Here is a 57,671-nt window from a genome sequence, read left to right as displayed (position 1 = left end):
TGACCACATAAAATGGACGACACCATAAAGCCCGATACAGCCACAATAAGCAGGCGTCGCTCGCCTAGCTTGCTGGAAAAGTAGCTAGTCAGAGGGATGAAAATGGCTTCTGCCATGGTATAGGCGGTTAACACCCAAGTGATGGTATCGGAGGTTGCGCCAAGTGCGCCTTGCATTTGTGGCAAGGCAACGTTGGCAATCGTCATGTCTAGCAGCACCATGATTGCGGAGGTCATTACCGCAATCACGATCATAGTGCGCTTAAAAGGCGTGATGTTTTCCACGACTATTCTCCAGCCGTCGTATCCACTGTGACTTGGGTACTAGAGCCGATTCTTAAAATAGGTTTGTTGGTTAAATCGTCGGTAATTTCAATTTTTATTGGGAAACGTTGACCAATTTTCACCCAGTTGCCAGTGGCATTTTCTGGAGGAAGTAGAGAAAAGCTGCTACCGCTTGCTGGTGAGATTTTCACTAGCTTGCCATGCCAAACTTCATCAGGGTACATATCGACCGTGATTTCAACCAATTGGCCTTCAGCAAGACGGGGCATTTGTGATTCTTTAAAGTTGGCTTGAATCCACTGGCTGTATTGTTTCACTATAGGAAATAGTGGCTGTCCCGTTGAGACAAATGTCCCTAGGTGCGTTTTCACATCGCCCACGTAGCCATCAAATGGTGCGCTAATTTCGGTGTAGCTTAAGTCAAGTTCCGCTTTTGCTAGATGCGCTGCGGCTTGTTGTACTGCGGCAGAGGCCTCACCTTTACCACCTTGAGTATCAATAGCTTGTTGTAATGAAGCTTGCGCGGCATGCAAACGAGCTTGAGCATCGGCAAGTTTAGTACGGTCAGTATCGGCTTGCTGAATTGGCACTAAGTGTTTTTTAACCAACACTTGAGTTCGTTTATAGGTTTTTTGCGCGTTCAATAGGTTTGCTTTTGCTTCGTTAAGTTGAGCAATAGCGGCATTAACGCCAGATTCTTGAGATTTATTTTGCTGTAGCGCTGCTTGATAAGTCGCTTGCGCTTCTTTTACCGCAATTTGATAAGGCTGTGAATCGACAGAAATTAAATGATCGCCCATATGCACAAACTGGAAGTCATCCACTGAAATTTTAGTGATGCGACCTTGTACAAGGGGAGCAACAGAGACGGTTTTACCGTGAACGTAGGCATTTTCTGTGGAAGGGTGAAGATCGCTGTAATGCCAGTAATATGCCAGTCCACCTGCAACGGCAAGCAAAATGATAGCGGTAATATAACCTTTAATATATTTCTTCATGACCATCCAGTTGAATAACGTTTATATCGATGAGAATTTAAGGGGCTAGACTATAAGCTCTATTTTTAAGGTTTCATATGCGAAAAAGTGCACACTTACTTTTAATTTCTGTACGGAAAATTAAAGGGGCATTTTCTTGACTATAAGCGTGATCAGTGAACAGCCTAACTACTGGTAAATAGCTATGCTAATCAATGCTTAGTGCTTGATGCATATAGATATTTCTATTTATTGCACATAGAAAGTCTATCTTGTAAATAGCCCTTTTAGGGTATAAAAGGGCATGCGTTTGAGCATTCAGTGGGGAAAGGGAAGTATTGCAAGCGTTGCAATAAGATCAAGTTGAGGAGCAATTACCTGTTGCTAGTTATAGTGTTCATTTTGCAGATAACGTTCCAGTGCTTTGATTTCATCAGCGCTCATTTCTAGATACAGCTTAGTGCGTCGATAGAGGATGTCATCACTATTTAAGGCAAACTCATGTACTATTAAGTAGTCAACTTCAGCTGCAAATAACTGCTTAGCAAAGCGCTGTCCAAGTTCAGGGGTTTGCGCACCAATCATAAGTGCTCGTGAGCCATAACTGCTTATCCAACGCTTTAGCATGCTTTGCTGAGCATTTGGCCATTTTTGCTGTAATTGCGTCAAAAGTGTTTGATGATCAAAGTCTTCTGCGCCGGGCAGTAAGCTAGCTTTGGTAGTGCTGTTGGTCATTTCTGGGAAGAATGGCGCTAGCTTCTCGAATGCGGCATTGGCGAGTTTTCGATAGGTGGTGAGCTTGCCTCCAAATACCGACAATAGTGGCGCGCTAAACGGCGCATTGCTTTGACTGTTATCGAGAGAGGCATGTTGCACAGTCAAAGTGTAATCACGGGTGATGGCTTGTGGCGAGTCCGATTCGTCATCACACAAGGGCCTCACGCCGCTAAAGGTGGCTAAAATATCTTGCTTGTTTGGGGCATTGATAAAGTGCTCGCGCACCACATTTAATAAATAGTCTATTTCGCCATTGTTAATGGCAACGTGGCGCGGGTTGCCTTTATATTCTTCATCGGTAGTGCCAATCAAAGTGTATTTATCCAAATAAGGAATGGTAAATACAATGCGTCCGTCTTGGTTTTGTAAGATATAAGCGTGATCTTGCGGGTAGATTTTAGGCACTATGATGTGCGAGCCTTTGATTAAACGAATCCCCATTGGCGATTCACTGTGCAAACTTTCAGTGATGAAGCTTTTCACCCAAGGTCCAGTAGCATTGACTAACGCTCGGCTGTGGCGTGTAAAGGTTTGTCCCGTTCTATGATCCAATAATTGCACTGTCCAAATGCCATCTTGTTGTGAGGCAGAGACGGCGGTGCAGTAGTTGTTAATTTCAGCGCCATTTTGCTGTGCTTGCATCGCATTTAACAGCACCAGTCGTGCATCATCCACCCAGCAATCAGAGTATTCAAAGCCGACGCTAAAGTCGTTGTGCAAGACATCTTCATTAGCAAAGGAGATTTTACGCGATGCAGGTAGAGAGTTTCGTTTGCCAAGATAGTCATAAAGATACATGCCCGCACGTATCATCCAAGCAGGGCGTAAGTAAGGGCGATGGGGCAGACGAAAGCGCATCGGTTTGGCAATGTGTGGCGCTTTTTTAAGGATTACTTCACGTTCAGCAAGAGCTTCAGAGACCAAGCGGAACTCATAATGCTCAAGATAGCGCAAACCGCCGTGAATAAGTTTAGAGCTGGCCGATGACGTAGCACTGGCAAAATCTTTGGCTTCAAATAGGGCAGTAGACAAACCTCGGCTAACGGCATCTGTGGCAATACCCACGCCGTTGATGCCACCTCCCACAACAATAAGGTCTAAAATGGGGGAGGCTTGGTGAGTGTGTTTATCTACAACTGTTTTTATTGAGTCCATTCTCAATTTACCCTATAAGATCATTAACTTATCAAAAATACAAAACCAATAATTTGGCGTATTTGTTAGGGTAATATTAAGATATTTCAATAAGATGAAGGTAGAGGGATAAGGTGAAATTTAACGGTTTAGCTAAATTTCACCTTGAAGTGCGAGAGTGGTCTCTATTTTTGGCTATTTACGTATGCTTTAAAGCGCGCTTTAGTGGCGTCATCCGCTTTGTTGTACCAAAACATCAGCATTTCTTCTTCAGTGGTCGCTGATACTGCGTTTGCCGTGCTCGCGGTTGCGTTGTCAGTTTTGCTCGCCACAGGTACTACTGCAACTTCTGTACCTGAAGCTTGCGCTGCGGTAACTGCGGCATACGCTAGGCTGTTGCTAGTGGCAATGGCGGCTGCGCTGTCGGTGGTATTGAACTTCATGACTTCAGTGGCAAAATCACGACCAAACTGCACGCCATGGTGAATCAGCTTATCTTGAGCAAACGCCACTTTATTGCCAGACTCATCAATTAATGCCCAGTCAGGGTGTTTATCAAATTTCTTTGCTTCACGAATATTGCGATATTTCGGGAATTGGAAGGTCAACTCTTGGTTGTCAGCGGTAAATTTTGCCACGATCACGTCAGAGCTCATTTTTTCAAACTCTTGGCCTTGTTTAAACGTTGGCTCATAACGAAACACGATTTGGTTTTCGCCGTCTGGCAAAATTGCGCTTGAGCTTGAAGAGAAAAAGCCACCATCCACATTCGGTTCTGCTCCATTTACAAGCAGTAAATCTACGTGTTCTGGTAGGTCGATTTTAACGTCGGCTAGCACAGGTGCCGTAAACGACAGCGCTAGTCCAGTTAGCAAAATTTTCTTGTACATAGAGCTTCTCTATAGTTTTTAGGTATTTAACCTATTTGGATTTTGAAAATGTTTGGCTGAGAGTTTTGATCTCTGGCAACATTCTGTGGATCAAATGCAATTGTTGCAAGATCATCTGTGCAGATGTGCCGTCGCTCTCACGCCATTGTGACAATTTGTGCTGAATATGATTGGTATCGAACACTTGAGGGTCATATGCTTCATCCCTGAGCGCCTTATCAATGGCATCGAGCTTAACATGAATTTCCTGATATGCATCAATCACCAATTTATGGGTAACAGCATCGTTAATTAAAGTGCGGTGCGCGCCAAGGGCAGAGACATAGCTCAGCAGTGCATGGCTAAGAGTTAAAAAACGAAAGCTCTCATCAACCGCATAGCGATGTTTTCCCGGCTCTGCCAGCATATTACTGATAGCCGCACTAAGGTTTGCATCGTGACTGTGAGCGGCGCGCCTTGCGATGCGATAAGTCAGGTCGTCAGTTTTACCTACTCGATACTGGGCAATAATCAGTCCTAAATAATGGTCATTGGCGGCAATGGAATTAGCCATTAGCGATGGAATCTTCTTCGCTTGCCAATCCGGCATAATAAAATACACCGCACCTACCGCCAGAATACTGCCAATTAAGGTATCCACTAAGCGCGGCAGAATAACCGCATAACCTGCGCCCAATTGCGAGAACAAAAACAGCACCAGTACCGTGATAACCGCGGTTGCGTAGGCGTAGTTTTGTAAGCGGAACGCAAAAAACAGCACGCTGGATAACACAATGACAAATAACTGTCCTTGCACGTCTGGGATAAAGGTCAGCATGATGACGCCAATAATTAACCCAGCAAAAGTGCCGCTGATGCGGTGAAATAGCTTTTGCTTAGTGGAGCTAAAATTAGGCTGACAAACAAACAAAGTGGTTAGCAAAATCCAAAAGCCGTGATCAATAGAAAACAATTCAATAATGGTGTAGCCCAAAGTCAAGGCAATGGACATACGCGCTGCATGTCGAAACAGTATCGACGAAGGTGAGATGTTATCGCGAATGCGCTGCCACATTTGTTTGGCGGTATAAGCGGTTTTATCATCCAATACATTGTCATTAGGCTGTGCATTAGGGTTATTGATGTTGTTCAACAGGCGATCAACGGTGCACAAGTTATCAAATAAATATTGCAGTTGTCTTAATGGCTGTTGCCAATTGGGATTATTTTGCTGTTTAAGGTGAGTCATCGCACCTTGCAATTCATCTAAGGCAAAGACTGAGTTTTCGCTGCGCACATAAGGCTGATTTAAGCGTGTAGCTTCCGCTATTTGTTGGCATTCTTGAGCATAGGTTTGCAACAAGTGCTTAAAACGAAACAACACATCTGAGCGTTCAAAGTGTGCGGCAAAATCATGATAACGATAATGGCTAGAGCTTAAGCGTTCATGAATGTCTTGCGCCAAAAAGTAGATGCGTAAAAAACGATCATTTGGGCCGTTCACATGCCCTTTTTTGGAGCGTTTAATAAAGGTATGGCGACACAGTTCTAACGCCTCAACAATGTTGGCGTTTAAACATGCTTCTTCAAGGCGCATGGGTTGTGAATGATTGCCAATAGAAGGGTGGAAACGACTGCTCTTAGCGTTTAAATAAAATGAAAGTTGCTGAAAAGTTTGCGCTAAGCTCAGTTGCACCGGTTGCATGGGCCAAAAGCTTTGCCAGAGCAGTGATAAAAAGTAATACCAAGCTGCGCCCGTTAACAACATGATCGGTTGGGTGAAAATACTGCTGCTTTCGCTTGCGCCCAGCATAGTATAAATCGCAATTAATAAAGAGCCGAACGCGATGCTAGCGTAACGAGCGCCAATTGCGCCGAGCATAATAAAGCCGAAGGTTGAGAAAAATAGCCCAATGCCAAAAAATAACGGGTAAGGGTAGAGTATTTCAATAGATAAACTGGCAATGGCAAAACAGATAAAGGTCAGCACTAAGGCTTTAAATCGCCCCCAAAAGTTGTCATCGGTCTCAGCCAATGCGGCGGCAATCACCCCTAACACCAAGGGTGTAATCGCCGTATATTGTTCCATATACCAGCAAGGCACTACGACACCCAACATAGTGACTAAAATCAGTAGGCTGTAATTGATGGTTTTACTCGCCCATATTTGGCGAAAAGTGAGTAGCGTATTTGCTGACATTCAGGCTAACCTTTTGTTATATAGGCGTACTTTACACAGGCTTTGGCAATTTTGCACCCGACAAAGTAGCTTCTATGTAGCAACTTCTAGTGCCTATACTAACAGGCAAGATAATAGAACCTAGTTTGCAATCCAGTATCTCTCTGGATAAGTATCGCAGAAACATAGTAAACTGGAACGGTTCAACCCATTCTCAAGGACAAGAAAGTTCACATGCAGTTGCAAGCGACCCCATCAGCTCAGTTTTTTCTACAAGATGAATATTTTGATATTAAGCTCGAAAAAGATCAGTTAATTCTGACCTCTTCAGAGAATCAAACATCTATCCCTTTTTCTGAATGGAGCGGTAAAACCGCAATCGAACGTGGCGTGGTATGGGGTAGCATTACCTTCTTTGGTCATCAACAAGAAGATGCCGATGGTGAAACTTGGCAAAGTGCTTGGCAAATCCAAGGACTGCCTTGGGGCAAAGCCAAAGCATTTGGTCGCACCGCAGTGCAATACTACGAGAAATGGCACCGCCTACAATGCCGTCAACTTAATCTCTATCTGCCTAAGTGGCATCAAAAACTGCAACTGCTATTAAAACAGCCTGCTTATTTAGCCAACTCGCAATGGTTAGCATGGCAAGAGATGGTGCGTAACGATTTAGTTGAAATGGATATTAGTCTCACTGACGCAACCCAGCGTATGGCTGACGGCATGCAAGAAATCAATGCATGGCTAGCACCCGATGGCGACGCAGTAAAAGAGCGCAATCAGCATTGGCTAGTTAATGAAGTGAAAAACTGGCAAGTGCTGTTTAATCAAATTGAAAGCTCGCCACTGAACGAATCGCAACAGATTTCTGTGCTGTTAAATAATGACCATAACTTGGTGTTAGCCGGTGCAGGTACTGGTAAAACGAGCGTATTAATGGCAAGAGTGGCGTACTTACTGCAAAGCCATCAAGCTCAAGCCGAAGAAATTGCCTTACTGGCCTTTGGTAAAGATGCGGCTACTGAAATTGCCGAGCGTTTATCTGATAAAATTGGCGTGACCTCGCAAAAGGTTAACGTCAGCACCTTCCATAAAATGGCCTTGCAGATCATTGAGCAAGTTGAAGGCCAACCAGCTAAAGTGACCTCTTTGGCGTATGAAGCCAATCAAAAACAGCAGTGGTGCGCGATGTGGCTTAAAGAGCACTGGACCAATAGCACTAACTTCAATCGCTGGAAAAAACACTTATCTTTGTGGCCTATTGCCTTCTTAAAAGGCGATGTTGAGCTAAACAGCCAGTTTGAAAACCCAAAATTAATCTCTTGGCTTGATCAACAAGTGGATCAGCTGTGCGCTATGAGCGTGACCAAGAAAACCATCCAACAACAGCTGGTGGAACACCCAGAATATTCGCGCCTTAACAGTGAATTACAATTAGTGTGGCCGTGTTATCAAGCGTGGAAGCAATACCTAAAAGACCAAGGTGAGCTTGATTTCCACTCTATGATTGAAAAAGCCACTAGCTATGTGAGCAAAAAGCGTTTCAAAGCGCCGTGGCGTTATTTGATGGTTGATGAATACCAAGATATTTCTCCGGCACGCTTAGCGTTGGTCGAAGCTATTGTGAATCAGCCTTGTGAAGAGGGGCGTCGCTCTTTGTTTGCCGTTGGAGATGATTGGCAGTCGATTTATCAATTTGCTGGCTCTGATGTTGATCTAACTACCTGCTTTAATGAGCGTTTCCCACATGCAACGACACACTATTTGGATACCACGTATCGCTTTAACTCACAAATCGCCGATGTGGCGGGTGAGTTTATCGTGCAAAACCCGCAACAGTTGACAAAAACGTTAACCGCGCACAAACAGCAAAAACAAAAAGCGGTATCGGTGATTGCCGAAGCTAAGCTTGAGAAAACTTTGCAACGCATCAACAACACTCATAAACCATTGTCAGTATTAGTACTAGGGCGTACTCATAAAGATAAACCTGCGTTATTTGAACAATGGCAGAGCCACTACGACAATTTGCAACTGACCTTCATGACTTGCCATGCCAGTAAAGGCAAAGAAGCCGATATCGTGCTATTGATGGGGGTGAATGAAAATAACTTCCCGCAAAAAGAGCGTGCTCCGCATTTGGATGTGGCGCTGAAATCCAATAGCGATAGCTTCCCGTTCGCCGAAGAAAGACGCCTCTTTTATGTGGCATTAACTCGCGCTAAACAAGAAGTGATCGTCAGCTACGACTTACAACCATCCGTCTTTGCCACCGAATTGCTAGAAGGCAATTATGCGGTGAAGAAAAAGTAACCATTTTTTAAAATGATTGCCGCTAATGACTACACTGTATACAGGGAAACCAACAACAAGGTAGCAAGGCGGCAAAGATGAACTTCAAAGTGATATTACTACTGGCGATAGTGCTTGGCGCAAGTTACTTGGGCTATCGCGGGCATTTGTCTTCGTTGTATGCATTTAAAAGTTTTGTGATCGGCTCATTTTCCGAATATTTAACCGTCGACATTGCAGAAAACCGTGCTGGCACCAGCAATGACAGGAAGCGCAAGAAATCACAGCCTGAGCCTTATGAAGAAGATACAGAGATTGATGCCAATATCTTTGTTGAGTAATTGGCATTTATTATCTGAAATTAGCTAGCCTACAAAAAAGAACCTCGAAAATAGCTTCTGTAATGGAGTTATTTCCGAGGTTTTTGAGTTTATAACGCTTTGAAAAATAGTGGATTACATGCGTTTTTCTAAATAGCTTTGATAATCAGGAATTTTGATCTCGACTTCTTCGTCAATCAAAGGCGAATCAAACAAGAAGCGAGCGGTCGCGCGGTTAGTCGCTACTGGGATATTCCATACGCTGGCAATACGCAGTAGGGCTTTTACATCTGGGTCGTGTGGCGCGGCATTCAGTGGATCCCAGAAAAAGATCATCACATCAATTTTTCCTTCCGCAATTAAAGAGCCTAATTGCTGGTCGCCACCCATAGGGCCGCTCATCAAACTTTTAATTTCTAGGCCAGTTTCGCGGCTTAGCAAATGGCCAGTAGTACCAGTGGCGTACAGAGAGTGCTTGGCCAGTTTTTCTTTGTTTTCAATCGTCCACTGCAATAACTCTTGCTTGTAATGGTCGTGAGCAACAAGCGCAACGTGCTTTTGCTTGTTCATGGTGCGGGTCGTTTTTTCCATGGTTTATTTACCTAATGTTTATTATTTTAAGTGAGTTTATCATTAGTCGGATTGACTTTGGGAACTTGAAGTATAAATTTGTTTTATCACACAAATTTGTTAGATTGTGCGCGATCGACTCAATATCAGCAGGAAGACTAAACCATGAATAAAGCCGTCGTTATTTTCAGTGGAGGCCAAGACTCAACCACATGCCTTGTGCAAGCCTTAACTCAATATGATGAAGTACACGCCATCACTTATGACTACGGGCAGCGCCACCGTCAAGAAATTGAAGTAGCTACAAGCTTGGCAAAACAATTGGGCGTAACCGCGCACAAAGTCATGGATGTTACGCTTCTTAATGAATTAGCGGTCAGCTCTTTAACTCGTGATGACATTCCTGTATCCCATGATTTGGCTGAAAATGGCCTGCCAAACTCATTTGTGCCTGGGCGCAATATTCTATTTTTGACCCTTGCGGGGATTTACGCTTACCAAGTAGGCGCGAAAACCTTGATTACTGGCGTTTGCGAAACCGACTTTTCTGGCTACCCAGATTGCCGCGATGAATTTGTTAAAACCATGAACTCAGCGTTGGCGCAAGGCATGGATTACCCGTTACAGGTCAACACTCCGCTTATGTGGCTCAATAAAGCCGAAACATGGGCAATGGCTGATAGCTACAATGCCCTTGAGATGGTGCGCGATCATACCTTAACCTGTTACAACGGCATTGTTGGCTCAGGTTGTGGTGATTGTCCTGCCTGTGATCTTAGAGCAAAAGGTTTGACCGATTATCAAGATAACGCCGAACAAGTCATGGCTGCCTATCAACAGAAAACAGCTAAAGCCTAAATCTTCAAGCAAGGTTCTGGGATATTCATTCCAGAGCCGGTTCCTATCACATCTTGTCTTCCTCTTACATTCCGCTAACGCTGATTTGACAATCAACTTTGTGCATAAGCGACACTATTGGCAACTGAAATAGACTCTGAACAGCACAATGGAATTTACCGAACAAGACCGAACTGCCCTCTATGACACTTGGATGTCACAAAAAGCCAAAATGCGCTTAACACAAATGGATATCTCAAGAAAACTAGGCGTCTCGCAGGCCGAGTTTGGGCAATTGTTGCGTGGCAGAGCTACGCTGACCTATCCGTTTGTGACGCGCTTTTGCGAATATTTAAAGGTGGATGCGAGTTACGCGATTCCGTCATTGAGAGCGAATGTGACGGTGGAAAACAGTGTCATTACCTTATGTTCAAGAATGTCCGTTGATGGCGACATTCGCAATGTGTATGTCGATGGTAACCAAGTTGTGGTGGAATATGAACATCGAGTCGGCGTTTAATGTAATCAATAATTTTCACTTTTTTTGTAGCTAAAAAAAACGAAACTAGTTAACATCGTGTGCGTTTTCATAAAATGGACAATTTGAGAAGTGCAAGATGGATTTTCAAAGCAAGCTTAAGAAAGAGTGGTTTCTAATTGGCATGGTGCTAGCGATAGTACTAGCCATATTGACTCCTGATTGGGGTAAAAGCGGCGGAGTGCTGCACCTTGATACCATCACTGTTCTAGGCATCGCGTTAGTATTCTTTTTGCATGGCTTAGGCTTATCGCCAAAAGCCATTTCCGATGGTGTAACTAACTGGAAACTTCATATCTATGTGCAGTGCGCCACCTTTGTTGCCTATCCATTGTTATGGCTAGTGTTCGGCAAGGGAATGTTAGCCTACATGCCCGCAGCGCTCGCTTTTGGTTTCTGTTATCTGTTTGTACTACCGAGCACAATTTCTTCCTCAGTTGCCATGACCTCAATTGGCAAAGGTAATCTCCCTGGTGCTATCTTTAACGCTTCGTTATCCAGTATCTTAGGTGTATTTATCACGCCACTGCTTATTCAAGCGTTTATGGGAATGGAAGGGGCCGACCTCAACCTATTAGATTCCGTCATCTCTATTTCTAAGATGTTGCTATTGCCTATGGTGCTAGGCCAACTGCTGCGCCCTTGGCTGTTAGAGTGGACACAAAAGCACAAAAGCGTGGTCAACAAGCTAGATAAGTACGTCATCCTTACTATTGTTTACAGCGCATTCTGTGATTCTATTGAGCACGGTATATGGAGTGACTTCTCACTGCCATTGCTCATCGCTTCAATCGTGATTTGTTTCTTAGTGCTGGTGGTCATGGTGCACGCCATTCAATGGGGCGCAAGAAAAGTTGGCTTTGTCCATCAAGACGAAGTGGCCGCCGTTTTTTGTGGCTCGAAAAAGACCTTAGCGGCAGGTATCCCAATGGCAAAAGTGATTTTTGCGCATAATCCTAATTTAGGCATGATTTTACTGCCGATCATGCTGTATCACCCTATTCAAATTTTCTATTGTGCGATATTGGCTAACCGTTATGCCAAGGTAGGCATGGCACACCAGTAGGTTACATTTTGAAATATAAAAGTGGGTTTTGGGATTAAAAATCGAGTTGAAAAAAGCAAGTTGATATGGGCGCATACTCATGTAGACAGAAGATTACATTTCGTTTTGTGATCTGTGATTTAATTCGATGTATTAATTTTTTAAACTTTGTAGGTTATGTTGAAAAAACTAGTACTTTGGGAGTACACTGACCCATATAAAGTATTACAATTTATAGCTGTGTCATCTTTATGAAACACATTTTCTATAAAGTGTGGGGCGTGAACCAAATATCACTTGTTGCATAATTATGCAGTGGTGGAGCTGAGCCTAATAAAGCTAATTTAATGATACCTATGTCACTTAAGTTATTGTATTAGTAGTAAATTTCAGTTTTATTATTGATATATTTCATGGGTAAAAAGTCATTTGAAAAGCATACAAAATAGTTGTTACCTCAGATCAATACTTTAAGTTAGTTTTTGTGGCGTAATACATACTCAAGATATAAATCTTATTGTATGTATTTAACTTGTATTACAAATTGGCGTGACTCAGTCACCTGTCGAACTGTAAAAATCAAGAGCTAACAAATTAAAGATACAACAATTTAATAACACTACCGAATCGTGGAATTTCGAATAATCCTCTGGGCGGTAGCGTACCCAAACTGTCATTTTTCCTGTACTATATCGTAACCCGAAATAGACTTATCTGCCTGTAAGCCATTAATTATGAAACCAATCTTTAAAACAGTCTTGCCTTTGGCAACATTGCTAGCCATCTCAGGCTGTACTATGCCGGGCTCAACTGTCGATTTAGACAATAAGCAAGTAATTAACACTACGCAAGACGAATCAAAAATGTCTGAGCAAGAGCTGGCACAAACTCCAGTCAACGTCGTTAACGTATACCCTTTATCTCCCTCTTTTGTTAACCGTTACGCATCATTTGCTGCTGTGGAAACTCATTCTCTTAGTAACCCTGTGTTAGATGCAGAAGCGGCTAATTATGAGTACATTATTGGCCGTGGTGATATTCTAAATATCACAGTTTGGGATCACCCAGAATTAACCATCCCTTCAGGTTCATACCGTAGTGCGCAAGAAGCAGGGCACTGGGTTCGCGCCGATGGCACTATCTTCTATCCTTATATTGGTTTTGTAGAAGTAGCAGGTAAATCTACCTCTCAAGTGCGCAAAGACATCACTAAGCGCATTGCCAAATATATTGAAAGCCCGCAAATTGAAGTGAATATCGCAGCATTTCGTTCGCAAAAAGCGTATGTAACAGGCGAAGTTGGCTCTCCTGGTTATCAGCCAATTACCAATATCCCTCTAACTTTCTTAGATGCAATCAATCAAGCGGGTGGTTTAACCGGCGAGGCAGATTGGCGCAACGTGACCTTAACCCGTCAAGGTAAATCAGAAACACTGTCTTTGCATGACCTAATGCAAAACGGCGATTTAACCCAAAACCGTTTGCTAAAAAAAGGCGATATTATTCATGTGCCTCGTAACGATGCGCAGAAAGTATTCGTACTTGGCGAAGTAAAAGATCCTAAACTGCTTAAGATTGATCGTTCAGGCATGACACTGACTGAAGCACTCAGTGAAGTGGGTGGTATTAATGAACTGGCGGCAAATGCAACAGGCGTGTTTGTAGTACGTAGCGGTCAGCGTGATAAAGCGCATGAAGCGTATCTTGCGCAAGTTCGTGATCAATCGTTAACTGATGAAGAAAAGCGTGACCTTGAAGCAAAAAATCAACAGCTTGCTGAGCAAGGAAAACAACCAAGACCTGAACATATCGTCGCAAACGTATACCAACTGGATATTAGTGATGCAACGGCATTGGTTACAGGTACAGAATTTGAGCTTGAGCCATATGATGTGGTGTATGTAACGGCGGCGCCAATCGTGCAATACAACCGCGTGGTTAGCCAAATATTGCCTACCATCAGCGGTTTAAATGACTTAACTGAGCTAGCCGTTAGAATTCATAACTGGTAATAACGTAGCGCAACAGGATTAAATTCATGTTCAACAACATATTGGTAGTGTGCATCGGCAATATTTGTCGTAGTCCCATTGGTGAAGAGATTTTAAAGCAGGCATTGCCAGCAAAAAACGTTACCTCGGCTGGACTGGGCGCATTAGTCGATAAACCGGCTGATGAAAACTCTGTCACAGTATCAGCAAACAACAATTTAGACCTGACTAACCATGTTGCGCGCCAAATAACGACTAAAATGATTGCAGACAACGACCTTATTCTAGTAATGGAAAAAGGTCACATTGACGCCATTACCAAGTTAGCCCCAGCCGCTCGCGGAAAAACCATGCTGTATGGACATTGGATAAATAAAGAAATCCCTGACCCTTACAAACAAAGTTTAGAAGCATTCGAACACGTGTATGGCTTAATTGATAAGTCAGCAAAAGAGTGGATAAAACGCCTATAAGGCACTCCACTCAAACCTAAATTTATTAATCTACTTACCTGAGCTAGAACCTATTTCTCATGACCCAAAACACTCGTGCAAATCGTTCCCAACAAACTCCTCAACCTGACGTAATCGATCTTGGTAAATTGCTTGGTCTGTTGCTTGATGGTAAGTGGATCATCATTGTTACTACTTTCATCTTTGCTGCATTAGGCGTGACCTATGCGCTATTGGCGACCCCAATTTATAAAGCAGACGCACTAATTCAAGTAGAACAAAAAAACAGTGGTATGCCCGCACTGAGCGAAGGGTTGAGCGACATGTTTGCTCAAGAGTCAAACGCGGCCACTGAAATTGAGATTATTAAATCTCGCATGGTTTTGAGTAAAACAGTGGATAAATTCAACTTAACCACTGTTGCGACACCTGACTATTTGCCAATCATTGGTAAAGGCTTAGCCATGCGCTTAGGCAAAGAAGCCCACATAAAAGTAGAGCGATTTAACATCCCTGAATATGCAGAAACAGAGGGTTATCAACTTACCCTTGATGATGTACAAACGGGTGAGTTCTCATTAGTCGACGGCAATGAAAAACTGATTCTAAAAGGGAAAGTAGGGGAGTTAGCGAAATCTTCTCAAGTCTCAGCAACTAGCGATCAAGCCGCATTCTCTATCTTTGTTTCATACCTTTCTGGTAAACAAGGTCAGGTTTTCAACTTATCACAACGCTCTAAACTCACTGCGATAAATTGGCTAGCGTCTAACTTGTCAGTATCTGAACGCGGTAAACAATCCGGTATTTTATCCTTTGGTTTTGAAGGGCCAGACTCTCAACAAAATATTGACCTACTAAACGATGTTGCGACTAACTACTTCCTACAAAACGTAGACAGAAACGCAGCCGAAGCTGAAAATAGCCTCAAGTTCTTAAAAACCAAACTGCCAGAAATTAAACAACAATTAACCATCAATGAAGATGCACTAAACAAATATCGTCAAGATAATGAATCTGTCGATTTAGGCTTAGAAGCGCAATCTACGCTAAAAGTTATGGTAGAGCTAGAATCACAACTTAACGAATTGACGTTTAAAGAAAGTGAATTAGCGCAGCGCTTTACCAAACAACATCCGGCTTATGTTGCTGTACTAGAAAAACGTCAAACATTACTTAAACAAAAACATCAACTTGAAGCAAAAATCAAAAAGCTTCCAAAAACTCAACGTGAAGTACTGCGTTTAACTCGCGATGTACAAGTAAACCAAGAGATTTATGTCCAGTTGCTTAACAAATCTCAAGAACTTGCCATTGTTAAAGCAAGTACTGTAGGCAACGTTCGCATTCTTGATAAAGCCGCTTCAAATGGCTTAGCTGTTAAACCGAAGAAACCACTAATTGCAGTATTAGCCACTCTTATTGGCGGCATGTTAAGCGTAGCGTTTGTATTACTTCGCGCCGCATTTCACCGCGGCGTAGAAAGCCCAGATCAAATTGAAGAAATTGGTATGTCGGTTTATGCCACCATTCCAAAATCAGAACAACAAGATAAAATTGACAAGTCTTACCACAAACTAAGAAAATCAGGTAAAAAACGCAGTGCCGAACAAGCTTTGTTATCACTAGTAAATCCAGCAGATCTATCAATTGAAGCTCTGCGCTCACTACGCACTAGTTTGCACTTTGCAATGATGGAAGCAAAAAATAACGTAATCATGATCACTGGTCCTTCACCAGGCATTGGTAAGTCATTCGTTGCCAGTAACTTTGCTGCTGTTATCGCTAGCAGTGGTCAAAAGGTACTTATTATCGATGCTGACTTACGAAAAGGTCATATTGGATATAGCGTTGCTTTGGAACATACCCGTGGTCTTTCAGACTGCCTAGCAAATACGCATAAAGTTGAAGATGTGATCCACCATGGTATCGCTGATAACCTTGACCTTATTACAAAAGGTAAAACACCACCAAATCCATCAGAACTTCTAATGCACAGTAGATTTACTGAATTGGTAGAGTGGGCAAGTGAAAACTACGATATCGTTCTTATCGATACGCCGCCAGTACTTGCGGTAACCGATGCCGCAATTGTTGGTCGCCAAAGTGGTACTACCTTGATGGTGTCGCGATTTGGAGTGACTTCGACTAAAGAGCTTGAAGTAGCATCGGACCGCCTAGAACAAGCCGGCGTAGAAACTAAAGGTGTTATTTTGAATGCTGTAGAGAAAACAGCTTCAAGTTACTACACGTATGGGTATTACAATTATGCATATAAGAGCGATGTATAGTATTAGGTATTGAAGTTTTTACAATAGTAATAGTATGTTTCCGTCGGTATAGGTAGTTACTCGATTCTATATAAATTGTCATCCGAGAAGCAGTACAGTAATCATCCGAAATATTAGTGGAAGTAATCTCTCAAGAAAACGAAATGTAACTGAGTTGACCAAGTCGTTATGGGTCTATAAGAACTTAATTAGATAACAAGATGGATATCTTGGGGTACTTTGGGAATATGTGGTAAATCGAGGTTACAGCGGGCAATTTAAGATGAGTTGTCCAGAAATGAAAGTAGAAGTGTCTCAGCTAAGCAAAAATTGGTTGAATAGAATTAAGAATTAAGAATTAAGAATTAAGAATTAAGAATTAAAATATTAGGTATAGTTATGACGTTAATGCTTGAAAATACGAAAGTAGCAATAATTGGTTTAGGTTATGTAGGTTTACCTCTCTCGGTAGAGTTTGGTAAGAAAATGTCAACACTGGGTTATGATATCAGCCAAGCTCGTGTGAGCGAATTAAAAAGCGGTACAGATTCTACACTAGAGTGTTCAGAAGATGAACTAAAAGAAGCGGAGCTTCTTACTTACACTGCAGACCTTAATGATCTAAAAGAAGCTAATGTATACATTGTTACCGTACCAACACCAATTGATGATCATAAACAACCAGATCTTACACCATTGATTAAAGCATCTGAAGCTTTGGGCTCGATTGTGAGTAAGGGGGATATCATTATTTACGAATCGACAGTATATCCAGGAGCTACAGAAGAAACTTGTATCCCAGTGGTTGAATCTGTGTCTGGGCTTACTTTTAATAAAGACTTTTTCGCAGGTTATTCACCAGAGCGAATTAATCCAGGTGATAAAGAACACAGAGTGACTAATATTCTTAAAGTTACCAGTGGCTCAAATGATGAAATTGCAGAGTTTGTTGACCAGTTGTACAAGACTATTATTACTGCTGGTACTCACAAGGCTTCAAGTATTAAAGTAGCGGAAGCAGCAAAGGTAATAGAGAACACTCAACGTGACGTTAATATTGCGCTTATTAATGAACTGTCGATCATCTTCAATAAATTGAATATTGATACGTTGGAGGTATTAGAAGCTGCGGGTACTAAATGGAACTTCTTACCATTCCGTCCGGGTTTAGTTGGTGGCCACTGTATTGGTGTGGATCCGTATTATCTTACTCATAAAGCACAAACTGTTGGTTACCATCCAGAAATGATTCTCGCAGGACGTCGATTAAATGATGGAATGGGGAAATATGTCGTTTCAGAATTAGTTAAGAAAATGCTGAAAAAATGTATTCAGGTTGAAGGTGCGAATGTATTAGTTATGGGGCTTACTTTTAAAGAAAATTGCCCGGATCTACGTAATACGAAAGTCGTTGATATTGTTTCAGAACTAAAAGAGTACAATATTAATGTGGATATTGTTGATCCATGGTGTTCAAGTGAAGAATCTAAACACGAGTATGGCTTAAGCTTATGTGATAGAGAAAAATTGAATCATTATGATGGCATTATCATGGCGGTTCCTCATGATGAGTTCAAATCAATGGGGGTCGAAAAAATTCATGCTCTAGGTAAATCTAATCATGTTCTTTACGATTTAAAATATGTATTTGATAAAGAAAGCGTGGATATGCGTTTATAATGTAAATAAGTTTGGGTGTCTAGGCAGAACACCTAAATAATCATATCCGTTACCTCTTATTATTAATATCATACTTAGTAATGATGATCGTGTTTATACTATAGTTGTTCATTCAAAACACGACCTCAATGTTTTTTAAACCTCTGACATAGCGATACCAATATGAACAAATATGAGCAAATTCAACGAACTCTGATAGAGTCACCTAAGACGTGGCTAGTGACCGGAGTTGCCGGGTTCATCGGTTCTAATTTACTTGAAACGCTTTTGAAACTGAATCAAGTTGTGGTGGGGTTAGATAACTTCGCAACTGGTCATCAGCGAAACTTAGATGAAGTTAAAATATTAGTAAGTGATAAGCAATGGAGCCATTTTACTTTTATTGAAGGTGATATTCGCGACACAAAAATCTGTCAGCAGGCCGTGACTGGAGTTGACTATGTGTTGCATCAAGCTGCATTGGGTTCAGTCCCTCGTTCAATAGTAGATCCTATTACCAGTAATGCAGCCAATATCACGGGTTTTCTTAATATGTTAGATGCATCCAAGGAAGCGCAAGTAAAAAGTTTTACTTATGCCGCAAGTAGTTCTACCTATGGTGACCACCCAGAGTTACCAAAAGTAGAAGAAAATATTGGTAATCCACTATCACCTTATGCAGTAACTAAATATGTGAACGAGTTGTATGCAGGCGTTTACGCACGTACTTATGGTTTTAAGACGATTGGTCTTCGCTACTTTAATGTATTTGGACCAAGACAGGATCCAAACGGTGCTTATGCAGCAGTTATCCCAAAATGGGCAGCATCAATGCTTAGAAATGAGAAAGTGTTCATCAATGGAGATGGTGAGACCAGTCGAGATTTTTGCTTTATTGCAAACACTGTACAGATGAATATTTTGGCAGCAACAGCGGATTCTGAAGCGAAAGATCAAGTGTATAACGTTGCATTAGGTGATAGAACAACGCTAAATAAGTTATATTTTTCAATACAAAGTGCGTTAAATGGGTTAGGTTTCCTACATTCAGAAAAACCAATCTATAGGGATTTTAGAGTTGGTGATGTAAGACACTCTCAAGCTGATATTTCTAAAGCAAAGTCGAAGTTAGGCTACTCACCCCAATATAAGATTGATCAAGGTATTGAATCAGTGATGCCGTGGTATAAAAAACTAATATGTAGTTGACCTTTGAAGAGATATTGATTTTCAGTAAGTTAGAGACTGTCCTAAATTCTGTGTAATTGGCTTCAACTAATGTTAGTCAATCATATTTACATTAGTAATTATCAAAACAACAGTAATGAGTAATAATGCATAAAAGAAATATAATTTTTAAAATACTCTCATATTTAGGTATATCTATCATATCACTACTAATGGTCCCAGCTTTAGTTGACACGTTGGGGCTAGAGTTATATGGTGTCATTGGAGTATTTAATAGTTCTTTATACTATATTTCTTTAATAACAATTTCATTTACATCTACTTTTTCCAGGAACCTCTTGTTTTCTATAGAAAGTGATAAGCAAGGTAAGCCAAATATTGAATATAGCACTAATATGCTTGCTGTTTCGATTTTATTCTTACTCTTCACTCCTATATTTTACTTAAATACCTCAAATATAATTTCTTTTTTGTCTATACCTGACAAATATTATAATGAATCACATTATTTACTGTTAGCAGTATATGCTTCTTTCGTAATATCAGTATATTCTGGTCTCTATTCATCGGTTTATATAATAAAGAATAGGCTCGATATTCAAAGCGTTAATAATTTCGTCGGAAAAGCCATATTATTTATATTGGTGATGTATTGCGTAGTTAATGCAGAAAGTCCAACTAAAATATATTCTTTTTCGATTGTTATAGCAGCGACAGTACTACTATGTTTTAATTATTTTAATTTCAGAAGGAATTTTAAATTTTTAGTTTTTAAAAAAAATGATGTCAAGCTTATTAGTTTAAAAAATAATATTAATCTCAGCGGTTGGATGTTTGTTAATCAAGTAGGGTCAATACTATTACTTCAAATACCCATTTATTTTACGGCGATCTTTGTCGGTTACTATTTTCTTGGAATCTATAATATTCTATTGGTAATAGTTACACAGATACGTTTAATAGGAACACTGATCTCTAGTATATTTGAACCTACTATTTTTAAATTAGTCGCACAAGATAAAAAATCAGAAACGAGATGGGTTACTAATTTAGCAAGTTTGATGTTGGGCGTTATTACCTCTGTAATTGTAGGTGTGTTTATTGGAAGTGCAGAGTATTTCTTTGACATGTGGTTAAAAACATATGATTCGGAACTTATACATATTTCGACGTTTGCTACCGTATATCTACCACTATCTGTTATTAGTACACCATTTTGGTCTTTTTTAATAGCTAAAAAGTCTTTGAGTGTAAATTCTATAGCGACAGTAATATTTGGCCTTATTAATCTTATTGCTTTGTTAGGAATTGAATATACTATTGGATTGAATATTTATTACATAATTATATCTTCATCAGTTATTCTTTTGATAAAAAATCTTGTATACCTCCCTCTATATATGAGGCGATTTGGGTTTAGGACTGATTATTTTTATATTACTGCATTATTATCACTAGTTATAATTATAGTTTCTTTTATGCTAACAAAAACTACGTTTCGTTATATCTCTCCTTCTAGTTTATTTATGGTTACGTCATGTTATTTCATTGTGTGTATTATTATATTTTGTATTATTCTTTCTCTTTGGAGAACTATTTCAAAAGATAACCACTTCAAAAAAGCTTCTATTTATTTTTATAATATGAAATCCACCAATTAACTGATAAAACGAGATGAAAATGAAAATAGCATTTCTATGTTTAGCGCATAATAACTTTGAATATTTGAAAGTATTAAAAGACTATTGCGTAAGTGATGGAGATAGTTTTTTTCTTCATGTGGATAATAAAGTTGACTATGAAGATGAAAATTTCAAATCATCAGATTGCTATTGTATTTCTGACAGCGAAAGACTCCGTACGAGATGGGGAACATTTTCTATTGTAGATGCGACATTGAAGTTGATGGCACTTGCTAATTCAACTGGAACATATGACTATTATTTTTTAATAAGTGGTCATGATTTACCTCTAAAAAGTAAGTTTGAACTTAAGAATAGCCTAAAACATCATAGAGCTTTAATGTCACTTTGGTCTTCATGCGAATATAATCGACCTGACTCGGCTTATTTATATAAAAATAATGATATTACCGAAAAGATCAATTCAAAACGAATTTATAGAGAATTTTTCCACTATACGAACTACGAACATAGGTTACTTAATATAGGTGAATTGCAAAACGAACGAAGTAAAACAAAATTGCGATTTGCCCTATTATTTAAAAAAATACTCAATTCATTCAGAGTAAAGAGTAGTTTTAATTTTGACAAATACTATAAAGGCAGTCAGTGGTGGGTGTTAAATAAAGAAATGCTCAATTATTGTTTGTCATTTAAGGATAAAAAACAATTTTTTTATATGCATGCACCCGATGAAAAATATTTTCATACTATACTAATGAATTCGATATATTCTAGGGAAATAATAATTAGTAATGGTGAACGATACCTAGAGGGATCTCATTATATTCGGTGGAAAAAAGAAGGTATGGAAAAAATATCGAAAAAGAATCTGACTATCGCAACTAATAGTAATGCCTTTTTTACTCGGAAAATTGATTTCGAAGATTTTGATTATTTTGTAAAGCATATAGAGTCGTTAATAAAAGATAAGGCTAGAAATGAATTTTAAAAAATACATACCGTTAGAAGCTAAACGTTATCTGAAAAGCTATATAGATATCCACAACATGACGGGTGATTTAACAGCCAAAAACAAAGTGTTTGTTGTATTAGCTGCTGATTATGGAAATTTAGGCGATGTTGCTATTACATTCGCACAATCTAAGTTCCTTAACGATAATCTGAAAAATTATGAAGTCATTGATGTACCTATAAGCAGAAATTTGACCAATATTAGAAAAGTAAAAAATATAATAAATAAAAATGATATTATTACGATTGTTGGTGGAGGTAATCTAACTGATAATTATCAGAGTATTGAGGATTGTAGGTTAAAATGGGTCAAGGCCTTTCCTAAAAATAAAATAGTTAGTTTTCCCCAGACAATCGATTTTTCAGGTTCTACGTCGGGTAATAAAAGTTTTAATCGTTCAAAAAAAATATACGAAGCGCACAATAATCTGGTCATGTTTGCGCGAGAAAGAATATCATTTGATTTTATGAAGAGTCATCTTGATGTCGAAGTAAAACTCTGTCCTGATATCGTATTGTCTCTTGACAAACGTGATAGTACATTCGCACGAAATGGAGTTTTAACTTGTATTCGTGATGATGACGAAAGTGCATTAACCAAAGAGTATCGTCAGTCTTTATTACGAGAGTTAAAAGTTAAATTCAAAGACGTAACTTTTTCAGACACTCATATAGGTGAAGCGACACTTAATGTAAAAGAAAGGAAGATTGAACTTGAGAAAATATGGAATGAATTTTCAGGCTCAAAATTGGTAGTTACGGACCGATTACATGGCATGATATTCTCGGTTATAACAGGAACGCCATGTATAGTTTTGGAAAATAATAATCACAAAATAAAACAAACATATTTAAATTGGTTATCTGATTTAGGTTACATTAAATTAGTCTGTCCTGAATCAATAAAATATATAATTAGTGAAATTGATCAGTTAATCAATGCAAAAATTTCTACAGTAAAATCATTTAACCATTCTACTTTGAAAAATATCTTTAGAGGTGATGTTTAAAATTATTAGAATCAATATCATTGGAAATTATAATATAAATTAGGATGTAGTATGAAATTGGTGTCAACTTTTAAAAATAATAAGTTTATAAGAGATAGGATTTATCCAAAGATAGAGCTGTTGTATCATAAACTATATATTGCTTTAATGAAGTTTAAAATAAACAAATTCGGTGAGATAAAATTCATAACTGACTATTATAATCAGACGCATTCTCGTAAATTAAACTTAAATAACCCACGTGGGTTTTCGGAGAAAATAGCATGGTTAAAAGCTTTTGAAAGAAACGATTTAATGACAGTTTGCGCCGATAAATATTTAGTCAGAGAGTATGTGAAAGAAATGATCGGTGAAGACTACCTAATTCCAATTATAGGTGTATATGATAATGTGTCTGAAATAGATTTTAATAAACTTGAAACTCCTTATGTTCTTAAAGTAAATCATTCATCTGGAGGTAATTGTTTTAATATTCCAGGGGAAATTTTTAGTCAATCACAAACGACGAAAGTTCTAAATCATCATATGGATATCAATGCTTATTATTATGGATGCGAATGGGCTTATAAGAATATAACTCGAAAGATAATAGCGGAAAAAGTATTATTTGATGATCAGAATCGACTTCCTAATGATTATAAATTTTTTTGTTTTAATGGGGAACCAAAATTTGTTCAGGTAGATATATCTCGTTTCAGTGATCATCGACGTGATTTCTATGATCTTGATTGGAATTTGTTGCCATTTACCCTCGCTTATAGAAATTCGGAAAATGGAGTTTCTTTACCAAGTAAATTAGATGAAATGACTTCGGTGGCTAAGACGCTTGCAGGCAACTTTAAGTTTTCTAGGATTGACCTGTATTTGGTGAAAAATAAGGTTTATTTTGGCGAGATAACTTTTTATCCTGAAGGTGGTTCATCAAGCTTTGTCCCTGAAATATATGAGAAGGACATAGGTTCAAAACTATCACTAGTTTAAGTTAATTGTAATTATTGAGATAATGTTATGCATGAAAACACAAAGAAAGTTCTTTTTTGCGTTGGGAGTTTGAATGTTGGTGGTATTGAAACTTGGTTACTTAACTTGTTAAGACTAAAAAATAAAGAATTGGAAATTGATTTTTTTGTAAAGGAGAGAAACGGTTTTTATGAAGAGGAGATTTTAAATTTAGGTTCAAAAATATACGGTTCTGGAGGTCAAAATTCGTTTGGAAAAGTAGCCCAATTACTCTCTTTTACTTCAGTAGGACACAATAGGGCATTATCTGCGCTATTATCAACAGTTAAATACGATGTAGTTCATGCTCATGGTTCAGAATTTATGGGTGATATAATGAAAATTGCATTTAGGGCTGGTGTAAAAATTAGGGTTGCTCATTGCCATACTACTGGGATTAACAAATTCAACGGTAGCTTATTGAGCCAAGTTAGGGGTATTCGTTTCAGAACTATTGATAGAAAAAGATTACTTCAGTACTCTACAAATTTACTATCATGTAGTGTTGAGGCTGGTGCTTTTTTATTAGGCGAAAAATGGTTCACATCAGGGAAATCTAAAGTTCTTTATTGCGGAGTACCCGCAAGCTCCGTGCTTAATGATAACTTTCAACAAATTAATAAAGAATCTTTTGGCATTCCTAAAAATTCATTTGTTATTGGTCATGTTGGAAGTATGGGATTGAATAGGGTAAAGAATCATAGCTTTATATTGAAGGTAATGTGCCAAGTCCTGAAGCGAGATAAGAATGTTTATTTATTTTTAGCTGGTGACGGTCCCTTGCGTGAGTCAATTGAAGAAGAAGTTGAAAATTTAGGAATTGGCTCTAATGTGATTGTTGCTGGAAACTGTGATAATGTTCGAGAAATAATGAAATATGTATTTGACGTAAATTTTCTTCCTTCGTTATACGAAGGATTACCATTGGTTATTGTTGAAGCTATATCATCTGGTTTGCATACAGTATGTTCAAACACAATAACTGCAGATTTAAGCTATCATTTTTCTGAAAGGATTACAGCGATTAGTCTAGATGACGATCTTTGTTATTGGGTTGATAATATTTTTAAAGCTTTTCATTATAAAATTAATCATACAGATGCAGAAGAATTAGTGGCTAATAGTATTTTTTCAATCGATAATTCTTATTATTCTTTACTTAATGTATATAAGAGTAACCTGTGAATGTTTCCTTATTATTTTACTTTTGTATTTTGTGTTTTTTGTTTTTATCTTGGTCATTTAAAAGTCAATAGTAACGAATATATTGTTGGGAACAAATATTTTATTTTACTATCTATAGCATCGGTAATACTCTTATCTACTTTAAGATCTATTTACGTTGGTACGGACACAGGTATTTATTATAGAATTTTTCAAAGGTCTGATAATTGGCAAGTTTTCTTTGATAATATTAGCCTATTTTCTGAGCCAGGATTTCGGTTCGTTGAGTTTGTGATTAAAATAAACTTTAACAATCATGTTTTTATGCTTCTATTTGTCGCATCATTTGTTTTGATTTGTACATTTTTCGTGATTGATAAAATATCAATTTTTCCAGTACTTTCTTTAATCTGTTTTTTGTTGTTAGGGTTCTATACATTTCATTTCAATGCTGCCCGACAAGCGGTCGCGGTATCGTTATTTTTACTATCAATTCCATTTGTTTTAAATAAGCAACCGATAAAATTTCTCGCTATTATTTTATTAGGTTTTCTATTTCACAAATCAATTTTATTATGTGTTCCTATGTACTATATTTTTGGTAGAAAACTATCGATTTCAAACTTGGTTATAATATCATTGTTTTTTTTGATCGCAGCATTTTCACTAGACTCGATTGTAAGTAATATATCTGAATTTGATGGTAGATATTCCAGTTATTCTAATTCTAATTATGAATCTAATGGAAGTGTATCTGTAGCATTTAATTTTTTGGTTTTGATTTGGTTGTTTATAGCAAAGCGTATAAACAGTATTCAAGATAAGTTATTTGATATGTCTATTGTCGCTATGTTCATAGCTTGCTCAATAGGCTTAATGTCTGTTATTCTAAGTTTGAATCCATCCGGTATCTTAAGAGCCAGTGTTTATTTCACACAATTTATGATTTTTGCTTTACCAATTTCAATTATGTCTTTTAAAGAGGGGGTTCTCTTAAATGTTGTTATTTTCTTAGCTATATCCTTTATGATGATTTATTTTTATTTGACAACGAAAGCTTTCTCAAACCTTTATCCATACACAACAAATTTAAATTTTTTTTAATACAGATTTTTAGTGAGTAATTATGCAATCTAAAACAGATGAAATAGGAGTTACAATTGCAATTCCTTTTTTCAATGCCGAACGTTTTTTACTTGATGCGATCAAAAGCGTTATGTTTCAAACGCATAGTAAATGGGAACTATTTTTGATTGATGATGGGTCAACTGATTCCTCATTGGATATAGCAAAATCAATTAACGATTCTAGGGTTACTGTTTTATCTGATGGAAAGAATAAAAAACTTGCTTCTAGATTAAATGAAGTAACGGACTTAGCCCGATACAATTATATAGCAAGAATGGATGCGGATGATTTAATGAGTCCTTTCCGTTTGGAAAAACAATTGAAATTAATGATAGACAATCCTCATATTGATCTAACATCAACTGGTATGTATTCAATAAAATCCAACAATACGATATTTGGCTACAGAGGTATGGATTTCAACACTATCACGAAAGATGATTTAATTTTGAAGAAGAAAGGTATACTTCATGCTTCTGTTTTGGCTAAAAAAGACTGGTATTTACGTAATAAATATAATGAGTCAATTAGTCTTGGTCAGGATGTAGAACTGTGGATAAGAGCGTCATCTAAATATGATCTAAGTGTTATCTCTATTTCTGAACCTCTTTATTTTTATAGAGAGGAATACAATGTCACGAAAAATAAACTATTAAAAGCTTATATGCTTGAGAGAGAAGTGCTGTCGTGTTACATAGATAGCGAGTTATATAAAAAATTATATTTAGCAAAATCACTTTTAAAATCACTTACAGTAAATATACTCTCATTGTGTGGATTACTTCATATCTTGCTCAAGTCTAGGAATAATTTTAATATTTCTAGGCCACAATATCATGATTTCTCTATAATAATAGAAAAATTGAACAAGTTTAGCGTTTGATAAGTGTGTTATTTATGAAAAAAGTATTATTTACAGCGTCTGTTCCAAAGCACATAATGGCTTTTCACCTACCTTATCTTGAATGGTTCAAGAAACAAGGCTACGAAGTACATGTTGCATGTAATGAATATATGGATATACCATTTTCAGATAAAGTCTGGGTAGTGCCCTTCTCTCGTAGTCCTTTAAACGTTCGTGATAATTTTAATTCTTTTCTAAAACTTAAAAAAATATTGGATAATGAGTGTTTTGACCTTATTAGCACCCATACACCAGTAGCCAGTATTATTACACGTTTATCTGGGTTATTTTCTAATTCTAAATCATTACACAAAATGATGTATACTGCTCATGGCTTTCATTTTTTTAAAGGTGGACCACTGCTCAACTGGTTATTATATTTTCCATTAGAAGTTCTAATGTCATATTGTTCAGATTATATAGTATGTATCAACGAGGAAGATTATAGTTTAATCAGAAAGAGGGGAAGCAATAGTTGCAAATATTTTAAAATTCCTGGTATTGGTGTGAAGAATGAAGTTTTTTTTAAAGTTTCTGACTCTGAGAAATCTAACATTAGGAGTAAACTTGGCTTTCTAGACTCAGACTTTATAATGATTTATGCCGCAGAGTTTATAGAAAGAAAAAACCACAAATTTATTATAGATACCGTATATAGAAACTTAGATAGTTTTTCAGGCGTGAAAATTATATTAGCAGGTTCAGGGGTTTTATATCAAAGTGTAAAAGAAGAGATAGAGGCTAAGCAACTTTGTGATGTTATACACACATTAGGATTTCGAACGGATATTGATAAACTGTATAAAATGGCAGATATAGGTTTCTCAGTCAGTAAACAGGAAGGACTTGGTATAAATTTAATTGAAGCTATGCTTTGCGGAAACCCCATAGTCGCTTCTGAGGATAGAGGGCACAAAGAGATTTTATCTAATTATAATTGTGGCTTTTTATATGAGGGAAATAATGAGAAGGATTTTCTGAAGTCGTTTATTTCCCTAAGAGATAATCCTGATTTGCGAGCTAGATTATCTAAATCTGCACTACGAAGAGGTGAGTTCTTTTTATTGAATAATTCTCTTCGTGAAATGTCAATTATATATAAAGACGCAATTTCATAGTAAGGATGACGCTAGTGAAACTTTCAGTGGATAATAAATTTGGTAAAATATTATTATCTTTTATTTCTGGATATAATCACCATAAATATTGGAATAGAAGAGATAAGGTAATAAATATAAATAACAATACTCCTCTTTTATTGAAATTGTACTAGCTATTTTACATTAAAAGAGTTGATTTTAAATTTAACTGTTCTTTCGGTACTAATTTAAATTGTGGTGCAAAGTTTCAGTCTCCCCCAATACTTCCGCACGGACCATATGGAATAATAATCGGGCACGACTCGGTAATTGGTAAAATGTGTACGATTTATCATCAAGTTACGGTTGTCCATGGAGGTGTTGTTATTGGAGATAATGTTATTTTAGGTGCAGGTTCAAAAATTTTGAAAAACTGCAAAATTGGTAATGACGCTAAAGTTGGAGCTAATTGTGTCGTGGTTTCTGATATTCCAGACAAGGCGACAACTGTTTTATCTAAACCCCGAATTATACGAAAAGAATGAGGTTAGCTTGTTAAAAAGAACATTTGATATTATTGTTGCGTTAGTTGCATTGGTAGTATTGACACCTATCATTTTCATTGTCGCATACAAAGTAGCCAAAACGTTGGGGTCTCCGATTTTATTCCGCCAACAGCGCCCTGGTTTAAATGGAAAGCTATTTAAAATGGTTAAGTTTCGAACCATGAAGGATGCTGTTGATAAAAGTGGTAATCCACTACCAGATTCAGAACGTATGACGCCATTTGGTGACAAATTACGTAGTTCTAGCCTTGATGAACTTCCTGAACTCTTGAATGTGTTAAAGGGGGAGATGAGCTTGGTTGGCCCTCGTCCTTTATTGATGGAGTATTTACCACTTTATAGTAAAGAACAGTCTAAACGACATGATGCTCGCCCAGGCGTTACTGGTTGGGCACAAATTAATGGTCGCAATGCTATTTCGTGGAGTGAAAAATTCAAACTTGACGTTTGGTATGTTGAGAACCGAACTTTTTGGCTAGATATTAAAATACTAATACTTACAGTAAAAAAAGTATTTATTAAAGAAGGTATTTCATCAGAAGATCATGTCACTATTGAACCTTTTCGAGGAAATGATAGTGACTAGATGTGCAATTTTGGGAGCTAGTGGGCAAGGTAAGGTTATTGCTGAACTAGCTGAGCTAAATGGTTATAAAGACATTGTGTTCTTTGATGACCGATGGCCGATGATTGAATCAGTCGAGCATTGGTCTGTTATTGGAGATACCAACTCTCTAAAAAATACGTGTAGTGATTTTGATGCTGTAGTTGTGGCTATTGGGGACAACAATATTCGTATAGATAAAATCAACGAGTTTGAATCTCTTGGAGCTAAGCTTGCTTCCTTAGTTCACCCAAAAGCTGTGGTTAGCCAATATGCTCTCTTAGGTAAGGGGACCATGATCATGGCTGGTGCCGTATTGGGAGTATTTTCCAAGATAGGGAAAGGCTGCATAATAAACACTAGTGCGAGTGTTGACCATGACTGCGAGCTTGGTGATGGTGTCCATATTAGCCCTGGAGTTAATTTGGCCGGAGGAGTACAAGTTGGCTCAAACAGTTGGGTTGGGATTGGTGCTCAGATTAAACAAGTTATTAAAATCGGAAACAACGTTATAATCGGTGCTGGTGCTACTGTTGTCAAAGATATAGTAGATAATGAAACAGTCATTGGTTGCCCCGCACGTCCATTAATAAAATAACTTATACTCTGATCTTTGTTCGAGTAATCCAATATTATTTACAGACTGATATTATCTCTTGAACAAGAATCTAATATTTATATATTTGGAAATTTAAGATATCTTTGTTGCGTATGCTTTAATTATTTTCACCTAAAGAAAATTGTCCCTATGTGAATTTATTTTATATTTCCAATAACAATAATTACGTCAGAGCGGAAATTAATAATATGCTTAATACGAAGTTTTCTCCTTGGCCTTCTTTTACCGAAGAAGAGGCAAATGCTGTTAGCCGTGTTGTACTATCCAATAAGGTTAACTATTGGACGGGTACTGAAGGTCGTGAATTCGAAAAAGAGTTTGCTGCTTGGGTTGGATGTAAATACGCGGTAGCACTTGGAAATGGGACCCTTGCATTAGATATAGCTTTAAAAGCACTCGATATCGGCTCGGGTGATGATGTGATAACAACATCCAGAACCTTTTTGGCAACAGCTTCTTCTATTGTTACTTCTGGTGCTAATCCTATCTTTGCGGATGTTGACTTAAATAGTCAAAATATTACGGCAGAATCTATTGAAGCAGTGTTAACCCCAAACACTAAAGCGGTCATTGTCGTACATCTAGCTGGCATGCCAGCAGAAATGGATGCGATTATGGCATTAGCTGACAAACACAACTTTAAAGTAATAGAAGATTGTGCTCAGGCACATGGTGCTAAATATAAAGGCCGAAGTGTTGGCAGCATTGGACATATCGGAGCTTGGTCTTTCTGCCAGGACAAAATTATGACCACCGGTGGCGAGGGTGGCATGGTCACAACTAATGACAAAGAGTTATGGTCTAAAATGTGGTCTTACAAGGATCACGGTAAAAGCTTTGATGCCATTTATAACCGAGAGCACCCACCTGGATTTAGATGGTTGCATGAAAGTTTCGGTACTAATTGGCGTATGACGGAGATGCAAGCGGTTATTGGTCGAATCCAACTTACCCGAATGAATGAATGGACATCAAAAAGGCAAGCCAATGGTGCAGCAATTGATAATGCTGTTTCAAACTTGTCTGTTGTTCGCCGTGTTATGGTTCCGGATTATATTGAGCATGCAGAATATAAGCATTATTTGTTTGTTGAACCTGAACATTTAGCACCGGGGTGGACTCGCGATCGTATTGTTGACGAGATAAATGCACAAGGTGTACCAGCCTTTCAAGGGAGTTGTTCAGAGGTTTATTTAGAAAAAGCGTTTGATGACACGCCATGGCGACCAAGTAAACGACTCACTAATGCAGTCGAGTTAGGGCAAACTAGCCTAATGTTTTTAGTTCATCCAACATTAACTTCTGATGAAATCTCGAAAACTTGTCACGTTATTAGACAGGTTTTGGAAAGCGCCCAGCGTTAATAATGATATAGTTTTTCACCTCTCGATTTATCCTTTGGACTTCTAATATGAAACTTAAACTTACGAGTTTATTTCAGCTGCCTCGTCGTTATAAAAAACTGATCAGTGCTTTATTTGATGCGTTTTGTATCATATTTGCTCTTCTTTTATCTTATTGGATAAGAATGGGGGAAACCCCTTCAATGATTGAACAGTTGCACTTGAGCTCGGCAAGTATGCTGGTGGGCTTAACATTAGTATTTACGTTATTAATTTATAGTAAGTTAGGCTTATATAAAGCGATGTTGCGCTATATGACATTGCATGTAATGTCTAAGATCTTCATTGGAGCTATTGGTTCTGCTATTTTGCTTACGGCATTTGCGCATTTATTTAACAATTTTATGCCTCGTTCTATTCCTATTATTTACGCCAGTTTACTAGTAATTCTGTCTGGTGGGATTAGGTTGTTTTTACGTTCTGTCGTTATTGAACATATCTCGAATGTACAGCGTGGACGAGTTCTTGTTTATGGTGCAGGCAGTGCTGGTCGACAATTAACGGCCGCGATGAGAAGTAGTGAAACTTATCGTATGTGTGGTTTTATTGATGATAATGAAATTATACAAGGTTCGATGATCTCTAATTACCCTGTATATGGTCCCGATCGTCTTGCTTCAATTATCAAGCAAGATCGTATCGATACTATACTTCTTGCGTTACCAAGAGAATCGAGATTAAGACGTAAGCAAATTATTGAATCATTATTGGAGCTTAAAGTAGAAGTACTGTCTATGCCTTCTCTAGAGTCCATATTAGAGAATCAAGACGATGGCTTTAAGGTTCAAGATGTACCAGTAGAAGATTTATTAGGTAGGGATGCGGTGCCGCCTAAGAAAGAACTGTTACAACAGGATATTACCGATAAAGTCGTCATGGTTACTGGTGCTGGCGGATCAATTGGGTCAGAGATTTGTCGTCAGGCTTTATTGCAATCGCCTAAGATACTTGTTCTGTTTGAAGTAACAGAACTGGCATTATATAGCATCGAAAAAGAACTTAGCGCTATGAAGGTTCAGCGCGGATTAGAGACACGTATTATCCCTTTACTTGGTTCTGTACAAAGGATTAACCGCCTATCTAAAATCATGTCTGCATTTAAAGTTGAAACCATTTATCATGCAGCGGCTTATAAGCACGTACCTATGGTTGAGTACAACGTGGTTGAAGGGGTGCGTAACAATGTATTCGGTACTTTCTATACTGCAAAAGCGGCAGTAGAAGCTGGAGTTAACACCTTTGTATTGATATCGACCGATAAGGCAGTGCGCCCAACCAATATCATGGGCACCTCTAAAAGGTTAGCTGAATTAGGCGTACAAGCATTGGCGAATAAGTATCATAACGTCCCCGGTACTCCGCGTTTTTCCATGGTTCGATTTGGTAATGTATTGGGTTCTTCCGGCTCTGTCATTCCTCTGTTTAAGAAGCAAATAGCTAATGGTGGCCCTGTTACCATTACCCATCCAGAGATCACAAGATATTTCATGACTATCCCTGAAGCATCGCAACTGGTGATACAAGCCGGCGCAATGGCCAAAGGCGGTGATGTCTTTGTTTTGGACATGGGTGAGTCAGTAAAAATTACCGATCTAGCGAAAAATTTAATTCGTTTATCAGGTCTTACACCAAAATCTGAAGAAGAACCTTTTGGTGATATCGAAATTAAATTCACAGGCTTAAGACCAGGAGAGAAGCTCTACGAAGAGCTTTTAGTTGGAGCTGATGAGTTAAAAACCAGCCACCAACAAGTCATGCGTGCTCAAGAAGAGTTTTTGGTATTTGATGAGTTTATGGCACTTTTAGATAAACTTGATAGCGCTTGCCATGATTATGATTACGAGGCGATTCACCATATTTTACTAAATGCCCCTGCAGCATTTAACCCAACCGATGGGATTGGCGATTTGGTTTGGCAAGAAGTGCGCTCAAACGTTAGCTTGCAAGAAAGCGGGGTCAGGTCTTGAAATTTGCAGGTGGTGAGTACGAGTGATTAAGTTTCATTGCATATAATTACATACAGATAAACTTGAAGTTTGTTAAAACCCTCAAAGAGACGACTCTTTGAGGGTTTTTTCGTTTTGAACATTTTGTTACCGCATGCTTTTCTATGTAAAACTGCAACAGGGGTTGTAGGTAGAGTTTGTGTTCTTACAAATTGTGAGCCATCACGCAGAAATTGAGGCTAATGTGCACTGTCGTAAGGCAAGCCGCAAAAGTGAGGGGGGACAGTTTACATGGTCGAAAAGAAACGCGCCGTGCTTTGGTCAATACCGATTTGTCCGTTTTAGGTGATTTAGAGTATGAGTGACCAAAGCTAAAATCAATGGATATTATAGTGGGTTTATGTCAAGAATCGGCCGTAGGAACATAGAATGATATGTCAGTTTGTTACTACATCAGTTTTAAAGAGTTAAGTGTATAAGAGCTGTATAATGCAACGCGAGTTCATGGGGGAGGGAAGTGATGCATTGGAAGCTTGATGTGATTTTTAATGAAGAAGCTTGTCGTATGATAGTTGATGACCGAGGTGAAGCTTTTTCAAGGATCAGACAAGGAGGTCTGAACCTTTTGAAGGTTGAAATGGGTTTCAAACGCGTTATTAAACGGAAACGTATGATGTGTGCAATGGATGAGAACTACTTAAGTGAAGTTCTCCAAGCTTAGCTATAATGCGGATGTCCATGCGATTTCCGTACCTAACTTGCTGTAAAAAGATATTTGTGGAATGAAATACAGATTACCCAGTACAGCAATACGAAATATAATTGCTTTATTATGGCTTTCTACGCATGCTTCTAGATGTTTTGGGGTAGGAAAGTTTCGTGGTCCTGTTATATTAATACTTATTCAAGGTTAAATTTAGGTTAAGAGTATGAGAGAGCATAGACTAACAGAGCTTGATGCTCTTCGAGGCATTGCTGCGTTAGCCGTAGTAATTTTCCATTATTTCGCTAGATATAATGAAATCTATGGGCATGAAAACCTATTTGTAGAATGGTCAAGGATAGGAAGTTATGGGGTGCATCTATTTTTTATAATTAGTGGCTTTGTTATCTTTTGGACTTTATCGAGAACTGCACGACCGTTAGATTTTTTAGTATCTAGATTTTCAAGGTTATATCCTGCTTATTGGGTTTCACTTATTTTTACTTTTTCAGTGGTCTATATATTTAGTCTTCCAGGAAGAGAAGTATCGATGAGTAGTGCTTTAGTTAATATTCTTATGTTTCAGGAATATTTAAATGTTGCGCATGTAGACGGAGTTTACTGGACACTAACTGTAGAGCTTACCTTTTACTTCTGGATTTTTCTTCTTTATACGTCATCGCTTATAAATAAAGTTGAAGAAATATTTTCATTTTTAGTTATTGTTTCTATGGTTCATTCTCTCGGGATTATTTTTGTTCCTTCCATTTTATATAAAGTCTTTATCTTGAAATATATACCATTCTTTATAGCTGGGATTTGTTTTTATAAATTGGTTAGTGATTCTGGTAATTTAAAAACACTGATAGCATTAGCACTATCTCTGTTCTCAATAATTCCCATATATTCGTTTGAAAAATTTTTTTACATTTCATTTTTTTATTTGCTCTTTTATGGTGCAGTTTCAGGGCGATTGAAATTTCTTAAGGCAAAACCGTTAGTCTTCTTCGGAGGAATTTCATATTCTCTTTATTTGATACATCAGAACATAGGATACGTTATAATTAACAAATCGTATGATTTACAACTTAACCCTGTTGTGGGAATTATAGTCGCTACTACTATATCTATTTTATTGGCAATTTTTGTAACGAATGTTATTGAGAAGCCCGCTTTGAGGTTACTCCGCAATGCGTACAATAAAAGCGACCACATGCAAAGGCTAGCAGTGAAGTTCTCCCGTTCGAGAGCTTAATTTTAGTGTCAATTTTTAATATGACAGATAACCTAAAGATCTATTGAAAATTAACTTTAAACTAAAGTTATGTAAACGCCCGATGAACCCATGGCGATATTGCTAGTGCTTGAAGCTCCAAGGTAGGAGCGCATGGATATCTAGCTCTGCTTTCGGTAGCTCTTTCATGCACTTGACCATATAGTCGTAGAGGATAAGCTCATTAGCTTTAGCCGTTTCGACGATATTGGCAGGGCGACCGTATGAGTGCCTAGTTTTTGATCACCTGAGTACAGCTTGCACCTAAAACTGGCTCTAGCATGGCTGGTCTTTTCGGAGTATGTTCAAGCTTCATATGTCGTAGGCAAGACAAATTCTCTGCACCGTGATCTTTGTATATCTGGCACGCATCTTCATCCATTGTGACATCAAGTACCCAATGCATCAGCTTATTATACCCTTGTGCTCTCTAACTGCCGTGGCTGCTTGCTCTGCGCTTAGCAATTTAGAGTTGATGTAGTAACGATACTCTAGATCTAGTGATTTTCCTTTTTCAAAGCACAAGTTTTCAACCATTAAAATGCTCTTCAAGCCTTTCCAGTGAGAGAAGTTTTCTTCAAGTTTTGTACTATCAAAAACATAACTCTGACAAGATTCTACACGTCCGTGCTCTTGCTCAAGAGTGAGGTAATCGGCTACGTTTGCTCGCTGAGGGGAGAACGTTTTTTCTATTGCTTGTCGGAGTTTTTCTTGGTGTTTTTTACTGCAAGTAAGTAATTTCTACCTTGCTCTACAATGGATTTTGCAATCTTGGTTTGATAGGCCATAGCGTCAATGGTTACAAGGGATCCCTTGATATCGAGCATCTTTATCCGTTCAGGTATCACCGTTATTTCATCACTCTTTTGCTCTGTTTTTAGCTGTCCTAATACAAGCTTATTTGATGATGCCCGAGAATATATTCACGAATATCAAACCAGTCTCTTGTACCTGCAATTACTGCACATAGCGAGCCAAAAAGGATTTCAGACAGGCAATAAGCGACCTTTGCACTTTGGCGTTGGTCGGTAATCGTTTGAAAATGTTCTTTGGAGTGATTAATGTCCACGATGCTCTCCCTAAAAAGAGCATAAGATCACAGCCAAAAGTGATCGTCAAATCGAACGTGATTTTGATTAAAAAACATTCGAGATCTCACTCGGATGATACTGTAAAGTATCGCACTCGCATCAGCACCATGTGGTGTGCTCGAGAACAACCAGTTCTTCCTGCCAATGATCTGCGGTTTAATTGCGCGCTCAACACGGTTATTGTCTATCGATAAGTGACTATTATGGACCTTAGTCTCGGGATGAAAACCCCAAATGAGGTGCATAAAAAAGCTAACTGCTAACGCTGTTGGCTTGGTTGAAAACTGCCCGCGTATGTTAGGACGATACAAAACAAAGTAAAGCGAAAATGTAGACTTTTATGATCTAGCTGTTTTATAAAGTTCAATTGATTTAGTAAACAACCCCGTTTAGTATATAAGTCTATGACTTCATCGACTGTGAGTATTGTCATAAATACGACGTAAATGTGCTTGATGAAACACAGACTATTTTTGAAACTTCATCTATGTGTAAAATGACCGAATAGTGGAATTTCGAATAATCCTCAGGGCGGTAGCGTGAGTGTCCCCTTTTGTAGAGTGCTATAACAACACTCTACAAAAGAAACATGAAGTTTATTGTCGCACTATTTCTACGTAAATAAGAAGGGTTTAGTTACCACATTATGCGATTTTTCGTATAGTCAATGAATAATAATTGTATTAGAGAGAAATTATGAAGATTTTAGTCACTGGTGGTGCAGGGTTTATTGGATCGGCGGTTGTACGTCATATCATAGGGAATACCAGAGATAGTGTAATTAATTTAGATTGCTTAACTTATGCTGGCAATCTTGAGTCTTTAGGTCCGATTGAATCTGATTCCCGTTATGCTTTTGAACAAGTCAATATTTGTGATAGAGCTCAGTTAGATCGAGTTTTTTTAGAGCAGAAGCCTGATGCAGTAATGCACCTTGCTGCCGAGTCTCATGTTGATCGTTCTATTACTGGGCCAAAAGCGTTTATTGAAACAAATATAGTGGGCACATATAACCTACTCGAATCTGCGCGTAGTTACTGGAACCAACTGGACGAACAATCAAAAAAAGCTTTTCGTTTCCATCATATTTCTACTGATGAAGTTTATGGTGACTTACCTCATCCAGATGAGGTTGTCGAGGGAAGTGAGTTACCTATGTTCTTAGAAACTACATCTTATTCTCCTTCAAGTCCTTATTCAGCTTCAAAAGCTTCTAGTGACCATCTTGTCCGAGCGTGGCGACGTACTTATGGATTGCCCACAATCGTAACTAACTGTTCTAATAATTATGGGCCTTACCATTTTCCTGAAAAGCTGATTCCATTGGTTATTTTAAACGCATTGGAAGGTAAACAATTACCGATATATGGAAAAGGTGATCAGATCAGAGATTGGCTGTACGTAGAAGATCATGCACGTGCGCTGTACAAAGTCGTGACGGAAGGCAAAATAGGTGAAACCTACAATATTGGCGGACATAATGAAAAACAAAATTATGAAGTGGTAGAGACAATTTGTACAATTTTGGATAAGTTAGTACCGAAAGATGAGCCATACAAGAATCAAATTGTTTATGTACAAGATCGTCCAGGTCATGATCGTAGATATGCAATCGATTCTTCTAAAATGCAACAAGAATTAGGTTGGGCCCCTGAAGAAACATTTGAAACGGGGCTAGAAAAAACTGTGCGATGGTATTTGAACAATCAAGAGTGGTGCCGAAATGTGCAAGATGGTAGCTATCAACGTGAACGTTTAGGAATTAATTGATCTAATTTCATCCTTCTATCTTTTTGAGGTTTTAATTCTCCGAAATTAAAACCTATTAATCTAGGGAATTTAAAAATTGAAAGGTATTGTGTTAGCCGGTGGGTCAGGGACGCGTCTATATCCTTTAACTCGTGGAACATCTAAACAGATGTTACCTATTTATGACAAACCAATGATTTATTATCCGATTTCTACACTGATGTTAGCGGGTATCAGGGATATATTAATAATAACTACTCCAGAAGACCAATTTGGTTTCAAACGCTTATTGGGTGATGGCTCTGATTATGGTATTAACTTAACGTACAAGGTACAGCCTAACCCAGATGGTTTAGCTCAAGCTTTCATCATTGGTGAAGAGTTTATTGCTGATGATTCAGTTTGTTTGGTACTTGGAGATAATATTTATTATGGTCAATCTTTCAGTACACAGTTGAGACGTGCAAGTGAACTTACATCACAAGGCTTAGCTACTGTTTTTGGTTATCAAGTTAAAGATCCAGAGCGTTTCGGGGTGGTGGAATTCGATCAAAACATGAAAGCGGTATCAATTGAAGAAAAACCAGAGCACCCCAAATCAGATTATGCAGTTACTGGGCTTTATTTCTATGATAACCGTGTGGTCGATTGGGCCAAGCAAGTAAAACCTTCTGAGCGTGGAGAGCTTGAAATTACAACTTTAAATCAAATGTATTTAGCTGATGATTCATTAAATGTTGAACTATTGGGAAGAGGGTTTGCATGGTTAGATACTGGTACGCACGAAAGTTTACATGAAGCTTCGTCATTTGTTCAAACTATTGAGAATATTCAAGGATTAAAAGTAGCATGCCTTGAAGAAATTGCGTGGCGGAATAAATGGTTGAGTGATGATGTATTACTCGATATAGCTAAACCAATGATGAAAAACGATTATGGTCAATATTTGGCTCGTTTAGTCAAAGAAAAAACACCAAAGGTAAATAAAGTATGAAGGTATTGATTACTGGTTGTAAAGGGCAAGTTGGCTATTGTTTAGAGAGCTTATTATCTAAACGTAATGATCTAGAAGTATTTGCCTATGATCGAGACCAACTTGATATTACAGACAGTAAACAGGTGCAGCAGGTTCTAGCAGAATTAAAGCCAAATGTGATTGTTAATGCAGCAGCTCATACTGCAGTAGATAAAGCTGAAAGCGAGATTGACGCAAGTTATGCTATAAATAGAGATGGCCCTTATAATTTAGCGAAGGGTGCGCAATTATTAAACGCATTATTGCTTCATATTTCTACAGATTACGTTTTTGATGGTAATAAATGCGAACCCTATACTGAAAATGACTTACCAAATCCAAAAGGAATATATGGGAAAAGTAAGCTAGCTGGGGAACAGGCTGTGATTAGTAACTGTTCGCGTTACGTTGTGTTACGCACGGCTTGGGTGTTTGGGGAGCACGGTAATAATTTTGTGAAAACGATGCTTCATTTAGGAAAAGAACGATCAGAACTAGGTATTATAGGGGATCAATTTGGAGGTCCAACGTATGCGGGCGATATAGCTCATGTATTAGTCACAATCATGGATGAGTTTAAAGGAGTAGAACAGTCTGGAATCTATCACTTTTCAGGTGAACCGTATGTGAGTTGGTATCAGTTTGCAAAGAAAATCTTTGATTCAGCAGTGCAAACTGGAGTAATAGAATCGGCTCCAAAAATTAACGAGATTACGACTGAACAATATCCAGTAGCAGCTCCGAGGCCGATTAATTCAAGATTAAACTGCTCTAAAATTAAGAAAGAGTTTGGTGTCGAAAAAAGTGATTGGCTCGTTAGTTTGTTAAACATAAAGGCATATGGTTAGGCAAAAATAAATATGAAAATAATCAATACGAATATTCCCGAAGTAAAAATTATCGAACCACAGGTATTTGGTGATGACCGTGGTTTCTTTATGGAAACATGGAATCAAAAGCGATTTGAAGAAATAGTTATGGGTAATCAACTTACTCCTTTTGTACAAGATAATCACTCGAAATCTAAGAAAGGTATTTTGCGTGGTTTGCATTATCAAACTGAAAACACCCAAGGAAAACTTGTTAGAGTCGTATCTGGTGAAGTCTATGATGTAGCTGTTGATATTCGTAAAGATTCGCCTACTTTTGGTCAATGGGTAGGTGAATACCTTTCAGCCGAAAATAAACGCCAACTTTGGGTCCCAAAAGGTTTCGCTCATGGTTTTTATGTAACGAGTGAAGAGGCTGAATTCGTTTATAAATGCACTGATTATTATAACCCGTCAGCAGAACATTCGATAATTTGGAACGATGAGAAATTAAACATTGATTGGCCAATTATTAACGAGATGATATTTTTATCAGAAAAAGATGGACAAGCATTATCGTTAGAAGAAAATATTTTGCTTTAAATGAAGAACATAATAAAAAATAACGCACAAGCTCTGAAAAATGTTTCTTATCTTTCAGTTATGCAAGCTTTATTACTAGCCGCACCTTTTGTAACATATCCTTATTTTATTAACATATTAGGTTTTAAGTTATATGGGGAGGTGATATTTTATCAAACTATAGTTGGCTATATTAGTTTGATTGTTAACTTTGGTTTTAACATTAGTGGTGTTAAGTCGATTATAAATGCTCATTCTGTAATAGAAAGAAATCAAATAATTAGTGGAATTTATCTATTTAAATTATTTATATTTTTATTATGCGTTCTTATAGGTGTAGTTTTAATAGGTGTCATTGATAGTATACATCCTATATTGTTGATGACATCACTAACATTAGTATTTAATGAATTATTATTTCCTCAGTGGTATTTTCAAGCCATTGAGAAATTAAAATTTGTAGCAATATTATCCACGATAGTAAAAATTTTATCATTAGTGTTGATGTTTATAATTATTAATGAAGAAAGTGATTATATTTATGTACCACTTCTTAATGGAGTAGGTTTCTTTATTATTGGTTTAGTATCGTTATGTTTGATGTATAAAGATGGAATTAGATTTAAATTACCATCAATTAAACTTATATGGACTCTGATAAAGGATAGTAGTGTCTTCTTTTTTTCATCAGCGATTATATCAATAAAAAACAAAACAGATATATTAATTATAGGAGCTTTTATTAACAAAGAACTTGTCGTAGCGTATGATATGGCATTAAAATTAATAAATGTATCTCAACTTCCAATAAGTATAATTAATAACGCATTCTTTGCAAAAATGTCAAAGGAAAGAAGTAAAAGAAGCTTATTAGGTCTGGTATATTCATCATTTGTAGTTTCACTTATAATCAGTTTGTCAGTTTATTTACTATCTCCATTTGTAATTAAATACATGACTAATGGAGATAATTTTACAGAAATAATAATGTTATTACATTTTATGTTAATTGGCCTTCCGTTATTTTCTATAGGTGTGACTTTATCCCAAAGTGGAATCATTGCTTTTGGATTTAGTAAGCAGTATTTGTTAGGTATGATCTCAACAACAATATTTTATCTAATAGGATTGGGTATTATTTTTATATCAGGTTATAGTGATCAAGTTCAATCATATGCAATTCTAAGTGTATTGGTTTATTTGTATGAAGCATCTTATAGATACTTATTGTGCAAGTTCCTTAGAATTTTATAGAAGATTAATAAGCGCAAGTATGAGAACATAATAAAAGGTTAAAATATGACTTCTCTTTTAATATATATATTTATATTTGTTTTACTAGTATATATATCGAATGTTAACTGGCTGACTAAATCACAAAATTTATACGTAACAACATTTTTATTGGTATTGTTTTTTGGCTTTAGACTCGATTTTGGCAATGATTACCACAACTATGTCAATATTTACAACTTGATAAATGAATCAAATACTAAAGTTACAACGGAACTAGGCGATTACATTGTTAACAAAATTGCTTATTATATTATGGGAAAAGATGGAAGTTTGTTGATTTTTTCATGGTATACATTTATTACATTTTTCGTTCTTGGAAAAGCTCATCAGAAGTTTCAAGCATATGAATTTTATATATTGTCGATATTCCTATTAGGTTTTGTTTTTTTTGCTAACAACGCAATGAGGCAAGCTGCATCGATATCAATGCTCGTTTATAGTTTACAATATTTATCGAATAATAAAATTCGGTTTGTATTATTAAATATTGTATCTGCAATTCTATTTCATTTTAGTGCATTATTATCATTATGTTTGATTTTTTCACCAAAGCGCTCATTTTCAAGGTGGACTTATTTATTTTGGTTTTGCGTGAGCTTTATTATATATAAAGCAAATGTTATTAAATTAATGATGAGCTCAGTCGTTCATTATATTCCTCATTATGGTGAGATTTACGCGAGCCGAATAGATAATTTTGCGGTAAAAGAAACCGGGCTGGGCCTGGTAGTTCTTCTTTGGTTTATTTTAGTGTTATTTATTATCGTTAATAAGGAAAAAATCAAACCTGATATCGCAAATGTGAGTATTTTTGGTAGTCTTGCCCTTCTAAGTGGGATTAATTTTGAAATGTGGGAAAGGGTATTTATCCCCTATTTTTATGTAAATACCATCGTGTTGGCTATAATTTTAACTAAAACATTACGGAGAAAATATAACTTACTAGTTAATTATATATTAGTGGTGGTTTTATCAACTTCTATGCTATATCAATTGTCTACCGGTAATAACAAAAATAAAATTATTCCATATAATAATGCTTTAATAAAAGAGGTTGGAATTCATGTCTCAGAATAAGTATCTGGTATATACATGTATATTTGGAAATTATGATAATCTGCAAGAGATAAGTCAAAAATCAGATAGTATCGATTATATATGCATCACAGATGATTTGAATTTAACATCTAATACGTGGAATATTAAATATGTTGAGTTATCGAGAAAACCTAATGAAGCTAATCGTGAATATAAAATGTTGCCACATAAGTTTTTTCCTATGTACGAATCATCTATTTATGTCGATGGTAATATTTCAATACAACAAGATTTGATTGATTTTTTTAAAGATAAAGACACTATATTGTCTATATCCCCTCATTCATTACGAAATTGTATATATAAAGAAGCAAAAGCTTGTATAAAAGAAAATAAACTTTCAGAAGAAGTAGTATTAAATTTAATAGAATATCTTAAATCCGAAGATTATCCGAAAAATAATGGCTTATTTGAAAATAATATTCTTTTTCGAAGAAATACATATAAATTAAATTTAGTTATGGAAGATTGGTTTGACTTATTCTGTAATGGTATTCAAAGAGATCAACTAACTCTTTGTTATTTATTATATAAGCAAGATCTCTGTGTAAAGAGAATGGATCACGGTCCAAGGTATAGTCATAAGTTTTTTAAGCTTCATCTTCATAAAAGTGAATGTAACTTGAATGTTATAAAAAGAGTTTATCTCATTTCAAGGATGAGAATTAAAGTTGGACTATTGTACAAAGTTATATTCGAAATTTTTGAGATTTTTATTAAATTCAAAAATATTATATTTAATGTGAGATCATAATGAAAGTTATTCCAATTGTTATTGCGTATTTTCCAGACGTCATTCAACTAAATAAAAACATAAACCAATTACTCGTTAGTGATTATGTATCATCGGTTATAGTAGTTGATAACTCTGATAATAATTCTTATGAAAAACAAACTACGGATTCTAATATAATAATTACCTCATTGCTTGATAATAAGGGTATCGCCGAAGCTCAAAATATTGGGATATCTAAAGCTATTAACTTAGGCTGTGATTACGTATTATTATTAGATCAAGATTCTTTTATTTCTAGTTCTATACTTCATGAGTTAGTTTCAATTCATAAAGAAATAACTGGAAATGGGTTAAAGCTCGCAGCTGTTGGACCACGGATTTATGATGTATTTACCAATAAAGAAGTTTCTCCTATTATACAAAAAGATAAAAAATCAAATAGAAATTATGACATTGCAAAGCAAATTATAGCATCAGGTAAGCTTATTCAAGTTGGTGTTTTTGAAGATATTGGCTTTATGGAGAGTGAACTTTTTATCGATGGTGTTGATCATGAGTGGTGTTGGAGGGCAGCACGCTTAGGATATTCCGTGGCAATAGCTAATAATGCAATAATGCCACATACTTTGGGAGACCGACGTATAAATATTTTGGGATATAACTTTAAAATAGGTGCATCAATTAGACTGTATTACCAAGTTAGAAATTTCATTCACTTATCGAAGCGAAATTATACACCATTTTACTGGAAGATAAGAAATTTAGTTGGATTTTTGGTAAAAGCTATTCTTTATACTTTCTTATCAGATAGAAACGTTAGAATTCGTATGTTATATAAAGGTCTTATTGACGGTATTAAAGGTAAGTTTGGAAGATATGAGTAAAACTATAGCAGTCATTATGAGTGTTTATAAAAGTGATAATTTATATTACTTCGAAACAGCACTTAATAGTATGTTGAATCAATCGTATAAATGCGATATTTATATTTTTATCGATGGAGAAATCGATAAAGGTATTCTTGATATAATATATTCTTATTCTAAATTAGATAATGTTTTTTACGTTAAATCTAATGTGAATATTGGGTTAGCAAAAGCTTTAAATAATCTTATAGATCTAATTATCGAGCATGATTATGATTATGTAGCAAGGATGGATAGTGACGACATCTCGCATTCTGATAGGATCGAAAAACAAGTTGGTTTTTTGAATGAGAATTCAGACATATCTGTAGTAGGTACTGCTTGTCATGAATTTGGTGCCTCATTTGCCCTAGATAAAAAAGTTTTGCCCACAAATCATGATGATTTAAGACGATTCTCAGTTTATCGGTGTCCATTTGTTCATCCTACAGTAATGTTTAGAAGTTCCATTTTTAATTGTGGTGTCCGTTATCCGGAAGATTCACCATTAACCGAAGATATGGCATTATGGTTTAAACTACTGGATTTAGGTCATCGTTTTTCAAACATAAATGAATGTTTACTTGATTACAGATTGAATGAAGATACATTGATACGAAGAGGTGGCTTTAAAAAAGGTATAATTGAATTTAAATTACGGATGAAATATATGTTGAAATTGAAATTGATATCAATTAAAAATATATTATTAATATCATCTAGGTTAGTGTTTCATATATTACCTGAGAGAGTTCTTAAGAAAATGTATATGTCTCGCTAATATATAAAACAAAACGAAGAATTAAACTAACCTATTCTTCGTTTTGTTTTGTAAATATATTTAAGTTGTTTTATTTTTTTGTTCAACTTTCATTAAAAAGTTTAAATATATAAAGAAGGAAATAATAAATAGATAGAACATTATATATTCTGCTGTATTGTAAATCTCACCAATAATTCCAATTGTAGCGAAACTTATAGCTAATATGGTTATAATTGACAAGGTTTGTATATTACTAAAGCCTAGTCTCTGGAATATATGATGGAGGTGTTCTCTATCTGGCTTAAATGGTGAATCACCGCGTTTGACTCTTCGTATCATAATTGCTGCCATATCCATAAGAGGTACAGCTATTAGCCAAAGAGCAGTTACTGGACGCATAAGAGCTTTGCTTTCTTGGCTAGATAGTAACAATAGCCATATGACAGTAAACCCTATCAACATGCTTCCCGCATCTCCCATAAAAATCCTTCTTTTCCTACCGAAAGCTCCTAGATTTAGAAGAATATAGGGCACTATAATTGTGATTAATACTATGCAGAAATAGGCCAGATCATATTGTTTGTAATAGTACATTAAACAAGCTAACCCTGCGAATGTCACACTAGATAGAGCGCCTAATAGTCCGTCGATACCATCAACCATATTAAAAGCATTGATTGAACCAACGACAGCAAATATTGTGATTATATATCCCACCCATCCTAAAACGATTGCTCCACTACCGAAAATATTTCCAGCAGTAGAAAGTTCAATTCCACCAAGTACCATCATTGCAATTGACAGTGCCCCTTGAATTAAAAATCGTAATTTAAAACTGAGATCGAATTTGTCATCTAATGCACCTACAAGTACTAAAATAGAAATTGATATTGCGTAAAGTTCAGTTCTAAGGATGATATCAGGATGATTAAATAAGAAATAGAGAATAGAGATGCATATGGAAATTCCTCCGACAAGAGGGATTGAACCTTGGTGTAGTTTTCTTGCGTTTGGTTTATCGACTAAGCCAATCTTACGAGCAAACTTTCTCATAAAAAATAATGTTGTAAGAGAAAAGAAAAACGTAAAAACGAGTTCAATCGCCATGGAAAAGGTAAACAATATAAAGATCTCTTAGTTCAATTATGCCTGTAGTATAACTGCTGACGATACTTGAGGAAAGACACTCGTTGTTACTAAATTTATTACATTTTTTGAAGTGGTAAAAGTTCAAGCTAACCAGAGTTCTTTAGACGTTATTTGAATCCAAACATGTCAAGGTGTAAGGTTTTCATATTTGGAATTGTCGTCTGTCTTTTGGTCGTTATTTACTCGTATTAATACCCCATCAACCGCAACAAATTCTCCGCCGTCTCAATCGCTTCCTTCCTATTCGCAATATTCAACTTCTGATACAAATTCCTAATATGCGTCTTAATCGTCGTCCCTGCCACGTCGAGTTCTTGGGCGATCTGTTCGTTGCTGAAGCCGGAATAGATTAAGTTTAGCACTTGCCATTCACGTTGGGTGAGGGGGCTGGTGCGGATAAGCTCTGGGATGTTGGGGTGATTGACCAGTTGATTGACGAAGTCTTCGTCGAAATGCACCGCGCGGCTGCGTTGTTTGTTACCGATTTCTTTTAGGATTTGTAGGGCGCGGTGGCGCTCTAAGTCGGCTAGGTGGCCTTTGTTGACCAGTTTTTCTAGGAGCTTATTGATGGATGCGCCGTCTACGATAAAGTTGCCTAGCATACCGGTTTGATTGGTCATGCTGAGGGCTTGTTGTAGGTTTTCGCAGGCTTGGGCTTCGTTGTTTTGCTTGATGTTGAGTACGGCTTCCACAATTAGGTTGCGGTTGGTGTCGGTGACTAAATGATGCGCGCTGGCTTGCTGGTGCAGGCGAGCTATGGTTTGGCTTGCCTCATCTAGGCGGTCACAGGCGATTTGTGCGCGGGCAATGTTGCGTAGTTGCAATTGGTTAAAGTGGTTGGTGGCATCTTTGGGTTGCTCGGTTTGAGCGAGCCAGTTGTTGATGGCGTCGATGTCGTTGCAGGCTTGCCAATAGAGCAACTGCGAGAATGACGCATTAGCAGACCAATCTACGTGGTAGTTGGATTCTGCAAGCAGTTCGTCGATGTTTTTTACAAAGCGTCCGGCTTTATCGAGCTCGCCGCGACCCAGCGCGATGCGGGTTAGGATAGCGTAGTTGTGCAGGTGACGGCTTTCTTGATTGGCCAGTACTTCGATGCCTTTGTAAGCGGCTAGTTCGGCTTCATCAAGGCGGTTCCAGCACCATAGAATATGGGCGCGGGTTCTAAGCAGGTGTTCATGCAAAGGCACTTGTTGGAAGTGATGTTCTTCAATCACTTTAAAGGCTTGGTCTTGAAGCTCAAATGAGGCTTGAATGTAACCTTGCGCGGTTAAAATTTCGCTTTGTTGGATCAGGGCCCATAATACGTGGTGATAGACTTGATACTGGCGTGCCAGTTTTTCAGTTTGCTGCATCATAGGTAGGGCGCGATCGAGCAGCCCCAATACATGATTGACTTCGCCAATGATGGAGGTGCCGACGATGCGGCTTCTAAAGTCATTATTGTCTATTTGGCTAAGGGCCAATTCTGCCAATTGTAATGCTTCTTGTGGATTGCCTTTGTTGATGGCTACTTGTGCACGTAGTGCGTTTACTTGCCCTTGATCTTTGACCGAAAGTTCGATGTTTCGTTTGGCGAGCTCGTCTTTTGCTTCTGCGAGCAAATCACCGACAATGGCAAATCGGTGTTGGCTTTGTGCAAGCCAAGCGCGAAGTAGGGGCAGTTTGGCGGTTTTGTATAATTGGTCGGTATCTAGCTCAGCGATGGCTTTTTCTAATGTGGTGAGCTCGCCATTGTTGAACATTCTCCAGCCGTGTTCTTGCATGATGTTAGAACACAAAGTGGAATCTTTCGCTCGCTGTGCGTGCACTAAGGCTTCGGTTGGGCGGCCCAGTTTAAGCCATGATTGTGCCGCCAGAGTTTGCAGTTCCACTTCGTGCTGCGGCATGTGCGTCAGGCGTTGATTGGTTAAAAACTCGCTAAACAAATTGTGGAAGCGATACCAGTTATTTTCGGTGGAACTGGTAGTTAAAAATAGTCCGAATTTATTCAGGCTATTTAGCATTGCTAGGGCATCATCACGCTGGGTGACATCAATAATTAATTCATCGTTAAAATGATTAAGCACTGAGCACTGCATTAAAAATTCTTTGGTGGCACTATCGACAAAATCAAACACTTCTTCGGCAAGATAATCCCATAAATGAGTGTGATTAAAGTCGTTAATACTGCGCAAAGATTGCTGAATGGGTTTGTTTTGTTGCAGTGCTTGCACCGCAATCAACTGCATTGCTGACGGCCAACCTTCGGCGTAAGAGCGCACTTCGTTGGCGGTAGATTCGTCAATTTCTTCTTTCATTCTTAGATTAAAGAAGCGAGTGGTTTCTTCTAAATCAAAGGCTAATAAGTCATCGTTAATTTCAATCATTAAGTCGCGCACCCGCAGGTTGGCTGTGCCCAGTGGCGGGTTTGAACGACTGGTGACCACTATGGTGAGATTATCCGGCATGTGCTTGATGAAAAAGCGCATCGCCTCATGGATTTCTTCGTTGGTAATTAAGTGGTAGTCATCAAAGACCAAATACGATTCGTGCACATTGTTGGTCAATTCTGCAAAAATCTCACCAAATAGAGTATGTAATGATGAATATTGGCGTTTTTCGATGAGCGCTTGTGAGTTGCTGCAGGCATTATCGGTGGCTTTGTTTAACGCTAAAATGAAGTAGTTAATAAAGCGGTTGCTGTCGTTATCACTTTCGTCGAGGTTGTACCAACCCACATGGGTTTTATCGGACAACCATTGTGCGGCCATGGTGGTTTTACCGTATCCAGCAGGGGAGCGAAGCAAGACTAACTTATAAAAAGGGGCTTGTTGCAGTAAATCCAATACACGTGGGCGAACAATCGCGTTATGCAGGCGACCAGGACGGGTGAGCTTCGATGGGATCCACATTATTTACTTACCTATTTATTTTATTATTGGATAGTCAACTTTATTCACAGAGCTAAATACAAATAACCGCTTTTGCTACGAGTGATGACTTTATATATACCAACAAATTAACTTTAGGCTTTTGATCCTGCTATTTATTTGTCTAACATGCCTCAATTTCTATGTTCTACGCCTTAAATTTGTGACGTAGATCTAATCTGTATCCGTTTTGAGAAAGGCAGATACTAAAACTTACGCAATTTCATGACAAAAACGCCTGCTCTTAGAAAATAAATACGATCTAAGTCTCATTTGAAATTATTTTTTCAATGCGTCAGATCTCATATTGAGAGCGGATGGATGAGCCAGTTTACATTTATAGTGTGATTAATATCTCACTGAGTGTGCCGTTAAGCGATTATAGTGAGATCTGGCTCAACAAGTGATTTTTGTCTCCCCCCCTACGCCCCTAATACTCCTCCTTATCCTCCTTGTCATAGGAGGATGAAGCCTTGCATGCGTTGAAGGATGATGGAAACAGATGGAAATTACTAAAACGATGAGAGTTCCTTTATGAAACCAGCTCAACAAAAAAAATTCGATAAGAAGCAATTTCAAGCAAACGTTAAGAAACACCTAACTGCAACCTACGCAACCACAGAAGAAAATGCTTCTACCCGTCAATGGTATTTAGCAATGGGGCAGGCTCTAGCCGAGCTTACCACTCTTGATCTTCTGCAAACTGAAACCGATAAGAAAATCACTGATGCAAAAAGTGTTAACTACTTATCGCTAGAATTCCTTATTGGCCGTCTAACGGGCAATAACTTGATCAGCATGGGCCTGTACGAGCAAGTAACGGATGCTATGGGTGAGCTTGGCTTTAACTTAACAGACCTTCTTGAAGAAGAGCGCGACCCATCATTGGGTAATGGCGGTTTAGGTCGTCTAGCGGCTTGTTTCATGGATTCATGTGCAGCTCAAGAGTTCCCAACCGTGGGTTACGGTTTGCATTATGAATACGGTCTATTTAAACAATCATTCAAAGAGGGTGCTCAACAAGAAGCGCCTGATGCATGGCGCGGCATTGAAGGTTATCCGTGGGAGTTGGTTCGCCCTGAGATCGCACAAGAGATTGGCTTTTACGGTCACGTAGAAGTGGTGATGGAAAACGGCGAAGAAAAACGTCGTTGGGTGCCGGGCATGACAGTGAAAGCTATGCCTTGGGATCTGCCAATCGTTGGTTACGAATCAAATACGGTTTACCCACTTCGCTTGTGGGAATGTCAAGCCATCGCACCTTTCTCGCTAGAAAGCTTTAACAACGGTGATTATTTTGAAGCTCAGCACTCACTCATCGATGCGGGCAACATTACTAAAGTGCTTTACCCGAACGACAACCACGAGAAAGGCAAAACTCTGCGTCTAATGCAGCAGTACTTCCACTCGGCGGCGTCTATCCGCGATATTTTACGTCGTCACGAAGCTGCGGGTCATGCACTGGTTGATCTTCCTAAATACGAAACAGTTCAGCTAAACGATACGCACCCAACCATCGCTATCCCAGAATTGATGCGCATTTTGGTGGATGAAAAAGGATTTGGCTGGGAAAAAGCATGGTCTATCTCAACTAAGACATTTGCTTACACCAACCATACTTTGCTTCCAGAAGCATTGGAGACTTGGTCAGAATCGCTAATTCAGCGCCTGCTTCCTCGTCACATGGAAATCATCTACCGCATTAACCACGATTTTCTAATGGAAGTACGTGCTAAATGGCCGGGCGATGTCGATAAGCAACGTAAGCTTTCTATTATTCAAGAAGGTTTCCACCGCATGGTGCGCATGGCAAATCTATGTGTTGTGGGGTCATACGCAGTTAACGGCGTAGCAGCATTGCACTCAAGCTTGGTTAAGAAAGATCTATTCCCAGAGTTTGATGAGCTTTACCCAACGCGCCTACACAACGTAACGAACGGTGTTACGCCTCGTCGTTGGTTGAAGTTCTGTAACCCAGGTCTTTCGGCTTTGATCACTGAAAAAATTGGCGACCAATGGCCAGCACATTTGGAGCAGCTATCGGATATCTCTGCATTTGCTGAAGATAAAGCGTTCCAAAAGCAATACATGGCAGTGAAAAAAGAGAACAAACAACGCCTTGCTAATTGGGTGAAAGAGAACATGGATATCGAGCTTGATACCAATGCAATCTTTGACGTGCAAATTAAACGTCTACACGAATACAAGCGTCAGCACCTAAACATGCTGCACATCTTGTCTTTGTACCATCGTTTATTGAACGAACCTGATTTTGATATGGCTCCACGTGTGGTGTTCTTTGCAGCGAAAGCGGCGCCGGGTTATCACCTAGCGAAAGAAATCATCTACGCAATCAACAAGATTGCAGAGAAGATCAACAATGACACTCGCATTGGCAACAAACTGAAAGTGGTGTTCATGCCGGACTACCGCGTAAGCCTTGCCGAAATCATCATTCCTGCATCTGATGTGTCTGAGCAAATCTCTACCGCAGGTAAAGAAGCATCAGGTACTGGCAACATGAAGATGGCGCTAAACGGTGCCCTGACTATCGGTACTATGGATGGCGCAAACGTTGAGATCCGTGAAGAAGTAGGTGATGAAAACATCTACATCTTCGGTCTAGATGTTGACGGCGTGAACGATATTCGTGCTCGTGGTTACAACCCATTTGATTACTACAACGCCGATCATTTACTAAAAGCCTCTATGGATCTTCTACTAGGTGAAGAGTTCACCCCAGGTGAACCAGGCAAGCTTCGCGCGACATTTGATAGCTTGCTAGACGGCGGTGACCCTTACCTATGTCTTGCTGATTTCGCCTCTTACGTGAAAGCGCATGAAGAGATGGGTGAGCAGTATAAAGACCAATCGGGTTGGGCGAAGAAAGCCATCTTGAACACCGCGTTAGTCGGTAAGTTCAGTTCAGACCGTTCAATTCGCGATTACGTGAACAACATCTGGAAACTAGAGCCTGTTCATCGTTAATAGTGCTATTCATCCTAGCTCTGTATTGCAGGGCTAGGATGATGATTTGAATTGAAAAACGACTCATGCGAGTCAAGTAAGGGAAAGTAGCGCTTATTATTGATTTAAGCGCGTCGTTTCCGATACCAAATTTACAAGTTTGAAGGCGTGTTTCGTCTTCGGAGAGAGCGATGAAAACACAATCCGCATTAAAAAAAGTCGCCGAAATGGCTCGTATTGCCGATAACTATGTCAGCGCGTGGGGAGAACCTGCAAACGTTGAAGATGAGACTATTGAGCGTTTACTTGCTGCTCTTGGCTACGATACCAGTAGTGACGAAGCACTGCTTAAATCTGCAGAAAAAAAACATAAGAAAGATGTCTTGGCGCCAGTGCTGGTGGTTCGTGATGACGAATCAGTAGAAGTGGAACTAAATTTGGGTGTCAGCGCTCGCGAAAGTGAGTTTGCGTGGCGTCTAGAAACCGAACAAGGTGAAGTCCTTGAAGGCTATTTGCAATCACAAATTGTCAGAGATGATCGCAAACAAGGTGGGCCGTTGGTGTTTGCTTTGCCGGCAGATATAAACTGGGGTTATCACAAACTTTTAGTGACGCGCAAACGTCGCAAAGCGCCGTATGAAATGACCTTAATCATTACCCCAAAAGCGTGTTTTAAACAGGCGGATATTGAGCAAGGCAAAAAGCTATGGGGTCCAAGTATCCAGCTTTATACCCTACGCACGCCGCACAACTGGGGTATTGGTGACTTTGGTGATTTAAAACAGCTAGTGGGTGATATTGCCGCTCGCGGTGGTGATTTTGTCGGTTTAAACCCAATTCACTCTCTATTCCCAGCAAATCCGGAAGGTGCTAGCCCATACAGTCCGTCTTCGCGCCGCTGGTTAAACATCATGTATATCGACGTAAGCTCAGTGCCAGAGTTTGCGTTAAGCGTACAAGCACAGCAAAAAGTTGGCAGTGCAGAGTTTCAACAGCGTTTGCAAAAAGCGCGCGAAATTCAACATGTGAATTACAGCGAAGTTTCCGCTCTTAAAATGGCGGTTCTACCACTATTGTTTGCTGAATTTAAAGCGCGTCATTTAGATAAAAACACTGAGCGTGCGCAAGCTTTCTTGAGCTTTGTTGAAGAGGGTGGCGATAGCTTGATGCACCAAGCCGCTTTTGATGCGATGCATAAAACGCTGCACGATGCTGACGATCAAATGTGGGGTTGGCCTGCTTTTCCTGAGAAATATCGCCGCTTTAACAGCGCAGGTACGCAACGATTCATTAAAGATAATAAAGATTTAGTTGATCTTTACATGTACCTACAGTGGATTGCGGATACGCAAATCAATGAAGCACAAGCGTTAGCCCAAGAAAAAGGCATGACCTTAGGTTTGTACCGTGATTTAGCGGTTGGCGTTGCAGATTCTGGCTCTGAAACTTGGGCTGATAATGGCAATCTCATTCTTGATGCGAGCATTGGTGCTCCACCCGATATTTTAGGGCCTTTGGGACAAAATTGGGGGCTACCTCCTCTTAACCCACAAACACTACAAACAACGGCTTACGAACCGTTTATTAAATTGCTGCGCGCTAATATGAAACATTGCGGCGCACTGCGTATAGATCATGTATTGGGTCTACTACGCCTATGGTGGATTCCTAAGGGTGAGAACGCTACCAAAGGTGCTTACGTCTACTACTCAGTAGAAGACATGCTAGCTATTTTGGCGCTTGAATCTCACCGCTATCAATGTTCGGTTATTGGTGAAGATTTAGGAACTGTGCCTGATGAAATCGTTGGTATTTTACGTGATGCAGGTGTTCACTCTTACAAGATTTTCTTCTTTGAAGATAACGATGCCGGGCACTTTATCGAGCCAACCCAATATCCAGAGCAATCTATGGCTGCCTTGTGTACGCACGATATGCCAACTTTGCGTGGTTTCTGGCATTGTGATGATTTGAAGCTAGGTAAAGAGCTAGGTTTGTACCCAAATGAAGAGCAATTAGCGCGTTTATTTGATGAGCGTCTTGAGTGCAAGCAGGGCATTTTAAATACCATTCGTCATAATAACCCGCAGTTTTTGTCGCCGGGTATTGGTGACAACGCGGCTTGGGTTCCTATGGACAACTTCCTTGCTGAAGGCTTACAACTGCATGTGGCGGCGGGAGCCTCTTCGCTACTTAGTGTGCAGTTAGAAGATTGGTTAGAGATGGATAAACCGGTGAACATTCCGGGCACTGTGGATGAGTATCCAAACTGGCGACGCAAGTTATCGGTTAATTTAGATGAAATGTTTGGTCGCGATGATGTGAATCATATAGCAAAACGATTAACCGAAGTTCGTCAGCAAGCTTCAGAAAAATAATGATGAGAGATTTGGGCGGCTTGGTTTGTTATCTAGCTTGTTATGTATAGCTTCATATATATAGCTTTATCTATATAGAAACACGCTGCTCAAATGTTCTTTTTCTATCTTGATACAGTTTCAACAGAACTGATATGCCCGCATCGTGCGGGCATTTTGCACTTTTTTGAACTTACCGGCTCAGTTTGATAATCGTCAGTGGTGTTGCAGTGAGTCGATGGTGATAGACATGAAATATGCAAGTCATTATGTCAAATCAAATGTTTTTAAAGTGTATGTTTTTGTTAAGAATATAGCTTAGTGGCAATAGTATCGTTAAGATGGATAAAAAATGGCTAGGATGAGAGTTGGCTGCTTTCACCAAAAAAATTATAAATAGAATTAAATATCGAAGGAGATTGGGCGTGGACAAGCCTCAAGATAAAATCAAAAGTGCTTATCAGAAATTGAGTCAGGCGGCATTAACTGACCCATTTTCAATATTGGGCCCGTTTATTCGAGAAGAAGGTCGTTACCTAACGGTTTGGATGCCGGGCGCTCATCGAGTCGAAGTAATTATTGGTGACGAACGTATTGAATTAGTTCGTGACGAAATGGATGCGTTTGTGTTGACACAAGAGCGCGATCTTACCTTTACTCACTATAAACTGGCAATTGACTGGGGCGACGCTGAGCAGATCATCGATGATCCGTACCAGTATCATGCATTGTATGAAGAATTTGAGAATTTACATACTCCAAAAGAGATGTACAAATACATGGGTTCTCAATTCATCACTCTAGAGCGTGATGGAAAGACCATTTCTGGTACTCGTTTCTTAGTTTATGCACCTCACGCTCAAGCGGTCAGTCTTATTGGTGGTTTTAACCAATGGGATGGACGTCGTCATCCGATGCAACGTCTAGACTATGGTATTTGGGGCTTATTTGTTCCTGAATTGCCAGAAGGTTCTCAATACAAGTTTGAGATAAAAGGCCCCAATGGTGAGAGTTTGCCACACAAGCAAGACCCATGGGGATTCCAGCACGAACAACACCCATCGTTTGCTTCTGTAACTTACGATCAAACTAAGTATCAATGGCAAGATGATGCATGGCAAACACGCCCTGTGACCGAAAAACGCAAACAAGCACTTTCTTTCTACGAACTGCATGCAGGCTCTTGGAAACGTAATGCCGATGGTGAGTTTTTAAATTATCGTGAGTTGGCAGAACAATTGATCCCGTATTTGGTTGATCTAGGCTATTCACATGTCGAATTAATGCCGATTTCTGAGCATCCGTTCTACGGTTCTTGGGGTTATCAACCTATCGGTTTATTTGCGCCGACCAGTCGTTTTGGCACGCCGGATGATTTCAAATACTTTGTAGACCAGTGTCACCAAGCAGGCTTAGGCGTGGTGCTTGACTGGGTTCCAGCACACTTCCCGTCAGATGATCATGGCTTGGCAAACTTTGATGGTACGCCTTTGTATCACGATCCTGATCCGCGCCGTGGTTGGCATCAAGATTGGAACTCGTACATCTATGACTTAGGTCGTGAACATGTGCGTCGCTTTATGGTGTCAAACGCGCTGTTTTGGTTTGAGCATTACCATATTGATGGTATCCGTGTGGATGCGGTAGCTTCAATGTTGTACTTAGATTATTCACGCAGTCACGATCAATGGTTACCTAACCAAGATGGTGGCAATGAGAACTACGATGCGATTGCGACCTTGAAGTGGATGAACGAAGAAGTGTACAAACACTTCCCGAATGCCATGACCATCGCTGAAGAATCAACGGCTTTCCCTGGCGTATCGGCACCGACCTTCTTGGGCGGTTTAGGCTTCGGCTTTAAGTGGAATATGGGCTGGATGCACGACAGCTTGTCTTATATTCAGCAAGATCCTATCCACCGTAAATACCATCACAACACGTTAACCTTCCCACTGATGTACGCACACAGTGAGAACTACGTATTGTCTTTGTCGCATGATGAAGTGGTGTACGGCAAAGGCGCAATTCACGATAAAATGCCGGGTGATGAGTGGCAAAAAACCGCTAATTTGCGTGCTTATATGGGTTACATGTACGCACAGCCGGGCAAAAAGCTGAACTTTATGGGTGCTGAATTTGGTCAAACTGCCGAGTGGAACCATGACGATCAATTGCAGTGGTTCTTGCTTGATTATGAACGTCATCAAGGGGTACTTAACCTCACCCGTGACTTGAATAAGTTATATCAGCAAGAAACGGCTCTGCACGCGTTAGACTATGATCCAAAAGGTTTTGAGTGGCGCTTGCAAGATGAGGCGGAAGCCAGTGTGCTGGCGCATGAGCGCATTGATGAAAACGGTGAACGTGTGCTGGTGGTGACTAACTTCACGCCTGTACCGCATCATGATTTCCGTTTAGGTATCCCAAATGAGTCTAGCTACGAGTTGCTACTAAATACTGATGACGCTAAGTACCATGGCGCCAATGTTGAAGTGCCGACGAGCTTGAAAACAGAAAAAGTGGAAAGCCAAGGTCTAGAGCAATCTATTCATATGGTATTGCCACCATTAGCGACGGTATTCTATAAAAAGAAAGCGTTATAAAAGGGCAAGTGAACCTTTAAATCACTGGTGACTGCGGTAAAGAGCGGTAAGAATAGCGCAGTAACGAGTGTATGAAAGGTCAATTTATAATCTCGGGCAATCATTATGAATGTCCGAGATTTTTTACGTCTATAGTAATACCAATCACACTAAGTAAATGATCAGGAATAGCGCCGGAAAAATGCTTGAGAACATGAACTGA

44 protein-coding genes and 4 pseudogenes (1 of these 48 running past the window's edge) are annotated in these 57,671 nt (G+C 38.5%); 37 read left to right on the top strand and 11 right to left on the bottom strand.

What is annotated here, in order from left to right:
• The 5 genes from VHA01S_RS11000 to yccS all read right to left on the bottom strand — a co-directional run.
• On the bottom strand, positions 1-254 hold the start of the coding sequence (locus VHA01S_RS11000; protein ID WP_039970731.1) for a DHA2 family efflux MFS transporter permease subunit. The gene continues 1,240 nt to the left of window position 1, outside the view; the window shows 254 of its 1,494 coding nt (coding positions 1-254); the start codon lies at positions 252-254; the stop codon falls past the left edge of the window.
• Between the two features lie 32 nt (positions 255-286).
• A complete protein-coding gene (locus tag VHA01S_RS10995; protein ID WP_039970717.1) occupies positions 287-1,282 on the bottom strand; it encodes an HlyD family secretion protein in 996 nt (331 codons plus the stop codon).
• A 363-nt stretch (positions 1,283-1,645) separates the two neighbouring features.
• Positions 1,646-3,193, bottom strand: a complete 1,548-nt coding sequence (glpD, locus tag VHA01S_RS10990; RefSeq protein ID WP_023404448.1) for a glycerol-3-phosphate dehydrogenase — start codon at positions 3,191-3,193, stop codon at positions 1,646-1,648.
• Positions 3,194-3,357: 164 nt separating this feature from the next.
• Entirely contained in the window at positions 3,358-4,062 is a 705-nt protein-coding gene (locus tag VHA01S_RS10985; RefSeq protein ID WP_023404447.1) for a DUF2057 family protein, read from the bottom strand.
• 31 nt (positions 4,063-4,093) lie between these two features.
• Positions 4,094-6,241 (bottom strand): YccS family putative transporter, encoded by a 2,148-nt coding sequence (gene yccS / locus VHA01S_RS10980; RefSeq protein ID WP_023404446.1) that lies wholly within the window; start codon positions 6,239-6,241, stop codon positions 4,094-4,096.
• Positions 6,242-6,454: 213 nt separating this feature from the next.
• On the opposite strand from yccS, the gene helD reads away from it, so the two are divergent.
• Positions 6,455-8,533 carry a DNA helicase IV gene (gene helD, locus VHA01S_RS10975; protein ID WP_023404445.1) on the top strand — a complete coding sequence of 693 codons (2,079 nt, stop codon included), beginning with the start codon at positions 6,455-6,457 and terminating at the stop codon, positions 8,531-8,533.
• 77 nt (positions 8,534-8,610) lie between these two features.
• On the top strand, positions 8,611-8,853 hold the full coding sequence (locus VHA01S_RS10970) for a hypothetical protein (RefSeq protein WP_023404444.1): 243 nt from the start codon (positions 8,611-8,613) through the stop codon (positions 8,851-8,853).
• Positions 8,854-8,967: 114 nt separating this feature from the next.
• On the opposite strand, the gene VHA01S_RS10965 is transcribed toward VHA01S_RS10970, so the two are convergent.
• Positions 8,968-9,423 (bottom strand): methylglyoxal synthase, encoded by a 456-nt coding sequence (locus tag VHA01S_RS10965; RefSeq protein ID WP_023404443.1) that lies wholly within the window; start codon positions 9,421-9,423, stop codon positions 8,968-8,970.
• A gap of 144 nt (positions 9,424-9,567) precedes the next feature.
• On the opposite strand from VHA01S_RS10965, the gene queC reads away from it, so the two are divergent.
• From queC to VHA01S_RS10850, 23 genes and pseudogenes are all read left to right on the top strand, one after another.
• A complete protein-coding gene (gene queC, locus VHA01S_RS10960) occupies positions 9,568-10,260 on the top strand; it encodes a 7-cyano-7-deazaguanine synthase QueC (protein ID WP_023404442.1) in 693 nt (230 codons plus the stop codon).
• A gap of 148 nt (positions 10,261-10,408) precedes the next feature.
• The gene (locus VHA01S_RS10955; protein ID WP_023404441.1) at positions 10,409-10,759 is read left to right on the top strand and encodes a helix-turn-helix domain-containing protein; all 351 of its coding nucleotides are present in this window, start codon (positions 10,409-10,411) and stop codon (positions 10,757-10,759) included.
• A gap of 97 nt (positions 10,760-10,856) precedes the next feature.
• The gene (locus VHA01S_RS10950) at positions 10,857-11,843 is read left to right on the top strand and encodes a bile acid:sodium symporter family protein (protein ID WP_023404440.1); all 987 of its coding nucleotides are present in this window, start codon (positions 10,857-10,859) and stop codon (positions 11,841-11,843) included.
• Positions 11,844-12,556: 713 nt separating this feature from the next.
• The gene (locus tag VHA01S_RS10945) at positions 12,557-13,834 is read left to right on the top strand and encodes a polysaccharide export protein (RefSeq protein ID WP_039970715.1); all 1,278 of its coding nucleotides are present in this window, start codon (positions 12,557-12,559) and stop codon (positions 13,832-13,834) included.
• A 26-nt stretch (positions 13,835-13,860) separates the two neighbouring features.
• Entirely contained in the window at positions 13,861-14,286 is a 426-nt protein-coding gene (locus tag VHA01S_RS10940; protein ID WP_023404438.1) for an arsenate reductase/protein-tyrosine-phosphatase family protein, read from the top strand.
• 59 nt (positions 14,287-14,345) lie between these two features.
• The gene (locus tag VHA01S_RS10935) at positions 14,346-16,553 is read left to right on the top strand and encodes a polysaccharide biosynthesis tyrosine autokinase (protein WP_023404437.1); all 2,208 of its coding nucleotides are present in this window, start codon (positions 14,346-14,348) and stop codon (positions 16,551-16,553) included.
• Between the two features lie 378 nt (positions 16,554-16,931).
• A complete protein-coding gene (gene tviB, locus VHA01S_RS10930) occupies positions 16,932-18,212 on the top strand; it encodes a Vi polysaccharide biosynthesis UDP-N-acetylglucosamine C-6 dehydrogenase TviB (RefSeq protein WP_023404436.1) in 1,281 nt (426 codons plus the stop codon).
• A 162-nt stretch (positions 18,213-18,374) separates the two neighbouring features.
• On the top strand, positions 18,375-19,400 hold the full coding sequence (locus VHA01S_RS10925; protein ID WP_023404435.1) for an NAD-dependent epimerase/dehydratase family protein: 1,026 nt from the start codon (positions 18,375-18,377) through the stop codon (positions 19,398-19,400).
• 125 nt (positions 19,401-19,525) lie between these two features.
• On the top strand, positions 19,526-21,040 hold the full coding sequence (locus tag VHA01S_RS10920) for a lipopolysaccharide biosynthesis protein (protein WP_023404434.1): 1,515 nt from the start codon (positions 19,526-19,528) through the stop codon (positions 21,038-21,040).
• A 19-nt stretch (positions 21,041-21,059) separates the two neighbouring features.
• Positions 21,060-22,013, top strand: coding sequence for a beta-1,6-N-acetylglucosaminyltransferase (locus VHA01S_RS10915; RefSeq protein WP_023404433.1), 954 nt, complete (start codon positions 21,060-21,062; stop codon positions 22,011-22,013).
• Complete coding sequence (locus tag VHA01S_RS10910; RefSeq protein ID WP_023404432.1) at positions 22,003-23,046, top strand: polysaccharide pyruvyl transferase family protein; 1,044 nt, start codon at positions 22,003-22,005, stop codon at positions 23,044-23,046. The genes VHA01S_RS10915 and VHA01S_RS10910 overlap by 11 nt, the downstream gene beginning before the upstream one ends.
• Positions 23,047-23,097: 51 nt before the next feature.
• On the top strand, positions 23,098-24,027 hold the full coding sequence (locus VHA01S_RS10905; protein WP_023404431.1) for an ATP-grasp fold amidoligase family protein: 930 nt from the start codon (positions 23,098-23,100) through the stop codon (positions 24,025-24,027).
• A 27-nt stretch (positions 24,028-24,054) separates the two neighbouring features.
• Positions 24,055-25,230, top strand: a complete 1,176-nt coding sequence (locus VHA01S_RS10900) for a glycosyltransferase (RefSeq protein ID WP_023404430.1) — start codon at positions 24,055-24,057, stop codon at positions 25,228-25,230.
• Positions 25,231-26,313, top strand: coding sequence for an EpsG family protein (locus VHA01S_RS10895; protein ID WP_023404429.1), 1,083 nt, complete (start codon positions 25,231-25,233; stop codon positions 26,311-26,313). It abuts the gene before it with no gap.
• A gap of 22 nt (positions 26,314-26,335) precedes the next feature.
• Positions 26,336-27,220: a glycosyltransferase family 2 protein gene (locus tag VHA01S_RS10890; protein ID WP_023404428.1), complete on the top strand. Its 885-nt coding sequence runs from the start codon at positions 26,336-26,338 to the stop codon at positions 27,218-27,220.
• Positions 27,221-27,234: 14 nt separating this feature from the next.
• Positions 27,235-28,359, top strand: coding sequence for a glycosyltransferase (locus VHA01S_RS10885; protein WP_023404427.1), 1,125 nt, complete (start codon positions 27,235-27,237; stop codon positions 28,357-28,359).
• Between the two features lie 164 nt (positions 28,360-28,523).
• Entirely contained in the window at positions 28,524-28,865 is a 342-nt protein-coding gene (locus tag VHA01S_RS18805) for a serine O-acetyltransferase (protein ID WP_369689490.1), read from the top strand.
• A gap of 7 nt (positions 28,866-28,872) precedes the next feature.
• Positions 28,873-29,472 (top strand): sugar transferase, encoded by a 600-nt coding sequence (locus VHA01S_RS10875; protein WP_023404425.1) that lies wholly within the window; start codon positions 28,873-28,875, stop codon positions 29,470-29,472.
• On the top strand, positions 29,465-30,088 hold the full coding sequence (locus tag VHA01S_RS10870) for an acetyltransferase (protein ID WP_023404424.1): 624 nt from the start codon (positions 29,465-29,467) through the stop codon (positions 30,086-30,088). The genes VHA01S_RS10875 and VHA01S_RS10870 overlap by 8 nt, the downstream gene beginning before the upstream one ends.
• Positions 30,089-30,297: 209 nt before the next feature.
• Positions 30,298-31,473, top strand: coding sequence for a DegT/DnrJ/EryC1/StrS family aminotransferase (locus VHA01S_RS10865; RefSeq protein ID WP_039970711.1), 1,176 nt, complete (start codon positions 30,298-30,300; stop codon positions 31,471-31,473).
• A gap of 47 nt (positions 31,474-31,520) precedes the next feature.
• Positions 31,521-33,479: a polysaccharide biosynthesis protein gene (locus tag VHA01S_RS10860; protein WP_023404422.1), complete on the top strand. Its 1,959-nt coding sequence runs from the start codon at positions 31,521-31,523 to the stop codon at positions 33,477-33,479.
• A gap of 260 nt (positions 33,480-33,739) precedes the next feature.
• Positions 33,740-34,179, top strand: a pseudogene (locus VHA01S_RS18690) (ISAs1 family transposase); the annotation flags it as partial.
• Between the two features lie 208 nt (positions 34,180-34,387).
• Positions 34,388-35,416 carry an acyltransferase family protein gene (locus VHA01S_RS10850; protein ID WP_023404420.1) on the top strand — a complete coding sequence of 343 codons (1,029 nt, stop codon included), beginning with the start codon at positions 34,388-34,390 and terminating at the stop codon, positions 35,414-35,416.
• 102 nt (positions 35,417-35,518) lie between these two features.
• Here VHA01S_RS10850 and VHA01S_RS18400 read toward each other — a convergent pair.
• From VHA01S_RS18400 to VHA01S_RS18155, 3 pseudogenes are all read right to left on the bottom strand, one after another.
• A pseudogene (locus tag VHA01S_RS18400) lies at positions 35,519-35,644 on the bottom strand (transposase domain-containing protein); the annotation flags it as partial.
• Positions 35,645-35,666: 22 nt separating this feature from the next.
• Positions 35,667-36,503: pseudogene (locus VHA01S_RS18160) on the bottom strand (ISAs1 family transposase).
• A gap of 93 nt (positions 36,504-36,596) precedes the next feature.
• Positions 36,597-36,734: pseudogene (locus VHA01S_RS18155) on the bottom strand (IS66 family transposase); the annotation flags it as partial.
• Between the two features lie 487 nt (positions 36,735-37,221).
• Between VHA01S_RS18155 and rfbB the strand changes: the two are divergent.
• From rfbB to VHA01S_RS10800, 9 genes are all read left to right on the top strand, one after another.
• Positions 37,222-38,295, top strand: coding sequence for a dTDP-glucose 4,6-dehydratase (gene rfbB, locus VHA01S_RS10840; protein ID WP_023404417.1), 1,074 nt, complete (start codon positions 37,222-37,224; stop codon positions 38,293-38,295).
• A gap of 76 nt (positions 38,296-38,371) precedes the next feature.
• The gene (rfbA, locus tag VHA01S_RS10835; protein ID WP_023404416.1) at positions 38,372-39,268 is read left to right on the top strand and encodes a glucose-1-phosphate thymidylyltransferase RfbA; all 897 of its coding nucleotides are present in this window, start codon (positions 38,372-38,374) and stop codon (positions 39,266-39,268) included.
• Positions 39,265-40,137, top strand: a complete 873-nt coding sequence (gene rfbD / locus VHA01S_RS10830) for a dTDP-4-dehydrorhamnose reductase (RefSeq protein WP_023404415.1) — start codon at positions 39,265-39,267, stop codon at positions 40,135-40,137. The genes rfbA and rfbD overlap by 4 nt, the downstream gene beginning before the upstream one ends.
• Positions 40,138-40,149: 12 nt before the next feature.
• Positions 40,150-40,701, top strand: a complete 552-nt coding sequence (gene rfbC, locus VHA01S_RS10825) for a dTDP-4-dehydrorhamnose 3,5-epimerase (RefSeq protein WP_023404414.1) — start codon at positions 40,150-40,152, stop codon at positions 40,699-40,701.
• On the top strand, positions 40,702-41,934 hold the full coding sequence (locus VHA01S_RS10820; RefSeq protein WP_023404413.1) for an oligosaccharide flippase family protein: 1,233 nt from the start codon (positions 40,702-40,704) through the stop codon (positions 41,932-41,934). It abuts the gene before it with no gap.
• Positions 41,935-41,979: 45 nt separating this feature from the next.
• The gene (locus VHA01S_RS10815) at positions 41,980-43,053 is read left to right on the top strand and encodes an EpsG family protein (RefSeq protein WP_023404412.1); all 1,074 of its coding nucleotides are present in this window, start codon (positions 41,980-41,982) and stop codon (positions 43,051-43,053) included.
• Positions 43,040-43,828, top strand: coding sequence for a glycosyltransferase domain-containing protein (locus VHA01S_RS10810; protein WP_023404411.1), 789 nt, complete (start codon positions 43,040-43,042; stop codon positions 43,826-43,828). The genes VHA01S_RS10815 and VHA01S_RS10810 overlap by 14 nt, the downstream gene beginning before the upstream one ends.
• The gene (locus tag VHA01S_RS10805) at positions 43,828-44,694 is read left to right on the top strand and encodes a glycosyltransferase family 2 protein (RefSeq protein ID WP_023404410.1); all 867 of its coding nucleotides are present in this window, start codon (positions 43,828-43,830) and stop codon (positions 44,692-44,694) included. The genes VHA01S_RS10810 and VHA01S_RS10805 overlap by 1 nt, the downstream gene beginning before the upstream one ends.
• The gene (locus VHA01S_RS10800; protein ID WP_039970707.1) at positions 44,687-45,496 is read left to right on the top strand and encodes a glycosyltransferase; all 810 of its coding nucleotides are present in this window, start codon (positions 44,687-44,689) and stop codon (positions 45,494-45,496) included. Before VHA01S_RS10805 ends, VHA01S_RS10800 begins: the two co-directional genes overlap by 8 nt.
• A 60-nt stretch (positions 45,497-45,556) precedes the next feature.
• Here VHA01S_RS10800 and wecA read toward each other — a convergent pair whose 3' ends face one another.
• The gene (gene wecA, locus VHA01S_RS10795; protein ID WP_039970705.1) at positions 45,557-46,585 is read right to left on the bottom strand and encodes a UDP-N-acetylglucosamine--undecaprenyl-phosphate N-acetylglucosaminephosphotransferase; all 1,029 of its coding nucleotides are present in this window, start codon (positions 46,583-46,585) and stop codon (positions 45,557-45,559) included.
• Positions 46,586-46,815: 230 nt separating this feature from the next.
• Positions 46,816-49,521 (bottom strand): HTH-type transcriptional regulator MalT, encoded by a 2,706-nt coding sequence (gene malT / locus VHA01S_RS10790; RefSeq protein ID WP_023404407.1) that lies wholly within the window; start codon positions 49,519-49,521, stop codon positions 46,816-46,818.
• A gap of 552 nt (positions 49,522-50,073) precedes the next feature.
• Between malT and VHA01S_RS10785 the strand changes: the two genes are divergently transcribed.
• From VHA01S_RS10785 to glgB, 3 genes are all read left to right on the top strand, one after another.
• Complete coding sequence (locus tag VHA01S_RS10785; protein WP_023404406.1) at positions 50,074-52,527, top strand: glycogen/starch/alpha-glucan phosphorylase; 2,454 nt, start codon at positions 50,074-50,076, stop codon at positions 52,525-52,527.
• A gap of 170 nt (positions 52,528-52,697) precedes the next feature.
• Entirely contained in the window at positions 52,698-54,884 is a 2,187-nt protein-coding gene (malQ, locus tag VHA01S_RS10780) for a 4-alpha-glucanotransferase (RefSeq protein ID WP_023404405.1), read from the top strand.
• A gap of 404 nt (positions 54,885-55,288) precedes the next feature.
• Complete coding sequence (glgB, locus tag VHA01S_RS10775; RefSeq protein WP_023404404.1) at positions 55,289-57,469, top strand: 1,4-alpha-glucan branching protein GlgB; 2,181 nt, start codon at positions 55,289-55,291, stop codon at positions 57,467-57,469.
• Positions 57,470-57,671: the final 202 nt, after the last annotated feature.

Source organism: Vibrio halioticoli NBRC 102217 (assembly GCF_000496695.1).
GTDB lineage: Bacteria > Pseudomonadota > Gammaproteobacteria > Enterobacterales > Vibrionaceae > Vibrio > Vibrio halioticoli.
The sequence above is the reverse complement of the archived record's forward strand: the minus strand, read 5'-3'. Positions and strand labels throughout refer to the sequence as shown.

What these genes read in the sequence shown, in the direction of transcription:
- VHA01S_RS10995 (WP_039970717.1), bottom strand. Translation starts at nt 1,282, where the DNA reads ATGAAGAAATATATTAAAGGTTATATTACCGCTATCATTTTGCTTGCC.
- glpD (WP_023404448.1), bottom strand. Translation starts at nt 3,193, where the DNA reads ATGGACTCAATAAAAACAGTTGTAGATAAACACACTCACCAAGCCTCC.
- VHA01S_RS10985 (WP_023404447.1), bottom strand. Translation starts at nt 4,062, where the DNA reads ATGTACAAGAAAATTTTGCTAACTGGACTAGCGCTGTCGTTTACGGCA.
- yccS (WP_023404446.1), bottom strand. Translation starts at nt 6,241, where the DNA reads ATGTCAGCAAATACGCTACTCACTTTTCGCCAAATATGGGCGAGTAAA.
- helD (WP_023404445.1), top strand. Translation starts at nt 6,455, where the DNA reads ATGCAGTTGCAAGCGACCCCATCAGCTCAGTTTTTTCTACAAGATGAA.
- VHA01S_RS10970 (WP_023404444.1), top strand. Translation starts at nt 8,611, where the DNA reads ATGAACTTCAAAGTGATATTACTACTGGCGATAGTGCTTGGCGCAAGT.
- VHA01S_RS10965 (WP_023404443.1), bottom strand. Translation starts at nt 9,423, where the DNA reads ATGGAAAAAACGACCCGCACCATGAACAAGCAAAAGCACGTTGCGCTT.
- queC (WP_023404442.1), top strand. Translation starts at nt 9,568, where the DNA reads ATGAATAAAGCCGTCGTTATTTTCAGTGGAGGCCAAGACTCAACCACA.
- VHA01S_RS10955 (WP_023404441.1), top strand. Translation starts at nt 10,409, where the DNA reads ATGGAATTTACCGAACAAGACCGAACTGCCCTCTATGACACTTGGATG.
- VHA01S_RS10950 (WP_023404440.1), top strand. Translation starts at nt 10,857, where the DNA reads ATGGATTTTCAAAGCAAGCTTAAGAAAGAGTGGTTTCTAATTGGCATG.
- VHA01S_RS10945 (WP_039970715.1), top strand. Translation starts at nt 12,557, where the DNA reads ATGAAACCAATCTTTAAAACAGTCTTGCCTTTGGCAACATTGCTAGCC.
- VHA01S_RS10940 (WP_023404438.1), top strand. Translation starts at nt 13,861, where the DNA reads ATGTTCAACAACATATTGGTAGTGTGCATCGGCAATATTTGTCGTAGT.
- VHA01S_RS10935 (WP_023404437.1), top strand. Translation starts at nt 14,346, where the DNA reads ATGACCCAAAACACTCGTGCAAATCGTTCCCAACAAACTCCTCAACCT.
- tviB (WP_023404436.1), top strand. Translation starts at nt 16,932, where the DNA reads ATGACGTTAATGCTTGAAAATACGAAAGTAGCAATAATTGGTTTAGGT.
- VHA01S_RS10925 (WP_023404435.1), top strand. Translation starts at nt 18,375, where the DNA reads ATGAACAAATATGAGCAAATTCAACGAACTCTGATAGAGTCACCTAAG.
- VHA01S_RS10920 (WP_023404434.1), top strand. Translation starts at nt 19,526, where the DNA reads ATGCATAAAAGAAATATAATTTTTAAAATACTCTCATATTTAGGTATA.
- VHA01S_RS10915 (WP_023404433.1), top strand. Translation starts at nt 21,060, where the DNA reads ATGAAAATAGCATTTCTATGTTTAGCGCATAATAACTTTGAATATTTG.
- VHA01S_RS10910 (WP_023404432.1), top strand. Translation starts at nt 22,003, where the DNA reads ATGAATTTTAAAAAATACATACCGTTAGAAGCTAAACGTTATCTGAAA.
- VHA01S_RS10905 (WP_023404431.1), top strand. Translation starts at nt 23,098, where the DNA reads ATGAAATTGGTGTCAACTTTTAAAAATAATAAGTTTATAAGAGATAGG.
- VHA01S_RS10900 (WP_023404430.1), top strand. Translation starts at nt 24,055, where the DNA reads ATGCATGAAAACACAAAGAAAGTTCTTTTTTGCGTTGGGAGTTTGAAT.
- VHA01S_RS10895 (WP_023404429.1), top strand. Translation starts at nt 25,231, where the DNA reads ATGTTTCCTTATTATTTTACTTTTGTATTTTGTGTTTTTTGTTTTTAT.
- VHA01S_RS10890 (WP_023404428.1), top strand. Translation starts at nt 26,336, where the DNA reads ATGCAATCTAAAACAGATGAAATAGGAGTTACAATTGCAATTCCTTTT.
- VHA01S_RS10885 (WP_023404427.1), top strand. Translation starts at nt 27,235, where the DNA reads ATGAAAAAAGTATTATTTACAGCGTCTGTTCCAAAGCACATAATGGCT.
- VHA01S_RS10865 (WP_039970711.1), top strand. Translation starts at nt 30,298, where the DNA reads ATGCTTAATACGAAGTTTTCTCCTTGGCCTTCTTTTACCGAAGAAGAG.
- VHA01S_RS10860 (WP_023404422.1), top strand. Translation starts at nt 31,521, where the DNA reads ATGAAACTTAAACTTACGAGTTTATTTCAGCTGCCTCGTCGTTATAAA.
- VHA01S_RS10850 (WP_023404420.1), top strand. Translation starts at nt 34,388, where the DNA reads ATGAGAGAGCATAGACTAACAGAGCTTGATGCTCTTCGAGGCATTGCT.
- rfbB (WP_023404417.1), top strand. Translation starts at nt 37,222, where the DNA reads ATGAAGATTTTAGTCACTGGTGGTGCAGGGTTTATTGGATCGGCGGTT.
- rfbD (WP_023404415.1), top strand. Translation starts at nt 39,265, where the DNA reads ATGAAGGTATTGATTACTGGTTGTAAAGGGCAAGTTGGCTATTGTTTA.
- rfbC (WP_023404414.1), top strand. Translation starts at nt 40,150, where the DNA reads ATGAAAATAATCAATACGAATATTCCCGAAGTAAAAATTATCGAACCA.
- VHA01S_RS10820 (WP_023404413.1), top strand. Translation starts at nt 40,702, where the DNA reads ATGAAGAACATAATAAAAAATAACGCACAAGCTCTGAAAAATGTTTCT.
- VHA01S_RS10815 (WP_023404412.1), top strand. Translation starts at nt 41,980, where the DNA reads ATGACTTCTCTTTTAATATATATATTTATATTTGTTTTACTAGTATAT.
- VHA01S_RS10810 (WP_023404411.1), top strand. Translation starts at nt 43,040, where the DNA reads ATGTCTCAGAATAAGTATCTGGTATATACATGTATATTTGGAAATTAT.
- VHA01S_RS10805 (WP_023404410.1), top strand. Translation starts at nt 43,828, where the DNA reads ATGAAAGTTATTCCAATTGTTATTGCGTATTTTCCAGACGTCATTCAA.
- VHA01S_RS10800 (WP_039970707.1), top strand. Translation starts at nt 44,687, where the DNA reads ATGAGTAAAACTATAGCAGTCATTATGAGTGTTTATAAAAGTGATAAT.
- wecA (WP_039970705.1), bottom strand. Translation starts at nt 46,585, where the DNA reads ATGGCGATTGAACTCGTTTTTACGTTTTTCTTTTCTCTTACAACATTA.
- malT (WP_023404407.1), bottom strand. Translation starts at nt 49,521, where the DNA reads ATGTGGATCCCATCGAAGCTCACCCGTCCTGGTCGCCTGCATAACGCG.
- VHA01S_RS10785 (WP_023404406.1), top strand. Translation starts at nt 50,074, where the DNA reads ATGAAACCAGCTCAACAAAAAAAATTCGATAAGAAGCAATTTCAAGCA.
- malQ (WP_023404405.1), top strand. Translation starts at nt 52,698, where the DNA reads ATGAAAACACAATCCGCATTAAAAAAAGTCGCCGAAATGGCTCGTATT.